A 56,119-nucleotide genomic window follows, 5' to 3' on the forward strand; every position below is an offset into this window, starting at 1 on the left:
GGTGCCGGTGCAGTCGGCGGCCCAGATGGGCGCCTCGCTGATCGGGCAGGGCGGGGTCCGTATGAACCCGCTGAACATGGCGTCGGTGTCGGCGACGGTCAAGGCCGGCACCTTCCACCAGCCGTACCTGGTCTCCCCGGACGTGGACGGGCGCAAGGTGGCGAAGGCCTCGCGCACGATGTCGGCGGGCACCCTGTCCCAGCTGCGTGAACTGATGTCGTACACGGCCGCGTACGGCACGGCCGCGGAGGCGATGGCCGGGGTCGCCGGTGACGTCGGTGCGAAGACCGGGTCCGCCGAGGTCGACGGCCAGAAGAAGCCGAACGGCTGGTTCACGGCCTACCGGGGCGACCTGGCCGCCGCGGGCGTGGTCCAGCAGGGCGGGCACGGCGGCTCGACGGCCGGTCCTATCGTGGCGGCGCTGCTGAAGGCGGGCGGCTGAGCCCGGGGTCTGAGCCCGGGGTTCAGTGCGTCACGGGTTCCGCGGCGGCCATGTAGGTCCGCCGCAGGAACCGCAGCAGTGCCTGCCGCTCGAACTGCACCACCGACACGCCCCGCGCGGAGTGGAACTCCACCACGACCTGCACCCGGCCGCACGGCCACACCCGTACCTCGCCGCTCCCGGCAGGGGCCCGCAGCCCCTCCTCCAGCAGCTCGCGGCCGAAGGTCCACTCGCCTCCTCCGGCCCCGGGCAGCCCCATGCGCACCGACCGGGGATCGCGGTCGGGGTCGTACCGCAGGGTGACCGGAACCGCCTCCAGCTCGTCGACGAACGGGACGGCCGCGTCCGAGACGATGTGGGCTCGCGCGTACTGCTCGACTACGGACATCGGACAGCCCTTTCACCGTGCGCAATCCAAGTGGAACCTGGGCGTCCCACTTCCTCTCCAATGTCCCATATTTTCCGTATTGCGCCCCTGGGGGCCGGATATATCACGCATGAGATAAAACAAGCACCACGCTCTTGCAAATCGTTCGCATCAAGCCACATCATCGAACGGTGCATGTACCTGACGGAATCATCAACGCGCCCACCTCCGCCGCCACCGGTGTGATCGCCGCGGGCGCCGTCGCCGTGAGCCTGCGCGGCGCACGCCGCGAACTCGACGAGCGCACGGCGCCGCTGGCCGGGCTCGTCGCGGCGTTCATCTTCGCGGTGCAGATGCTGAACTTCCCCGTCGCGGCGGGGACCAGCGGCCATCTGCTCGGCGGTGCGCTGGCCGCGATACTCGTCGGCCCCTGCACCGGGATCCTGTGCGTCTCCGTCGTCCTGCTGATGCAGGGCATCCTCTTCGCGGACGGCGGCCTGACGGCGCTCGGCGTCAACATCACCAACATGGCGATCGTCACGACGGTCGTCGCCTACGCACTCTTCCGCGGCCTGGTGAAGGTGCTGCCCCGCACCCGCCGGTCGGTCACCGCGGCCTCCTTCGTCGCCGCCCTGGTCTCCGTCCCGGCCGCCGCGCTGGCCTTCACGCTGATGTACGCGATCGGCGGCACCACCGACGTCTCGATCGGCAAGGTCGCCACCGCCATGATCGGCGTGCACGTCCTGATCGGCATCGGCGAGGCCGCGATCACCGCCCTGACCGTCGGCGCGGTCATCGCCGTCCGCCCGGACCTGGTGTACGGGGCACGCGGGCTGACGCAGAAGCTCAAGCTGCGGGTGAACGGCGAACTGGTCGACGCGCCCGGTGCCGAGCCCGAGCCCGCGCCGGTGGCCGCCCGCACCTCGCACCGCAAGGTGTGGGCCGCCGGCCTGGTCGCCTCCCTCGCGCTGGCCGGGTTCGTCAGCTTCTACGCCTCGGCGAACCCCGACGGTCTCGAGAAGGTCGCCGCCGACCACGGCATCGACAAGAAGGCCGAGGAGCACGCGGTGGCCGACTCCCCGCTCGCCGACTACGGCGTCAAGGACGTCGACGACGCGCGCCTGTCCGGAGGGCTGGCGGGCGTCATCGGCGTGGGCGTCACGGTCGTCGCGGGCACCGGCGTGTTCTGGGCCGTGCGCCGCCGCCGTACGGACGACACCTCCCCGTCGGACACGACGAGCATGACGAGCGTCTGACGTGGGAGCCGGGCACGCGCACAAGCTGTACCGGCACGGGCACTCGCCCGTGCACGGCCTGCCGCCGCACACCAAGCTCGCCGCCGTGTTCGCCTTCGTGGTGGTCGTGGTGTCGACACCGCGCGAGGCGATGTGGGCGTTCGGCCTGTACGCCGTGCTGCTCGGGGCCGTCGCGTACGCCGCGCGCGTGCCCGCCGCCTTCCTGCTCAGGCGGCTGCTGATCGAAGTGCCGTTCGTCGCGTTCGCGGTGCTCATGCCCTTCGTGGCGGAGGGCGAGCGGGTCGACGTCGCCGGCCTCTCCCTGAGCGTGAACGGCCTGTGGGGCGCCTGGAACGTGCTCGCCAAGGGCACCCTGGGCGTCGCGGCCTCGGTGCTGCTGGCCGCCACGACCGAGCTGCGCGAACTGCTCCTCGGCCTGCAGCGCCTCAAACTCCCGCCGCTCCTCGTGCAGATCGCGTCCTTCATGATCCGCTACGGCGATGTCATCACCGACGAGATGCGGCGCATGCGGATCGCCCGGGAGTCGCGCGGCTTCGAGGCCAAGGGCATCAAGCACTGGGGCGTCCTCGCCACGTCGGCGGGCGCGCTGTTCATCCGCTCCTACGAACGCGGCGAGCGCGTGCACCTGGCCATGGTCAGCCGCGGCTACGCCGGCTCCATGCCCGTCATCGACGAGGTGACCGCGTCCCGGGCGCAGTGGTCGTACGCCCTCGCCCTCCCCTGCGCCGCGCTCCTCGTCTGTCTGCTGGGATGGACCCTGTGACTGCTTCTCTCGAGGTCTCGGGCCTCGCCTTCGCCTACCCCGACGGGCATCAGGCCCTCTTCGGCGTCGACTTCTCGGTCGCCCGTGGCGAGCGGGTCGCGCTGCTCGGGCCGAACGGTGCCGGCAAGACGACCCTCGTGCTGCACCTCAACGGCATCCTGACCGGCGGCGCGGGCACCGTGAAGGTCGCCGGGATGCCCGTGGACAGGCGGAACATGGCCGAGGTCCGGCGCCGGGTCGGCATCGTCTTCCAGGACCCGGACGACCAGCTGTTCATGCCGACGGTCCGGGAGGACGTGGCGTTCGGGCCCGCGGCGGCCGGGCTGAAGGGGCCGGAGCTGGAGGAGCGCGTGGAGCGGGCGCTGGAGCGGGTCGGCATGGCGGAGTTCAAGGACCGCCCGCCGCACCACCTCTCCTTCGGGCAGCGCCGCCGGGTGGCCGTCGCGACCGTGCTGGCGATGGAGCCGGAGATCCTCGTGCTGGACGAGCCGTCCTCCAACCTCGACCCGGCCTCGCGCCGCGAACTGGCGGACATCCTGCGCTCCCTGGACGTGACCGTGCTGATGGTCACGCACGACCTCCCCTACGCCCTGGAGCTGTGCCCGCGCTCCCTGATCCTCAGCGACGGGGTGATCGCGGCCGACGGGCCGACCGGCGAGCTGCTCTGCGACGAGGAGCTGATGCGGGCCCACCGTCTGGAGCTGCCGTTCGGTTTCGATCCGCGTTCGGTCCCGGCGGCTCCGGCCCGTCCATGACAATGGGCGCGTGACGAACGAGGAGAGCGACGGATCACTGCTGCTGGACGAGCAGCTGTGCTTCGCGCTGTACGCCGCCCAGCGCGCGGTGACGGCGGCGTACCGCCCGCTCCTCGACGACCTGGGCCTCACCTACCCCCAGTACCTGGTGCTGCTGGTCCTCTGGGAGCGCGGCGAGACCACGGTCAAGGAACTGGCCGCGGCCCTGCGCCTCGACTACGGCACGGTCTCGCCGCTGCTGAAACGCCTGGAGGCGGCCGGTCTGGTCCGGCGTGAGCGGTCGGCGCGGGACGAGCGGTCGGTGCTCGTGGCCGTGACCGGGCGCGGGGAGGAACTCCGGGAGCGGGCGGGTCGGGTGCCCGGCGCGCTGCTCGCGACGACGGGGCTCGACGCGGCGGAGGCCGGGCGGCTGCGTGCGGAGCTGTGGCGGCTGGCCGAGCGGGCGGAGTCGGCGGCGGACCGGGCCCGCTGAGGGTTACCCCCGGTTTCCACCCCCTGGTCACGGCACGGGAGTTACCGGCCAGTACCTTGTGCACGATGTGTTGGTGCACACCTGGTTCCGGGGGAGGACAGCATGACTGACGGCCCCGCCGTCGACACCCGCCCGACGAAGATCATGTTCGTGGCGGAGGCCACCGCCCACGGTGGTCGCGAAGGCTACGTCACCAGCCAGGACGGTCAGCTCGACCTCAAGGTCGCGATGCCCCCGCAGCTCGGCGGTGACGGCCACGGCACCAACCCGGAACAGCTCTTCGCGGCCGGCTACAGCTCCTGCTTCCACAACGCCCTGATCCTCGTCGGCAACCGCGAGGGCTACGACCTGACCGGCTCCACGGTCTCCGCGAAGGTCGGCATCGGCCCCAACCAGCAGCGCGGCTACGGTCTCGCGGTCGCCCTCAGCGTCTCCCTGCCGGTGGTCGACCCCGACCTCGCGACCAGGCTGGTGGACGCCGCCCACGAGGTCTGCCCGTACTCCAACGCGACCCGCGGGAACATCGACGTGACGATCCTGCTTGGCTAGAGGGGAGCACAGCGGCGAGACGAGGAGTACGGGCGTGGACGTGCACGGCACAGTGGCCGAGGGCTTCGAGCCGGTGAGGGACGCGTTCGTACGGAACTTCGAAACACTCGGGGACCGGGGCGCGGCGGTCGCCGTCTACCGGGACGGGCAGAAGGTCGTCGACCTGTGGGGCGGCACCAAGGACGTCGACGGCACGGCTCCCTGGGAGCGCGGCACCGCCCAGGTCGTGCGCTCGGCGACCAAGGGTGTCGCCGCCGCCGTACTCCTGCTGCTGCACCAGCGCGGGCAGCTGGACCTGGACGCGCCGGTGGGGCACTACTGGCCGGAGTTCAAGGCGCGGGGCAAGGAGCGGGTGCTGGTCCGGCACGTGCTGAACCACCGGGCCGGACTGCCGCTCCTCGACCGGCCGCTCACCCCGCAGGAGGCCCTGGACCCGCTGAAGGGCCCGGAGGCGGTCGCCGCGCAGGCCCCCGTCTGGGAGCCCGGCACCGACCACGGCTACCACGCGCTCACCTACGGCTGGCTGCTCGACGAACTGGTGCGGCGCGTGACCGGGCAGGGCACCGGGGAGTGGCTCGCGTCGCAGGTCACCGGCCCGCTGGGCCTGGACCTCTGGCTCGGTCTGCCGGAGTCGGAGGCCGGCCGGGTCGGGCGCGTGGGCCGCGTCGAGGGAGCCGAGCCGACCGGCGGTCTGCGGGCCCGGCCGAAGCGCTCGGTCACCGAGGCCTACGAGGACCCGGCCTCCCTCACCCGCCGGGCCTTCGCCGCGATCTCCCCGTTCCCGGACCAGAACGACCCCGCCTACCGCGCGAGCGCCCTCCCCGCGACGAACGCCATGGCGACGGCGGACTCACTGGCCCGCTTCTACGCGACCCTGATCGGCGACACCGCCGGCACCGCGCGCCTCTTCACGCCGGAGACGGTGGAACTGGCCCGGGCCGAGGAGTCGGCGGGCCCCGACCGGGTCCTGGTGGTCGGCACCCGCTTCGGCCTCGGCTACATGCTGCACGGCAGCGCCTCGCCGTTCCTCACCCCGGGTTCCTTCGGCCACCCGGGCCGCGGCGGCGCCCTCGGCTTCGCCGACCCGGAGACCGGGATCGCCTTCGGCTATGTCACCAACGGCTTCCGCAAGACGGTGACGGCGGACCCGCGGGCGCAGGGGCTGGTGCGTGCGGTGCGGGGAGTGCTGGACCTCTAGGAGCCCCTGGACACCTCCAGGAGCCCCTAGACGTGGATGGGGTGGGAGGTCCGGCCGGACGCCTGGTCGATCTCCTCGTGGGCCTTGGTCAGCAACTTCATGGCGAGTTCGTTGAGTGCCCGGGCCCCGGCGATCTCCTCCCCGACCCTCGGCTGATTGGCGTCGGTCCGGTGCCGGCTCGCGTGCCCGTGCGCCCGTACCTCGGCACCGTCGGGCAGGCGGACCATCGCGGCCGCCCGCGTGTGCTGGTCGTCCTCCGTGAACTCCATCTCGACGTGCCATCCCACTGTGGTGTGCATCATGACGATCACCTCCGGAACGCTTAGTTCCAGGGTGCTCCTCGCACCAGCCGGGCGCACCCGCCTGGAGGTGGCCTATCCGGCGTGCAGCATCAGCCCGATCCCGACCACCAGCAGCCCGGCCGCCGCGATCCTCGGCGCCCCGAACCGCTCCTTGAAGAACACGGCCCCGATCGCCGCGCCCACGATGATCGACGACTCGCGCAAGGCGGCGATGGGGGCGAGTTCGGCCCTGGTCTGGGCCCACAGGACGAGGGCGTAGGCGGCGACGGACAGCGCGGCACCGAGCAGCCCGAGCCCGGCGAACGGCCGCAGCAGGGCGAGGGTCTCCCCGCGCAGGCGCCACACGGCGTACGCCGGGATGACGACCCCCTGGACCGCCATCAGCCAGGCGATGTACCCGAGGGAGGACCCGGAGGCCCGCACGCCCAGCCCGTCGACGACGGTGTACACGGCTATGGTCAGCCCGGTCGCCAGGGCCGCTCCGATCGCCGCCCAGTCGGGCCGCCGCCCGCGCAGGCCCCACAGGGCGACGCCGGTCAGCCCCGCGCACGACAGGGCGATCCCGGCGGCGGCCCACCCGTCGGGCACCTCGTGTGCGAAGAGGGCGGCGAGCAGGGTCACGACGAGGGGCGCGGTGCCCCGGGCGATGGGGTAGGCCTGTCCGAAGTCACCCAGCCGGAAGGACTTCATCAGCAGGGCGTAGTAGGCGATGTGGACGGCGGCGGAGGCGAGCAGATACGGCCATGCCCCGGCCGCGGGGAACGCCACGAAGGGCGCGAGTGCCAGCCCGATGACGACGCCGCCGCCCGAGATCAGCGTGAAGCCGGCCAGCTTGTCGGTGATCTTGTGGGCGATGGCGTTCCAGCTGGCGTGGGTGACGGCGGCGAGCAGAACGGCGGCGGTGACCAGGGGCGTCACGGGGTGCGCTCGCGCACGTCCACCAGGGTGCCGTCGGCGTGGCTGATCAGGTCCTCGGGAGCCATGGGGAACACGGAGTACGGCGTCCCGGCCGCGGCCCAGACGACCTCGTGCTCCAGCAGGGACCGGTCGGCGAGGACGCGGGTCCTGGTCCGGTGCCCGAAGGGCGGCACGCCGCCGATGGCGTACCCGGTGGTCTCCCGCACGAGGTCCACCTTGGCCCGGGTGACCTTGTCCGCGCCGAGTTCCTTGCGGACGAGTTCGAGGTCGACCCGGGAGGCCCCGTCCATCAGCACCAGCACGGGCACGCCGTCCGCCGCGAAGATCAGTGACTTGCAGATCTGGCTCAGCTCGCACCCGACCGCGGCGGCGGCCTCGGCGGCGGTACGGGTGGCATCGGGAAAGCGGCGGACCTGACTCACGAGCTCCCCGAGCCCGAGCTCCCGCAGGGCCTCGGCGAAACGGGGATGAGCTCCGGAACCTTCGGCGTCAGTGGCGGCTGTCGTCGTCATGCCCCGCACGCTAGCGGTGCGTGCAGTGGACGAGCGAGGCCGTTTCAGCCGGTGGCGTCCTCCGGCCGGACGTCCGCGAACTCCCACCAGGCGAGCGGCAGCCAGTCACCGTCGACGAAGCCGTCGACGGATCCGCCGGTGCCCTGGATGGCCACGCGGGTCCCTACCGGGTAGGTGGTGCCGGACAGTCCGGAGACCGCCACGAGAAGCGTGCCGATACGTTGCGACAAAGTCGTCATTCCTTCCTCTTCTGGATGCAAATCGTCTCATCATGCACGAGCCTGGTATATGAGCCACGGCACAGACGGAGGTGCTTGACGATGAGGGCTGTCGTATACAAGGGCCCCTTCGAGGTAGCGATAGAGGAAGTGGAGGATCCACGGATTCAGCACCCGAACGATGTGCTCGTCCGGGTCACGTCAACGGCCATCTGCGGCTCCGACCTGCACATGTACGAGGGCCGTACGGCTGCGGAGCCGGGCATCGTGTTCGGCCACGAGAACCTCGGGGTCGTCGAGGAGACAGGAGAGGGGGTCACCACACTCAACAAGGGCGACCGGGTGGTCATGCCGTTCAATGTGGCCTGCGGCTTCTGCAAGAACTGTTCGGCCGGCTTCACGGGCTTCTGCCTGACGGTGAACCCGGGCTTCGCCGGCGGCGCCTACGGCTACGTCTCCATGGGTCCCTACACGGGCGGCCAGGCGGAGTACGTGCGGGTCCCGTACGCCGACTTCAACTGCCTGAAACTCCCGGAGGGCAAGGAGAAGGAGACGGACTTCGTCCTGCTCGCGGACATCTTCCCGACGGGCTACCACGGCAACGAACTGGCCGACGTGCGTCCCGGTGACACGGTCGCCGTGTACGGCGCCGGTCCGGTCGGGCTGATGGCCGCCTACTCCGCGATGCTGCGCGGTGCGAGCAAGGTGTTCGTGGTCGACCGGGTGGCGGAACGTCTCCAGAAAGCCCGGGAGATCGGCACGATCCCGATCGACTTCACCCAGGGCAACCCGGCGGAGCAGATCAGGGAGCAGACCGACGGCCAGGGCACGGACAAGGGCATCGACGCGGTCGGCTACCAGGCCCAGGCGCAGGGCGAGGACCGTGAGGAACCGGCGATCGTCCTGAACTCCCTGGTCGATACGGTCCGCCCGACGGGCGCGCTCGGCATCCCCGGGCTCTACGTCCCGAGCGACCCGGGCGGTCCGGACGAGCAGGCCAAGAAGGGCATGCTGATGGTCGCCGTCGGGCGCCTCTTCGAGAAGGGGCTCCGCCTGGGCACCGGGCAGTGCAATGTCAAGCGGTACAACCGCCACCTGCGGGACATGATCATCGAGGATCGGGCGAAGCCCAGCTTCGTCGTCTCGCACGAACTGCCGCTCGACCAGGCTTCGTCGGCATACGAGAAGTTCGACAAGCGCGTCGAGGGCTACACGAAGGTGGTTCTCCACCCCCAGGCAGCGTAGGAAGCCCGGGCAGGGCATGAAAGAAGCCGGTGAGGGCGCCCGTCCCCACGGTGCCCTCACCGGCCGGACTCTCAGGCGTCAGGCGCGGACCAGCTCCCTGTTCCCGTCGCCGCGGTCGGCAAGGGTGCGCAGGCCCTCGCCCTCCACGTCGACGTTGGGCAGCGCGCGGTCGAGCCACTTCGGGAGCCACCAGGCCTTGCGGCCGAGGAGGGCCAGGACGGCCGGGACGATGGCCATGCGGACGACGAACGCGTCGAAGAACACCGCGATCGCGAGGCCGAAGCCGATCATCTTGACCATCGACTCGGACGAGCCGATGAAGCCGGCGAAGACGGCCATCATGATGACCGCGGCGGCGGTGACGACCCGGGCGCCGTGCCGGAACCCGGTGACCACGGCCTGGGCGGGCTTCTCACCGTGGACGTAGGCCTCCCGCATCCGGGTCACGAGGAACACCTCGTAGTCCATCGCCAGGCCGAAGACCACGCCGACCATGAAGATCGGCATCATCGACATGACCGGTCCCGTCTGCTCCACGCCCATCAGGTCCGACAGCCAGCCCCACTGGAAGACCGCGACGACCGCGCCGAGGGCCGCCATCACCGACAGGAGGAAGCCGAGGGCCGCCTTCAGCGGGACCAGGATGGAGCGGAAGACCACGATCAGCAGGAGGAAGGCCAGGCCGACGACCAGCACCAGATACGGCACCAGCGCGTCGTTGAGCTTCTCGCTGACGTCGACGTTCATCGCTGTGCTGCCGGTGACCAGGACGTTCGCGTCGGTGTCGGCCTTGATGTCCGTGCCGGCGTCCCGGATGCCGTGCACCAGGTTCTCCGTCGTGACGGAGGACGGCTTGGAGCCGGGGATGACGGTGATGGTGGCGGTGTCGCCGGCCTTGTTGGGCTGTGCCGGCGTGACCGTCACGACGTCCTTCAGGCCCTTGATCTCCTCGCCGGTCTCGGCGAAGACCCCCTTCGGGTCGTCGCTGTTCTTCGCGTCGACGACGACCATCAGCGGACCGTTGAAGCCCGGCCCGAAGCCCTCGGACAGCAGGTCGTAGGCGCGGCGCTGGGTGGTGGAGGTGGGCTGGGAGCCGTCGTCGGGCAGGCCCAGTTCGAGGGAGGTCGCCGGGACGGCCGCCGCGCCGAGGCCGACGACACCGAGCAGCAGGACCGTGACCGGGCGGCGCACGACGAAGCTCGCCCAGCGCGTGCCCAGGTTCGGCTTGGCCGACTTGGCCGGCTCGGCCGCCTCGTCCTGCGGCTTCGACCGGCCGAGGAGCTTGCCCTTCTCCCCCATCGGCCGCACCTTCCGGCCCGCGTATCCGAGCAGTGCCGGGATCATCGTCAGGGCGATCAGCACCGCGATGGCCACCGTGCCCGCCGCCGCGATGCCCATCTTCGTCAGCATCGGGATGTTGACGACGGACAGGCCCACCAGCGCGATCACCACGGTCAGACCGGCGAAGACCACCGCGGAGCCCGCCGTGCCGGCGGCCCGGCCCGCCGCTTCCTCGCGCTCGCGGCCCTCGGCCAGCTCGGCGCGGTAGCGGGAGACGATGAACAGCGCGTAGTCGATGCCCACGGCCAGGCCGATCATCATCGCCAGGGTGGAGGTGGTGGTGCCCAGGTCCAGCGCACTGGCCAGCCCCGTGATCGCGGAGACGCCGATGCCCACGCCGATGAGCGCCGTCAGCAGCGGCAGCCCGGCCGCCACCAGCGAGCCGAAGGTGATGACGAGGACGACCGCGGCGACCGCGATGCCGATGATCTCGCTGGAGCCGGTGTGCGGGACGGCCTGGAGCGCGTCACCGCCGATCTCGACGGTCAGCCCGGCCTTCCGCGCGTCCTGCGCGCTGTCCTCCAGGGCGTCCTTCGCCGCGTCGTCCAGCTCCATGCCGGAGACCTTGTACGACACCTGCGCGTAGGCGATCGTGCCGTCCTTGCTGACGGCCTTCGCCTGGTACGGGTCGGTGACGCGGACGACCTCGGAGCCGTCGGCCAGCTCCTTCACCGTGTCCTGGACCGTCGCCTTGTTGCCGGGGTCGGTCATCTTCTCGCCGCTCGGCGCCTTGAAGACGACGCGTGCGGTGGCGCCGTCGGCGCTGGTGCCGGGGAAGCGCTGCTCCAGCAGGTCGAAGGCCTTCTGGGCCTCGGTGCCGGGGATGGAGAACGAGCTGTTGCCCGCGGCGGGGGCACTGGCCGCGCCGACACCGGCGAGGGTCAGCAGGGCCACCCAGATCAGGGCGACGAAGTGCCGCCGCCGGAACGAGAGCCGGCCGAGTTTGTAGAGGAAAGTGGCCACGAGGGCGTACTCCCGGTCAGTCGTGGGGTCTTCAGGGCAGGGGTGATCAGCCCGACGACGTGAGCGGAGACGTCAGGTAGGGGCTAGCTGAGGGGGACTACTCGGTGGGCACGCCGAGGGCGGGGAGGACCACGGCGTCTATGTAGGAGGTGAGGAAGGCCGCCGTCGGCGGCCGGTCGTCGAGAACCGCGCAGGTGACGAAGGCGCCGAGCATCATGTGCACCACGAACTCCAGCGCGGGGCAGTCCGCACGGACCTCGCCCCGGTCGACCGCGCGCTGGAGCACACGACGCGAGTCGGCGATCTCCGGCTCGATGATCTGGCTCCGGAACTCGCTGTGGAGGTCCGGATTCGCGTGCATCGCCGTGGCCAGGCCGCGCATCAGCGCACCGTCCTGCTCCATCTTGGCGTCGTCCGTGCGCGCCATGATGGCGTGGAAGTCGCCGCGCAGCGAGCCGGTGTCGATCTCGTCGAGGTTCTTCACCGGCTTGTTGTGCCGGAGCGCCTTGACGACCAGCTGGGCCTTGCCGCCCCACTGGCGGTAGAGGGTGGCCTTGCTGGACCGGGTGCGCGCCGCCACGGCGTCCATGGTGAGGGCGTCGTAGCCGACTTCGCGGAGCAGGTCGAGCACGGCCGCGTAGAGCTCGGCCTCACGCTCGGGGGTGATCCGACTGCGACGCGCGGCGGCGACCTCAGCCATCTCTTCCACCTTCCTGCTCCGAACGACACGGTTTCGTACGTCACGAATGTAGCGCACTCCCAATGGAAACGAAACCGTTTCGTACATGTGCCGGGTCACGGTCGCACTTCTGCCCTGAGTTGCCCTGGTCCGTCCCCCGGCAAAGCATGAGGACGTGACCTATCTGCGTCTGCCGCACCTCCATGACGACCTGCTGTGCTTCGTCGCCGAGGACGACCTCTGGCTCGCCCCGCTCGACGCCCCCGGCCGGGCCTGGCGCCTCACCGTCGACCGCACCAAGCTGGGCCACCCCCGCTTCTCGCCCGACGGCCGCCACCTCGCCTGCACGAGCTGGCGCAGCCTGGTGCCCGAGGTCCACGTCGTCCCGGTGGACGGCGGCCCGGGCCGCCAGGTGAGCCACTGGGGCAGCGCCGACACCCGGGTCTGCGGCTGGACCCCGGACGGCGAGATCCTGGCCGTGGCCTCGCACGGCGAGCCCTTCTCGTACTTCACCTGGGCCTACAAGGTCTCCCCCGGCGGCGATCCGGGCCGCAAACTGCCCTGGGGGCCGGTCTCCGACATCCAGGTCGCCGACGTGGACGGGGAGCGCAAGTCCCTGCTCCTCACCGGCACCCCACCGCACGAACCGGCCTCCTGGAAGCGCTACCGCGGCGGCGCCACGGGCCGGCTCTGGCTGCACGGCGAACGGCTGCTGGAAGGCCTCGGCGGCCATCTGCACTCCCCCATGTTCGTCGGCGGCCGCATCGCGTTCCTCTCCGACCACGAGGGCGTCGGCAACCTCTACTCCTGCGCCTACGACGGCTCGGACCTGCGCCGGCACACCGACCACGACGCCTTCTACGCCCGGCACGCCGCGAGCGACGGCACCCGGGTGGTGTACCAGTGCGCGGGCGACCTGTGGCTGGTCGACGACCTGTCCCCGGACTCCCGGCCTCGCCGGCTGGACGTACGGCTGAGCGGGCCGCGCGCGGGACGGCGTCCCTACCAGGTGGCGGCCTCCCGGCACGTCGACGGACTCTCGGTCGACGAGACGGGGCGGGCCGGCGCCGTCGTCGTACGCGGCAGCCTGTACTGGCTGACCCACCGGGACGGCCCGGCCCGCACCCTCACCGACACCCCGGGCGTCCGGGTGCGGCTGCCGGAGATGCTCGGCGGAAGCGGACAGGTGGCGTACGTGACGGACGCCGAGGGCGAGGACGCCGTCGAGATTGCCTCGCTGCCCCGGGCGAGCGGCGACCGGGCGCCCCGGCGGCTGGCCTCGGGTGCGCTGGGCCGGGTGCACGAGATGGTCTCGGACCCGGCGGGCGAGCGGCTTGCGGTCGCCTCGCACGACGGCCGGCTCCTCCTCGTCGACGTCACCGAGGACTCCGACGGCGAGGTCACCGAGCTGATCCGGTCGGTCAACGGACCCGTGCGCGACCTGGCGTTCTCCCCGGACGGGGCGTGGCTCACCTGGTCGCACCCGGGCATCGGGCGCACACTGCGGCAGATCAAGATGGCCCGGCTCGCCGGAGCAGCAGGGGACACGTTCGTCGTCGACGTCACCAACGGCCGCTTCGAGGACGAGAACCCGGTCTTCACGCGCGACGGCCGCTACCTCGCCTTCCTGTCCTGGCGCGGCTTCGACCCCGTCTACGACGTGCACACCGGCGACCTGTCCTTCCCGCTGGGCTGCCGCCCGTACCTCGTGCCGCTGTCCTCCGCGACGCCCTCCCCGTTCGCCGTGAACCCGGAGGGCCGCCCGGCCGCCGGGGGCCTGGACCCGGTGGAGGACGACGACAACGGGGAGAACGGGGCCGTGACCGTCGAGGTCGAAGGGCTGGAGAGCCGGGTCACGCCGTTCCCGGTGGCCGCCTCCAAGTACTCGGCGCTGTACCCGGTGGCGGGCGGCGGGCTGGTGTGGCTGCGCTGGCCGATCTCGGGCGCGCTCGGCGAGACGTTCGCCAATCCGGACGACACCAGCGGCCGGCCGACCCTGGAGCACTTCGGCATCACCAAGGCCAAAAGGTCCGAACTCGCCCAGCACCTCGACTGGTTCGCGGTCAGCGGCGACGGCAGCCGGCTGGTGATCGTCGACGAGGGCGAGCTGCGCGCGGTGCCGGCCAACGAGCCGGGCGACGCCGACTCGACGGTGTGGATCGACGCGCGCCGCATCCTGCACGTGGTCGACCCGGCGGCGGAGTGGCGGCAGTCCTACGAGGAGGCCGGGCGGCTGATCCGGGCCTACTTCTGGGACCCGGGCATGTGCGGCATCGACTGGGACGGCGTGCTGGACCAGTACCGCCCGCTGGTCGAACGGGTCGCCACCCCCGACGAGTTCGCCGACCTGCTCCGCGAGGTCCTGGGCGAGCTCGGCACCTCCCACGCCTACGTCACCGCGGCCCGGCGCAACGAGGGCCCGCCCCACTACCAGCGCCGGCAGGGCCTGCTGGGCGCCAACTTCGTACGCCGGGACGGCGGCTGGACGGTCAGGCGGATCCTGCCCGGCGACTCCTCCGACTCCAAGGCCCGTTCCCCGCTCGCCGGTACGGGCATCCGGGAGGGCGCGCTCCTCACCCATGTCGACGGCCGCCCGGTGGATCCCGACGCGGGCCCGTATCCGCTGCTGGCCGGCGCGGGCGGTACGACGGTGGAGCTGACCTTCGGCCCGGCGCAGGGCGAGGGTCCGCCCCGGCGGGTCGCCGTCGTCCCGCTCGTCGACGAGCGGCCGCTGCGCTACCAGGACTGGGTGGCCAAACGCCGGTCGGTGGTACGCGAGTTGAGCGGCGGGCGGTGCGGCTATCTGCACATCCCGGACATGGGCGGTTCGGGCTGGGCGCAGTTCAACCGCGACCTGCGCATGGAGGTGTCCCGCCCGGCCCTGATCGTGGACGTGCGCGGCAACGCGGGCGGGCACATCAGCGAGTTGGTCGTCGAGACGCTGAGCCGGACCGTCCTGGGCTGGGACCTGACCCGCGACGCCCAGGCGGTGTCGTACACCTCGAACGCGCCGCGGGGCCCGGTGGTGGCCCTGGCGGACGAGGCGACCTCCTCCGACGGCGACATGATCACCGCCGCGTTCAAACTGCTGAAGCTCGGCCCGGTCGTGGGCCAGCGGACCTGGGGCGGTGTGGTCGGCATGACCGGCCGCCACGAGCTGGGCGACGGCACGGTGATCACGGTGCCCATGAACGCGGCCTGGTTCGACGCGTACGGCTGGTCGGTGGAGAACAAGGGCGTCGCCCCCGACATCGACGTCCTGCGCACCCCGCTGGACTGGGCCGAGGGCCGGCACGCCCAGCTGACCGACGCGGTGGAGCTGGCGCTCGGGCTGCTGGAGACCAACCCGCCGGCGACGCCGCCGACCTACAGCGACGTACCGGACCGCTCCCGCCCGAAGCTGCCGCCCAGGGCGTGAGCCGCCGGGGCACAAGGGGAAAGGGGCGCCCCGCTCGGGGGCGCCCCTCTCCTTCAGCGCGCAACGTCAGGCGTCGTAGTCCTGGTCGAAGCGGTCCTCCTGCTCGCGCTCACGCTCGCGCTGCGGCTGCGAGCGCTCGCGGTCACGGTCGCGCTGCGGCTGCGGCTGCGAGGGGTCCATGTCCTCGTCGCGCCGGCGACCACGACCCTGCATCTGCTCGCGAGCCTGGTCCGCCTTCTGGCGAGCCTGGTTCTGCCACTGCTCGGACTTCTCCTGGAACTGGTCCTTCATACCCATGTGGGTTCACTCCCGTTGGGGGTGAGGGGATCTGGCTCGTTCAGATTCACACGGGCCGTGACGCTGCGCATGTCGATCATTTACGGAGCGTAGTCCGCTCCTGCTCATCGGCCGCTCCACCGGCCCCCACGAGGCCCGTGCGCATGCCCGTCAGCCGGTCCGCGAACCGCCGCATCTCGCGCTGGCCCACCGTCCCGATGACCGCGGGCAGATAACCGCGTACGCCCTGCATCCCGCGCAGCCACCACTGCCCGTACACATGGCTCGACCTGCGCTCGATGCCCTCCACGAGCCGGTCCACGGCCGGACCGAGCGGGTACGTCTTGTTGGACGGCCAGGGCAGCCGCTGCCTCAACTCCCGCATGACGTCGTCCTGGTCGGCCCCGCGCACCATGTCGGTGTCGGTCCACGACAGGTAGCCGACGCCCACCTTCACGCCCCGGTGCCCGACCTCGGCCCGCAGGCTGTGCGCGTACGCCTCCACACCCGATTTGGAGGCGCAGTACGCGGTCATCATCGGCGCCGGGGTGATCGCGGCGAGGGAGGCGATCTGAAGCAGGTAGCCCCGGCTCTGCGTCAGCAGGGGCAGGAAGGCGCGGGCGGTCACCGCCGAGCCGATCAGGTTGACCTCGATCACCCGCCGCCAGGACTCCGGGTCGGAATCCGCGAACGGCCCGCCGGTGGCGACACCGGCGTTGGCGACGAGGATGTCGACCCTGCCGAAGCGTTCCTCGACCTCGACCGCGACACGGGCCATCGCCTCGTGGTCGGTGACGTCGGCGTGCCAGTGGTCGCTGTCGCTGTGCAGCCGCCCGGAGACCTGTTTCAACGCGTCCGGCTCGAGGCCGACCAGCGCGACCTTCACACCGCGCGCGGAGAGCTTGCGGGCCAGCAACTCCCCGACACCGCGCGCCGCCCCGGTCACCACGGCGACCTTGCCTTCGAGGCTCACCCTGCTCATGCGTTCTCCTCGGATACGACCTGGATGTGGGTGCGGACGAGGTCCCGGATCGTGCCGGTGACCAGTTCGGGCGCCTCGACGGGCGTCATGTGTCCGATGCCGGGCAGTTCGACGATGCCGGTGCAGTGCGGCAGCGCGGCGGCCAGGGCCCGGGCCTGCACCGGCGGCGTCAGCCGGTCCGCCGTCCCGACGATCACGGCCGCGGGCACGTCCAGCTCCCGCACGCCGTGGTCGAGGTCGAGCAGATCCAGCACCTGCGACCAGGCGTGGCGGACCTTGCGGGGGCAGGCGTGCACGATCCGGGCACACGCCTCGATCATGTGCGGGGCCGAAGCGGGGCCCATGGTCCCGTACTTGAGGATCCGGCGGGCCAGCGGCGTGACCGGCCCGAGCGGGGCGCGGGAGCCGAGGATCTTCCGCGTCAGCCAGGTCCGCACCCGCCCGGCCCGCAAGGGAAAAACGGTGGAGGCCGCGACCAGCTGCGAACTGCCCGTGCTGCACAGCAGGACGGCGGCCGCGTGCGCCCGGAAGGCGGCTCTCCCGGAGGCAGCCATCACGGTCATCCCGCCCATCGAATGCCCGGCGATCACGGCCTGCTCACCGGGCGCGAGGGTGGCTTCGAGGACGGCTTCCAGATCGTCGGCGAGCGCGTCCGCGCTGCACGCGGGGCTCGCGGGGCTGCGCCCGTGCCCGCGCTGGTCGTAGGCGATGACCCGGTGGTCGGCGGCCAGGTCGCGGATCTGTGCCGCCCAGAAGGCGGTGGAGCAGGTCCAGCCGTGGGCGAGGACGACGGCGGGGGCACCCTCGGGCCCGTGGATCTCGACGTGCAGCCGGGCACCGTCGGCGGAGACGGCGGTCAGTTCGCGCGCCGGGGCGGGCGGGGCGTAGGGGCCGGAGTCGACGTACAGGAGGCGGCTCACGCTTCCACCCCGGCCTTCTCCTGCGCGATGGTCTTCTCGGCCGCGGGCGCCCGCAGGACGTCGTACTCCGCGAGGTCCACCCGCCTTGTCGCCCGCCGGAACTCCCCGGTGGTGCCGGGCCAGATGGTGGTGTTGCGGCCGCTCGCGTCGAGGTACCAGCTGGTGCAGCCGCCGGTGTTCCACACGGTGCGCTTCATGCGCTCCTGCACCCGGTGGTTCCAGGCGCGCACGGCGTCCGGGCGGGCGTCCAGGGCGACCCGGCCGCCGAGGACGTCGAGCTGTCGGACGTAGTCGGCGAGGTAGTTCAGCTGGGACTCGATCATGAGGATCATCGAGGAGTTCCCGAGGCCGGTGTTGGGCCCGATGATCGTCATCCAGTTGGGGAAGCCGGCCGCGGAGGCACCGCGCAGGGCCTCCATGCCGCCCTTCCAGGTCTCCGCGAGGGTCCGCCCGTCGGCGCCCACGACCCGCTCGGCGATGGGCATGTCGGTGACGTGGAAGCCGGTGCCGAAGACGATCGCGTCCACCTCGGCCTCGCTGCCGTCGGCGGCGACCAGGGTGGACCCGCGGACCTCGGCGAGCCCGCTCGCGACCACGTCGACGTTGGGCTGCGCGAGCGCGGGGTAGTAGTCGCTGGACAGCAGGATCCGCTTGCAGCCGATGCGGTAGTCCGGGGTGAGTTTCGCCCGCAGGGCCGGGTCCTTGACGGAGCGGGCCATGTTGCGCCGGGCCAGCTCCTCGACGAGGCCGAGCTGCCCCGGATGCTTGGTGAACGCCTGGACCTGCAACTCCCTGATGCCCCACAGCAGTCCGCGCCTGAGCTGCGAGGTGAAGGGCAGCTGCCGGTGCAGCCACCGCTCCGCGCCGCTGATGTTCCGGTCGACGCGGGGCATGACCCAGGGCGGGGTGCGCTGGAACAGGGTCAGGCGCGAGACCTCGGGCTGGATGGCGGGCACGATCTGGGCGGCCGAGGCCCCGGTCCCCACCATGGCGACGCGCTTGCCACGCAGGTCGCAGTCGTGGTCCCAGCGGGCCGAGTGGAAGACCTTGCCCGGAAACGTTTCCAGTCCCGGGATGTCCGGCACCTTCGGATCGGACAACGGCCCGGTGGCCGACACGACCATGTCCGCCGACAGGCTCCCGCTGCTGGTCTCGATGTCCCAGCACAGCCGTTCGCCGTTCCAGCTCATCCGCTTCACCTCCGAGTCGAAGCGGATGTGCGGGCGCAGCCGGAACACGTCGGTCACGTGCTCCAGGTAGGCGCGGATGTGCTCCTGTCCCGAGAAGGCGCGGGGCCAGTCGGGGTTGGGTGCGAAGGAGAACGAGTAGAGATGGGACGGCACGTCACACCGGCACCCCGGGTAGCTGTTGTCCCGCCAGGTCCCGCCGACACTGCTCGCCCGCTCCAGGACGACGAAGTCGGTGACGCCCTCGCGGCGCAGCCGCACGGCGGCCCCCAGCCCGCCGAACCCGGACCCGACCACCGCGACCCGCACATGCTCGTGTTCGCGCTCGCCCATGCCGACACCTCCACACACCACGAGAACCGTGCCAGTGAACACTGGCGCAATGGGAGCGTAGGGCAGCGGCGTACCGATGGGTAGGGGGCGGGACGAGGAAAGTTACCCCTGGTACGCCTTAAGGTGCCCAGGTGGCCGAGAAGCGTGAATACCGCATGGAAGAGCTGGCCCGCCTCGCCGGGATCACGGTGCGCACCCTGCGCTTCTACCGCGAACGCAAACTGATCCCGCCACCCCGCCGCGAGGGCCGCATCGCCTGGTACGACGACCACCACCTGGCCCGGCTGCGCACGATCACGGCCCTGCTGGAGCGCGGCCACACCCTCAGCGGCATCGCGGAACTGGCGGAGGCCTTCGACCACGGCCGGGACGTCGGCGACCTGCTCGGCGTCGGCGGCCCCACCGAGGAGGAACCGGTCCACCTCACCCCCGAGGAACTCGCCGACCACTTCGCCGGCGAGGCCACACCGGAGAACCTCGCCGCCGCGATGGAACTCGGCTACCTCGGCACCGACGGCGAGGAGATCGTCCACATCAGCCGCCGCCTCCTGGACGTCTCCGCGGCCCTGGTCCACGAGGGCATCCCCCTCGCGGAGGTCCTCGGCGCCGCCAAACAGGTCCGCACCCACGCCGACGCCCTGGCCGAACTCTTCACCGACCTGGTTGTGCGCCACGCCTCCCCCCAGGACCTCCCCCGCCTGCGCCCACTGGCCCGGAGCGTGGTGGAGGCGGAGCTTTCACTGGCGCTGGACCGCAGGATGCGCAGGCAGGACTGACGCCCACAGACGCACCGGATATCTCCTCCCCTTCCGCTCTGTGTCATTCACCCGATCGAAGCACTTTGCGGACAACGGCCCGCGAAGAAGGGTTCGGACTCCGAGAGTGAGATCGAAAAGGCCCCGGCGGCTGTCCTACCAGCCCCGGGGTGTGGCCGACCCTGCAAAGGAGCGTCGACGTGGCCCAGCCTAGCCCCCAACCGACTCCGCCGAATCCGTCTCGACCGGCTTCCGCCGAGAGGCCGAGAGCTCTCGCCGCCGTTCGTCTCAGCTGCCTCACCAGCGCTTCCACTTCCCCTGGTCGACAACGCTCGGTCATCCAGCTGTGCGCGGACACGCTTGGATTCACGCTGATCGGTGAGGCAGCGGATCTCGGCGTATCGGCCACGAAGACGTCGCCGTTCGACCGGCCGCGGTTGGCCTCCTGGCTGCGTCAGCCTCACGAGTACGAAGCCGTCGTATGGGCGCATGTGGACCGGGCTGTGCGGTCGGTGGCTCACATGATCGAGCTGATCGCGTGGGGGCAGCAGAACGCGCGGACCCTCATCTTCGGTTTCTCCAAGGGAGATCAGCCGCTTGTGGTGCCCCCGAAAGCGGACGGTTCCACTATCCGGCGTTGCATCGAGCTGGCCCACGACGCCGAGACGGAGTCACGCACCATCTCGTCCCGCCTCAGCGACAGCCACCAAGCGTTGCGCACGGCCGGCCGCTACGGCGGGGGGCTGATCCCCTTCGGCTACCAAAAGGCAGCTCACCCCTCAGGCGGCGGTTGGTGCCTTGCCCCCGATCCGGAAACCGCGGTCCTGGTGCGCACGATCATGGACGACGTGCTCGCGGGACGATCGCTGATCGACATCGCACGGGAGTTGAACAGCACCGGCGTACTCGTGCCACGCGACCGCCACGCCCAGCTCCGAGGCCGCCCGACAGGCGGTCGCCGTCACGGGCGCGACTTCGAACGGTTCCGTTGGACGTCCGGCACGTTGTCCAAGGTGTTGCGCAGCCCCTCCCTGATGGGGCACCGCACACATGCAGGACAGACCGTCCGTGACGCCACCGGGACCCCGGTCCTCATCGGCCAGCCGCTGCTCTCGGACAAGGAGTTCGAAGCGCTGCAAGACGTTCTTGCGGCACGCTCCAACGGCACGCGTCGCCCCCGCAGTCGGACGACCGCCCTGCTCACCGCTGTCGCTCACTGCGCCGGCTGCGCTGGGCGCATGTACTTCGCCACACGCAGGGGCTGTGCGTACGGCGACTACGTATGTCGAGCGACAGCACGGGGCGAGCTGTGCCCGGCACCCGCTGCGATGCGTTCCGACTGGCTGGAGGAGTACACGCTCCGCCAATACCGCCAGGCCACGGGGACGGACGACCCCGTGTGCCGTGCGGATCTTCTCCGCGACGACGTCCGTGTCACTGTCACCAAAGGACGTAGCGGCGGCTCGCCCGCCCGGCTGAGGGGGCCGGACACCCTACGTCTGGCCTTCTCGCTCGGGACACCAGTAGGTACGCGGCACCACACCTGAGCACCGCCGGACGTGCTCGGTGCCGCGGCTGCGGCACCGAGCACGTCACTGCTCGAAGACCACCGTCACAGGAGCGTGGTCCGACCACCGCTCCTCATGGCTGGCCGCACGCTCCACGAACGCCTTGACGGCCCGCTCCGCGAGCCCGCGGGTGGCTGCAGCCAGGTCGATCCTCCATCCAGTGTCGTTGTCGAAGGCCCGCCCCCGATACGACCACCACGAGTACGGCCCCTCGGTGTCCGGGTGCAGGGCGCGCACGACGTCGACGTACCCGCCGTCCGCCGGGTCGAGGACCCGCCCCAGCCACTCGCGCTCCTCGGGCAGGAAGCCGGAGTTCTTCTGGTTCCCGCGCCAGTTCTTCAGGTCGGCCTTCTGGTGGGCGATGTTCCAGTCGCCGCAGACCAGCACCTCGCGCCCCTCGGCGGCGGCACGCTCGCGCAGCTCCTTCAGGTAGGCGAGGAACTCGCCCATGAAGCGTTCCTTCTCGTCCTGGCGCTCGGTGCCGACCTCGCCGGAGGGCAGGTACAGCGAGGCGACGGTGACCCCCGGCAGGTCCGCCTCCACATACCGCCCGCTGCCGTCGAACTCGGCGGACCCGAAGCCGATGCGCACCCGGTCGGGCTCGCGGCGGCTGTACAGGGACACCCCGGCCCGCCCCTTGGCGGCGGCAGGCGCGTGCACCACATGCCACCCCTCCGGCGCCCGGACGTGCCCGGGCAGCTGCTCCGGCTCGGCGCGCACCTCCTGAAGGCACAGCACGTCGGCTTCGGTCTCCGCGAGCCACTCCACGAAGCCCTTCTTCGCGGCGGCACGCAGCCCGTTCACATTCACAGAGGTCACAGTGAGCACCCCCGCACGATACCGGCACTCTGGACGAGGTCCAGTTCCGGATCGAATACGGTAGCGGCCATGCACATACGCCGGGTCTCCTTCGACCACCCCGACGCCATGAAGCTGAACGACCAGGTCCAGGCCGAGTACGCCGTCCGCTACGGCGACGACGGCGACGCCACGCCCATGGCTGCCGCGGACTTCGCCCCGCCGAACGGCGTGTACCTGATCGCGTACGACGAGCACGGCACCCCCGTCGCCTCGGGCGGCTGGCGCGCCCAGGACGCCAACGACGAGGGCAACCTCGACGGCGACGCCGAGCTCAAGCGCATGTACGTGATCGACGGCATGCGCGGCCGAGGCCTGGCCCGACGCATCCTGGCCGCCCTGGAGGAGGACGCCCGCGCGGCCGGCCGCATCCGCATGGTCCTGGAAACCGGCACCAAGCAGCCGGAGGCCATAGCCCTGTACACGTCCAGCGGCTACGAGCCGTGCGCCAAGTTCGGCTACTACCGCTTCCACGAGTCGAGCCGCTGCTTCGCGAAGCGACTCCGATCCCCTGGCTGACGGGGGCTCAGCGGCAGCCTCACCCGGCTCCCTTGCCACGCGAGGCGCGCTGTCCGCGGCCGCGCCACCACTCGGTCACCGAGCCGGTCTCGCCCCGCATGTGCGGTGGCACCAGCACCTTCGGCCAGTTGAACCACGCGATCGTGACGTGCAGCACCAGCAAGGGAAGGGAGCCGAAGGTGAAGATCGCGCCGATGTCGACCACGACGAGCCCCGCGCCGTTCGAAGCGGCGACGGCGGCGACGGTGCCGAATGTCATGCAGACCATCCAGGCGGCGAGCGGGACGATGCCGCGTTCATGCCCCCGTACGACCGACGGGTTCATCGAGTACCCGAACAGCATGTCGGGCGCCCGGCCGGAGCCGATCCAGTGCAGCCACGCGGCCCGGACGAAGAACAAGTTCATCGCGCCCGCGAAGACGGCGGCGAGGACGCCGGGAACGAGGTTTGCCACAGCGCCTCCGCGGCGAGCGCACCGACCGGACGCCCCAGTATCCACGGCGGGATCGTCAAGAAGATCCACGGCCGGACCAAATGTGGGCAAGCAAGTGACGCTGAACACACGTCAGAGCCCGGTCGGTTTCCCGACCGGGCTCTGAGCTGCGTGGACCTGAGGGGATTTGAACCCCTGGCCCCCTCGATGCGAACGAGGTGCGCTACCGGACTGCGCCACAGGCCCTTGCAACGAGTGAAACTTTAGCACCCCGATCGGTCTGCTTGGAAATCCGTTCCCCAGGGGCGGTCACCTGCGGCTTCGTGGCACTACTCGTTGGCGGCCCGGGGCCGCTCCCCGTCCTCGTACTGGTCGAACAAGGGGGTGCGACCGCGCTCCCGGGCCCGTCGGGCGGAGGCCGCCCTCCGGGCGTCGGTGCGGCCGTCGCCGTCGTCCGCGTCCTGGGTGGTGGGGTCCGGCTCGCCCGGGTGGCCGGCAGCGCCGGAGTCGTCCTGCCCGTCCGGGGCGACCGTGCTCGACCGGGCCGAGCTCCAGGTGTCGGGGGCGCCGAGGTCCACGTCGCTGGTGGCTCTCGGGGCGACCGGGGCCGTCACATACGTCGGCAGGGGCACCGGCACCGGCTCCCAGCTGTCGCCGCCCTGCCCGGGCCGCCGCTGCCGCTCGCGCTGCTGGTCGACCCACTCCGCGTGGTCGGTCTGCTCGACGAGGGCGCGCCGGTCCGCCGCGAGGGCCGACAGGCCGGGGTCGGTCAGCGGCTCGGGTCCCTCCTCCGGTTCGTCGCTCTCCTCGTCGCCCAGGGGGCGCCGGCGGGGCTGGCGCTGCCGCTCCCGCAGGCGCTGGGCCGCGGCCTCGGCCATGCGGCGGTCCATCTGGTAGGCGAAGCGGCGGCGCTCCTGGGAGCGGAGGTATGCGATGTAGACGCTGAGCATGACCGCGGGCACGCCGGGGGCCCACAGGAACGCGAGTCCCCCGACCGCGGCGACGATCGCACCGAGGGTGAAGGCGAGGAACAGCATGATGGTGGTGCGCCGGCGGCGCGCGAGCACCTTCGAGCGCCGGGCTCGTGCTGCGGCCGCCTGGTTCGCCTGGGCCGAGGCGCTGCGCCGGGCGGCGGGTACCCGCTCCCGGGGACGCCCGGTCCGTGCCGCGTTCGGTGCGGGCGACTGGCGGGCCGGGGGCTCGGGGGCCGCCGGGCGGGCCGGCTGCTCGGGGGCGGGCGGCGGTACGGGTACCTGGGTCTGCGGACGGGTCTTGGACACGGCGAAGGCCCGGACGTCCACCGAGTCGGTGACGGCGTCCGGGTCGTCCGCGTCCCGCTCCCCCTCGTCGGCGGAGCGCGCCCGCAGGTCCTTGGCGTACCGGCGCTCCATTCCCGCCCGTCCGGACAGCAGCCGGATGGCGGTGCTGAAGCGTTCCGTCGGACGGGCATCGTTCAGCTCGTCCTGCCTACGGAGCCACATCGGCACCAAGTAGGCGGCCCAGGCCCCGACGATGACTGCGTAGATGAGGCCACTGCTGCTCACGCCTCACACCGTAGAGGGGTTTGCATGAGGCCATCTGCCAATTGAGCCGGTGTGTCGCACGATCTGGCTGATATTTCGAACTTTTCTTGTGACCGATGCGATCAGCAGACCACCCAGGCCGGGAATTCATTGCCCCGAGACGGTCACCCGTCGATCAATTTCGAACACGTATTCAATTTCCGGGATGGTGCCGCATTCCCCGGTCACTCTGCGATCGTGCCCGGTGCCAGCGCCTCAGCAACCCGTCCGGCACCTCTTCCGCCGTGAGCGCGAAGACGAGATGGTCGCGCCAGGCTCCGTCGATGTGCAGATATCGCGGCCGCAGACCCTCCTCACGGAATCCGAGTTTCTCCACGACCCGGCGGCTGGGCCCGTTCTCCGGGCGAATGCAGACCTCGATGCGATGCAGGCCGACGGTACGGAAACAGTGGTCCACGACGAGCGCCACCGCCGTCGGCATCACGCCGCGGCCGGCCACCGACTCGTCCACCCAGTAACCGACGTGCCCCGAGCACATCGAGCCCCAGGTGATCCCGGCGACCGTCAACTGCCCGACCAAGCGCCCCTGGTACTCGATGACGAAAGGGAGCATCCGGCCCGCGTTCGCCTCCGACCTCAGGTGGCGGACCATCTGGCGGAAGGTCGGGCGGTGCGCCATCGGCCCGCCCGGCGTGGGCGGCGGGATCGTCGCCTCCCAGGGGCGCAGCCAGTCGCGGTTGCGCCGGTTGACCTCGCGCCAGGCCCGCTGGTCGCGCAGCTTTATGGGTCTGAGGACGATGTCGCCGTCCACCAGCTCCACGGGCCAGGATGGGCTGTTCAGCTCGCACCCCCAGGTCTGGGGTGGTCGCCGCCCCGGAGCTGGTCGACGGCGTGCACGAGCAGCGGCTCCAGGACGGCGAGGCCGTCCTTCACACCGCCGCTGGAGCCGGGCAGGTTGACGATCAGCGTCCCGCCCGCCACACCGGCCAGGCCCCGGGAGAGCGCCGCGGTCGGCACCTTCTGACGGCCGAACGCCCTGATGGCCTCGGCGATGCCCGGCACCTCGTGGTCGATCACGCGGCGGGTCGCCTCGGGGGTGCGGTCGGTGGGCGAGATGCCCGTGCCGCCCGTGGTGACGATGACGTCGTAGCCGGCGTCGACACCGGCGCGCAGGGCGGCCTCGACGGGATCGCCGTCGGGGACGACCTGCGGGCCGTCGACCGCGAAGCCGAAGCGCTTCAGGCCGTCGGAGATCAGCGGGCCGCCCTTGTCCTCGTAGATCCCGGCGGCGGCCCGGTTCGAGGCGGTGATGACGAGAGCGGCGTACGGCGCGACCAGCGCGCCGCCGTTCGGCGCGTCCCGTGTCATGCCCGGCTCCAGTCGCCCGACTTGCCGCCCGTCTTCTCCTCCACCCGTACGTCCGTGATGACCGCTCCCTTGTCGACCGCCTTGACCATGTCGATCACGGTGAGCGCCGCGACGGAGACCGCGGTGAGGGCCTCCATCTCGACACCCGTGCGGTCCGTCGTCTTCACGGTGGCCAGGATCTCCACGGCGTCGTCCGCGACCGACAGGTCCAGTTTCACACCGGACACCGACAACGGGTGGCAGAGCGGGATCAGGTCCGGAGTGCGTTTGGCGCCCATGATCCCGGCGATCCGCGCGGTCGCGAGGGCGTCGCCCTTGGGGACACCCTCGCCGCGCAGCAGATCGATCACGCGGGGCGAGACGAGAACGCGTCCGCTGGCGCGGGCGGTGCGCGCGGTCACGTCCTTCTCCGACACGTCGACCATGCGGGCGGCGCCCGCCGCGTCGATGTGCGTCAGCCGGTCCTGCGTAGGGCCGTCCTGCGGGGGTGGGTCCTGCATGCTCATGCTGTGTGGCGCTCCCGGTCCGGGCCCGTCGCGGTGCGGCGCACGGGCCTGCTGTGCGCGACACGGTACCCCCAACCAGCGGCTCTCAGCCGAGCAGGACCACCTCGACCTCGGCGCCGGGCTCGACGGAGACGGTGTCCTCGGGGACGGCGATCAGGGCGTCCGCGTGGGCGAGCGCCGCGACCAGGTGGGATCCGGCGCCCCCGACCGGGGTGACCTTGCCGTCGGCGTACGTGCCGCGCAGGAACTGGCGGCGGCCCTTCGGGGAGGTCAGCGCCTTGTCGGCCGTCAGGGTGGCCCGGGTCGTCGGGCGGTGGACGTCCTTCAGCCCCATGAGGGTGCGGATCGCGGGGCGGACGAACAGTTCGAAGGAGACGTACGACGACACCGGGTTGCCGGGCAGGGCCAGCAGCGGGGTGTGGTCGGGGCCGATGGAGCCGAAGCCCTGGGGCTTGCCGGGCTGCATGGCGAGCTTGCGGAAGTCGATGCCGCTGCCGGGCTCGTCCTCGTCGCCGACGTGGGACAGCGCCTCCTTGACCACGTCGTACGCCCCGACGCTCACTCCGCCCGTGGTGACCATCAGGTCGGCGCGGACCAGCTGGTCCTCGATGGTGGAGCGCAGGGTCTCGGCGTCGTCGGCGACGGCGCCCACCCGGTAGGCGATGGCCCCGGCGTCCCGGGCGGCGGCGGTGAGGGCGAAGCTGTTGGAGTCGTAGATCTGACCGGTGCCCAGTTCCGTGTCCGGCTGGACGAGTTCACTGCCGGTGGAGACCACCACCACGCGCGGGCGCGGGCGTACGCGGACGGTGCCGCGGCCGATCGCGGCGAGCAGGGCGATCTGGGGCGGTCCGAGGATCGCGCCGGCCTCCAGGGCGCGGTCGCCGGCCTTCACGTCGCTGCCCTTCGCGCGCACGTGCGCGCGGGCCTCGGCGGGGCGGTACACATGCACGTGCCCGGTGGCTCCCTCGGGGCCGAGGCTGCCGGCGCGCATACCGCGCACCGGGCCCTCGCCGAGCCCGCCGTCGGTCCACTCGACGGGCACGACGGTCTCGGCGCCGGGCGGCAGCGGGGCGCCGGTCATGATGCGGGCGGCCTGGCCGGGGCCCACGTGGAGCAGTTCGGCCTGGCCCGCGGCGACGTCCCCGACGACCTCCAGGGCCGCCGGGAACTCCTCGCTCGCGCCCGCCACGTCCGCGACCCGTACCGCGTAGCCGTCCATCGAGCTGTTGTCGAAGGGCGGCAGGGACACCGGCACCGTGATGTCCTCGACGAGGACGCAGCCCTGGGCGTCGAGCAGGTGCAGCTCGATGGGTTCCAGTGGCCGGACGGTGGCGAGGATGTCCTCCAGGTGCTCGTCCACCGACCACAGGTGGTCGGGGCCCGAGTGGTCCTGGCCGGTGACGTGGGGCGCGGCGCTGCTCAACGTGCTACATCTCCTCGGCTACGTAACTGCGAAGCCAGGTCCGGAAGTCCGGGCCCAGGTCTTCACGTTCGCATGCGAGTCGGACAATGGCACGCAGGTAGTCACCGCGGTCGCCGGTGTCATAGCGGCGGCCCTTGAAGACGACGCCGTGCACCGGGCCGCCGATCTTCTCGTCCTCGGCGAGCTGCTGGAGGGCGTCGGTGAGCTGGATCTCGCCGCCGCGGCCGGGCTCGGTCCGGCGCAGTATCTCGAAGATGTGCGGGTCGAGGACGTAGCGGCCGATGATGGCGTAGTTGGACGGGGCGTCGGCCGGGTCGGGCTTCTCGACCAGGCCGCTGACCTGGACGACGTCGCTGTCCTCGGTGGTCTCCACGGCCGCGCAGCCGTAGAGGTGGATCTGCTCGGGGGCGACCTCCATGAGCGCGACGACGCTGCCGCCGCGCTGCTCCTGGACCTCGACCATGCGCTGGAGCAGCGGGTCGCGGGGGTCGATGAGGTCGTCGCCGAGGAGGACCGCGAAGGGCTCGTCCCCCACGTGCGGAGCGGCGCACAGGACGGCGTGGCCGAGGCCCTTGGGGTCGCCCTGGCGGACGTAGTGCATGGTCGCGAGGTCGCTGGACTCCTGCACCTTGGCCAGACGGCTTGCGTCGCCCTTCTTCTGGAGGGCCGATTCCAGCTCGTAGTTGCGGTCGAAGTGGTCCTCGAGGGGGCGCTTGTTGCGGCCCGTCACCATGAGGACGTCGTCGAGACCCGCCGCGACGGCCTCCTCGACCACGTACTGGATCGCGGGCTTGTCCACGACCGGCAGCATCTCCTTGGGAGTGGCTTTGGTGGCCGGCAGGAACCGGGTGCCGAGGCCTGCTGCGGGAATGACAGCCTTGCTGATCCGAGGGTGCTGAGTCATGTCCGCCACCCTATCCGGTGCCTTTGCATGGAATCTGCGGCTCCGGTTCATAGGAGCTCATATGAGCGTATTGCGACGGTAAGGGAGCAACCATTGAGGCCCATCGCACGTCCGGGCGAGCCTGACAAGCGGAGTTTGCGGCGCGAGATCCTCGCGGTGAGGAACAGGTTGACGGCGGATGACCTGCGGGAGACGTCGGCCGCGCTGGCCGGGCGGGCGCTGGAGCTGCCCGAGTTGGCGCGGGCCCGGGCGGTGGCGGCGTACGTCTCGGTGGGGAGCGAACCCGGAACGCTCGCGCTCCTGGACGCGTTGCGCGCCCGGGGCGTGCGCGTACTGCTTCCGGTCCTGCTGCCCGACAACGACCTCGACTGGGGCGAGTACGAGGGCGAGGGCTCGCTGACGCAGGTCCGGCACGGCGGCCGGATGGCCCTGTTCGAGCCCGCGGGCGAGCGCCTCGGGCCGGACGCCGTGACCACCGCCGACGCCGTGCTGCTGCCGGGGCTCGCGGTGGACTCGCGCGGGATGCGGCTCGGGCGTGGCGGCGGCTCGTACGACCGGGTCCTGGCACGGCTGGAGCGGGCGGGCGTTCATCCCGCCCTGGTGGTGCTGTTGTACGACTCCGAGGTCGTCGAGCACGTCCCCGAGGAGCCGCACGACCGGCCGGTGCACGCGGTGGTGACACCGTCGGGGGAGCGGCGGTTCCGCCAGGAGCCCTGACGTGAAGCGGCCCTCCACGCGTGCGTGGAGGGCCGCTTCGACCGCCGGCGTCAGCGGCTCACGGTTTGAGCACCAGCTTGTCGGTCGTGCTCTTCTCGACCGCCTGGTCCGAGAAGGACCAGGGCAGCAGTTCGCCGTCGGCCCACTTGTCGGTCTGGTCGACGTAGTGGGCGCTGTAGGCGTGCCCGGAGGCGCCGGTGAGGTTGATCCAGCGGGACTTGTCGAGATCGCCGAGGTTCACCACCATCCGCATGGACGGCACCCACACCACCCCGTAGCCGCCGGCCGCGTTCCAGCCGGTCGCGTTGACCGTTGCCTCGCCGCCGCCGAGCTCCCAGGGGCCGCGGTTGAGGGCGTACTGGACGAAGCCGGGGCCCGCGGTGCCGAGGGTCTGGTTCTTCAGGAACAGGCGGTGCAGCCGGCCCCAGCTCCAGGAGTCGATGTCCTTGCCGAGCTTGGCGGTCAGCTCCCAGCGGGCGTCGATCATGGCCCGCTTGAACAGGTCGTCGCGGTTGTCGGCGCCGGGACGGCTGTTGCTCACCTTGGGCGTCTTCCACCAGTCGCTGTCCGGCTGGTTCATGAGCTTGCGGACCACCTCGAACCACCGGTCGCCGCCGTCCGGCTGGGCCCGGTCGGGGTCGCGTTGGCCGCACTCGCGGACCTTCTCGGCCTCGTCGGCGGGGCCGGTGGTGTTGACCGGCTCGACCCACAGGCACTGGCCCTTGGGGCGCAGTTCCTTGGGCAGCTTGTTGCCGAAGGCGAGCTTGAGGATGTTGCGCCAGACCGCGTTGAAGTAGGCCGCCGCCGCGGAGTCGGCGTCCTGGGTGTAGTCCCAGCCCTCCAGGAGCTTCTGCGCCTCGCGGACGTCCTTGTTCCCGGGGTCGATCTTCAGCAGCGTGGGCACCAGCAGCCGGGCGATCTCGCTGCTGTTGTCCAGCTGCATCTGGCGCATGTCGTCCGTGGAGATCTTGCCGCCGTCCTTGATCTTCGACTGGATCAGGTCGGTGATCCGCTGGCTGCGCGCGCCGTAGCCCCAGTCCGTGGTGAGCGTGTAGGGGTACTTGTCCGGGTCGATCACGGCCTGGTTGGCGGTGACGATGTAGCCGCGCTCCGGGTCGTACTCGTAGGGCAGTTGGTCCTGCTTGAGGTACCCGGTCCAGCGGTACTTGGAGTCCCAGCCGGGCGCCGGGATGGAGCCGTCGTCGCCCTTCGCGCGCAGGGGGATCTTCCCCGGGAGCGTGTAGCCGATGTGGTTCTCGGTGTCGGCGTAGATCAGGTTCTGCGAGGGCACCTCGAACTGCGCGGCGGCCTTGCGGAAGTCGCTCCAGTCCTTCGCCTTGTCCATGGCGAAGACGGCGTCCATGGTGGTGCCGGGCTGCAGGGCGGTCCAGCGCAGCGCGACGCCGTAGCCGTCGCCTCGGTCGGGTGCGGCGGTGTCGACGCTGGCCTTCTTGCCGACCTTCACGAGCTCCTCGTCGCGGTCGGACAGCAGGGGCATCCCGTCCTCGGTCTGCCGTACGACGATCTTCTTGGGCTCACCCCCCGCGACCTTGATGGTCTCCTCGCGCGTCTTGAAGGGCTTGACCTTGCCGTCGTAGAGGTAGCCGTCGCCGGTGATCTTCTCCAGGTAGAGGTCGGTGACGTCGACGCCGGAGTTGGTCATGCCCCAGGAGATGTCCTGGTTGTGGCCGATTATCACGCCCGGCATGCCGGCGAAGGTGTAGCCGCTGACGTCGTACTGGCAGGTGCTGGAGACGCTGCGGCAGTGCAGGCCCATCTGGTACCAGACGGACGGAAGGGAGGGCGACAGGTGCGGGTCGTTGGCCAGCAGCGGCTTGCCGGTGATGGTGTGCTGCCCGCCCACGACCCAGGAGTTGGAGCCGATGCCGTCGCCGTTCACGCCGACGGCCGGCGGGAGGTCGTCCAGGACCCGGGTCAGGCCGCCGAGCTGGCTGTCCAGGCCCGCGGTGCCCGAGGCTCCGGAGGCGGTGCCGGACGTGCCGGAGGCGGCGCCCGAGGTGCCGGAGCCGCCGGGCGCCGTGCCCGCGGTGCCGGTGGAGGTACCGCCGGTCCCGCTGGTGCCGGACGCGCCGCTCGTGCCGCCCTGCTCGAACGCCCCGGTCAGCTCGCTGTACTGGCCCTCCTGGACGATCGCCTTGTTCCGGCCGTACGGGTACTGCGGGTACAGGTCGGCGATCTGCTTCGGGCCGAGGCGGCTGGTCAGCAGGGCGCGGTCGATCTCGTCCTGCATGTTGCTGCGCAGGTCCCAGGCCATCGCCTTCAGCCAGGAGATCGAGTCGACCGGGGTCCACTTCTGCGGCTTGTAGTCGTTGGTGAAGCCCAGCGCCGCGTACTCCAGGGAGATGTCCTCGCCGCCCTTGCCCTGGAGGTAGGAGTTGACTCCCTCGGCGTACGCCTGGAGGTACTTCTTCGTGGTGGCCGACAGCTTGGTGTCGTACTCCTGCTTGGCGACCCGGTCCCAGCCGAGGGTGCGCAGGAACTCGTCGTTGTCGACCTGGCTCTTGCCGAACATCTCCGACAGCCGCCCGGAGGCCATGTGGCGGCGGACGTCCATCTCGTAGAACCGGTCCTGCGCCTGGACGTAGCCCTGCGCCATGAACAGGTCCGCGTCCGAGGAGGCATAGATCTGCGGGATGCCGTAATTGTCGCGTTTGACCTCGACGGGACCCGAGAGGCCCTTCAGCGTGAGGGTGCCCTTGGTCTGCGGGAAGGAGGCCCGGACGGTACTGATGGACCAGTACGACCCGTAGGCCACGCCCCCGATGAGGGCCAGCACCAGGACGAGCACGATAAGGCGGGCTTTGCGCCCCTTTCTCCTGCCGGACTTGCCGGGCTGCTGACCCGTGGAGGCGGTGGTGTTGGGGGGCATCGCTGTCCTTGCTGTCCTAACGCGAGCGGCAGGTTCGGCTGTGCTTTTAACTGAGCGCTGGAGCAACGATAGGCGCAGGGCCTTGCGCCCCTTGACGCGGAGTCCGGAACCGACGCGGACGGACGTTCGATCTTGCCCCAGGAAGCGTCAAGAAATCGTCAAGAGTTAGGTAAGGTAACGAAGTAGTTGGCGCGGTGCGCCACAGCGTCATGTGCGATGTACGTGAGCCCACGCGCGGGTGCGCGCGGGCCAGGGAAGGATTCGGCCGCTGACTGTTCACCACCTCAACCAGCTCCTGCTCGTCTGCTCGCTGGTCCTGCTCATCGCCGTCGCAGCGGTACGGATCTCCTCGCGCAGCGGGCTCCCCAGCCTGCTCGTCTACCTGGGGATCGGCGTCGCCATGGGCCAGGACGGCGTGGGCGACATCCACTTCGACAACGCCGGACTGACCCAGGTCATCGGATACGCGGCCCTGGTCGTGATCCTGGCCGAGGGCGGTCTGGGCACGAAGTGGAAGGAGATCAAGCCGGCCCTGCCGGCCGCCACGGCACTGGCGCTGGCCGGTGTCGCGGTGAGCGTCGGGGTCACGGCGTCGGCCGCGCACTATCTGATCGGCCTCGAGTGGCGGCAGGCGCTCATCATCGGAGCGGTCGTCTCCTCGACCGACGCGGCGGCCGTGTTCTCCGTGCTGCGCAAGATCCCCCTGCCCGCCCGCGTGACGGGCACGCTGGAGGCGGAGTCCGGCTTCAACGACGCCCCGGTGGTCATCCTCGTGGTGTCCCTGTCCACGGCGGGCCCGGTCGAGCACTGGTACGTGCTGCTGGGCGTGATCCTGCTGGAGCTGGCGATCGGCGCGGCCATCGGTCTCGCGGTGGGCTGGCTGGGTTCCTGGGGCCTCAGGCACGTGGCGCTGCCCGCCTCCGGCCTCTACCCGATCGCCGTCATGGCGATCGCCGTGGTGGCGTACGCGGCGGGCGCGCTGGCCCACGGCAGCGGCTTCCTCGCGGTGTACCTCGCCGCGATGGTGATGGGCAACGCCCGGCTGCCGCACTGGCCGGCCACGCGCGGGTTCGCCGACGGCCTCGGCTGGATGGCCCAGATCGGCATGTTCGTCCTGCTCGGCCTGCTGGTCACCCCGCACGAGCTGGGCGACGACATCGTGCCCGCCCTGGTGATCGGGCTGGTGCTGACCATGGTGGCGCGGCCGCTGAGCGTGATCCTGTGCCTGTCGCCGTTCCGGGTGCCGTGGCAGGAGCAGACCCTGATGTCCTGGGCGGGGCTGCGCGGGGCCGTGCCCATCATCCTGGCGACGATCCCCATGGTGGAGGGCGTCGAGGCGAGCCGCCGGATCTTCAACATCGTCTTCGTGCTGGTCGTCGTCTACACCCTGGTCCAGGGCCCGACGCTGCCCTGGCTGGGCCGCAAGCTGCACCTGGGGGACGGTTCGGAGGCCGCCGACCTCGGCATCGAGTCGGCACCGCTGGAGCGGCTGCGCGGGCATCTGCTGTCCGTGGCGATCCCCGACGGGTCGAAGATGCACGGCGTGGAGGTGGCCGAGCTGCGGCTGCCGCACGGCGCGGCGGTGACGCTCATCGTGCGCGGGGGCGAATCCTTCGTTCCGCTGCCGACGACGATCTTGCAACGGGGCGACGAGCTCCTCGTCGTCGCCACGGACCCCGTCCGGGACGCGACCGAGCGCCGGCTGCGGGCCGTGGGGCGCGGCGGCAAGCTGGCCGGGTGGCTGGGGACGAACGGGGCGGGCCGGTGAGAGGCCCGCTCGGGGGTGCCTCGGTGGCGTTTTGCACCCTTTGGTATTCATAAGGCGGAGGGGCCCGTGGTGCTCACTTTCACAGGCACGCACCCCTTGATCCCTGTACGATGAAGGCGTTACCCAGATCGAACCAACTCTGCCTGACGCAGAGCTGGCGCGGCCGTATGGCGGTCGGGACACCCCTCCTCACCGGGCCCCGGCATCTACCGCAGTTCCGCGCAAGAGGACAGCTCTCGGCGCCGCCCACCATGGGGCCGCGCTACCAGGCGGCAGAAAGGCACGGGCCGTGGCGTCCACGGTCACCTCGAAGGCGTCGGAGAACCCGACGGCTTCCGCCCGCCCGGGATACGGCCGGCTGCTGCGCACCCGCGGCGCCTGGACATTCCTGCTCCCCGGCTTCGCGGCACGCCAGCCGTTCGCGATGCTGACCATCTCCATCGTGCTGCTGGTGCAGCACACCACCGGCTCGTACGGAGCGGCGGGCGCCGCCGCGGCCGTCACCGGTGTCTCCATGGCCCTGTTCGCCCCCTACAGCGGCCGCCTCGCCGACCGCTACGGGCAGCGGACCGTGCTGATCCCCGGAGTGCTGCTGCACACGGTGTCCGGGCTGACGCTCACGGCGCTCGCGCTGCTGGACGCGCCCCTGTGGGCGGTGTTCGTGGCGGCCGTCCCGACCGGTGCCTCGGTGCCGCAGGTCGGCCCGATGGTGCGGGCCCGCTGGGGCGTGAAGCTCAAGGACTCGCCGCTGATGACCACCGCGGCGGCCTTCGAGTCCGTCACGGACGAACTGACCTTCGTGGTCGGACCGCTGCTGGCCACCGCCCTGTGCACGGCCGTCGACCCGGCCGCCGGCCTGGTCACGGAGGCCTCGCTCACCCTGATCGGCGGACTGCTGTTCGCCGCGCAGAAGAGCACCCAGCCCACGGTCGCCGGCAGCGGGCACGCGCGCGTGGAGCACGCCTCGGCGCTGCGCGTCCCCGGGGTGCGCGTGCTGATCGTGACCTTCCTGGGCATCGGCACCGTCTTCGGCGGCATGCAGGTCTCGCTGGCCGCGTTCACCGAGTCGATCGGCGAACCGGGACTGAACGGCGTCCTCTACGGCGTCTTCGCCGCGGGCAACATGCTCTCCGGCGTGGTCTGCGGCGCGATCGCCTGGAAGGCGGCCCCGCAGCGGCGCCTGGTCGTCGGCTACACCGCGCTGGCCCTCACCGCGTCGGGCCTGTGGGCCGCCCACTCGGTACTGGTCCTCGCCGGCCTCGGGCTGCTGGTCGGCATGTGCATCGCGCCCGCCCTGATCACCGGCTACACCCTGGTCGACAGCCTGGTCCCGGCCGGTGCCCGCACCGAGGCCTTCACCTGGCTGACCGGGGCGGTAGCACTCGGCCAGGCCGCGGCCGTCACGGCCGCCGGACAACTGGAGGACCGCTTCTGGACGGGCGCCGGATTCCTGGTGCCGATGGGCGGCACGGTACTGGCCCTGGTGAGCCTCCTGGCCCTGCGTTCCCGCCTGATGCCGCGGGGCAACGGCCGGACGGTCGCACGTGGCGTGGGTCACCGCGTGCCGGTGGCAGTGGACTGAGCGGCCGGAATACGTCACTATGGATCGTCGTTAGCACTCATCGAGTGAGAGTGCCAGGAGGAAGACAGTGCCCACCTACCAGTACCAGTGCACCGAGTGCGGCGAGGGCCTCGAGGCGGTGCAGAAGTTCACCGACGATGCCCTCACCGAGTGCCCCAGCTGCCAGGGCCGCCTGAAGAAGGTGTTCTCGGCGGTCGGCATCGTCTTCAAGGGCTCCGGCTTCTACCGGAACGACAGCCGCGGCTCCTCGTCGAGCAGCTCCCCGGCGGCGAAGTCGTCGAGCACCGGGTCTTCGGGCTCGTCGTCCTCCGACTCCGGCTCGTCGAGCTCGTCGTCGAGCACAAGCTCCTCCTCCAGCAGCACCACCGCCGCGTAAGGCCTGATTCTTACGGACCCTTTCGCCCCCGGGGCGAGAGGGTCCTCGGTGTTTGCGCGTGCGGTTAGGGTGCGGGCATGGCGAACAAGGCGAACGTGACGGACAGGACGGACAAGGGAGGCGCCGGGATCGGCGGCTCGGGGTTCTACTCCTTCCTCGACGACGTGACCGAGATCCAGGTCGACACCCCGTACGGTCCGCCGAGCGACTCCCTCTTCCTCGGTGAGGTCGCCGGCCGACGGGTCGCCTTCCTGCCGCGGCACGGACGGGGCCACCACCTGCCGCCGCACCGGATCAACTACCGGGCCAACCTGTGGGCACTGCGTTCGGTCGGCGTGCGCCAGGTCCTCGCCCCGTGCGCCGTGGGCGGACTGCGCCCCGAGTACGGGCCGGGCACGCTGCTGGTACCGGACCAGCTGGTGGACCGCACGAAGTCCCGTGCCAACACCTACTTCGACGGGCTGCCGCTGCCCGACGGCTCGGTGCCGAACGTGGTGCACGTGTCGCTGGCCGACCCCTACTGCCCCGCCGGGCGGGCCGTCGCGCTGAAGGCGGCGCGCGGACGGAACTGGGAGCCGGTGGACGGCGGCACGCTGGTCGTGGTCGAGGGGTCGCGCTTCTCGACCCGTGCGGAATCGTTGTGGCACCAGGCGCAGGGCTGGTCGGTGGTGGGCATGACCGGCCACCCCGAGGCGGCGCTCGCCCGTGAGCTGGAGCTCTGCTACACGTCCCTGACCCTGGTCACGGACCTCGACGCGGGTGCCGAGACCGGGGAGGGCGTCTCGCACGACGAGGTGCTCCGGGTGTTCGCGGCGAATGTGGATCGGCTGCGGGGGGTGCTGTTCGACGCGGTGGCCGGGCTGCCGGGGGAGGCCGAGCGGGACTGTCTGTGTGTGAGTGCGCTGGGCGGGATGGATCCGGGGTTCGCGTTGCCGTAGCGGTTCGGGGGCTTGAGCGGGGGCGGGGGCTGGGGTGGAGGCGGGGGGCCGGGGCGGGGACCTGGATGGGGGCCGGGGTGGGGGCCGGGGCGGAACGTGCCGTTCGGGTGAGGGAGTTGTCCACAGGCCGGCGGTGGGTCCACAGGCCGGAGCGGGCTGCGGCGGGAGGCCCCATCGTGGGGAGCGCAAGCCGGTCCCTCGTCGCAGGTGGTGGTCTCCGTGTCCCTCGCTCGATCCTCGGTCGTGCCCTCGTCTCCCTCCTGGTCGCTCGCCTCGTGCCCGCCCGGCGCGGAGGTGCCCGCGACCCGTGAGGTGCCCCGGTTCGATCCGGTCCGGGTTCGCGGCGGCCACCGGTCCGGCCGGCTCGTCCGGCACCGGCGGCGGGCCGTGGCCGTCGGGCTGGCCGTCACCGCGACGGCACTCGTGGCGGCGGGCCCGCGCGATGCCGACGGCGCTCGTGGCCATCCCCGGGCGCGGCCTCCCGCGCACACGGCCGCGATGCCCGGGGAGCAGCCCGCGCACCCGAGCCGGGCCACGGGGTCGGTGACGGCTCCGATCCGGATCTCCGACGCGGCCACCGTGCGCCTGCTGCGGCCCGGCGACCGGGTCGACGTCATCGCCGCCCAGGAGACGGTGTCGGGCGGCGGCGCCCGGGTGGTCGCGCGCGGTGCCAGGGTGACGAAGGTGCCGGAGCCGGTGGAGGGCGCGGGCGACAGCGGGGCGCTGGTCGTGCTGTCGGTTCCGCGGGCCACCGCCGCACGGCTGGCCGGTGCGAGTGCCACAGGGCGGTTGGCGGTGACGCTCTGGTGATCGCGTGCATGATCTCGTCAACGCCCTCGTTCGAGGGACCTGGTTGCTCGGCTCGGCCCAAGGGTGACGTAGGTTGCGGAGCGTTTTGTTCCACAAGCTGCTCGTACGAGGAGAGGCCCCCAGGTGAGCGAGAAGAAGGATCCGAGTGTCTGGGAGGGCTTCAAGGCCTTCCTGATGCGCGGGAACGTCGTCGATCTGGCGGTGGCGGTGGTGATCGGTGCCGCCTTCACCAACATCGTCAACGCCGTGGTGAAGGGGATCATCAACCCGGTCGTCGGAGCCATCGGGACCAAGAACCTCGACCACTACAGCTCGTGTCTGAGCTCGACCTGCGAGGGCGAGCAGGGCATCCAGATCCTGTGGGGTTCCGTGCTCGGCGCCGCGCTGAGCTTCGTGATCACCGCGGCGGTCGTCTACTTCCTGATGGTCCTGCCCATGGCGAAGTACCTGGCCCGGGTGGAGGCCCGCCGGAAGGCGAAGGAGGGCACGCAGGAGGTCCTCGAGGTGACCGAGCTGGAGGTGCTGAAAGAGATCCGGGACGCCCTGGTCGCCCAGCGCGGCTCGGGGCACGACCGGCAGTAGCGGCGCTACGGGCGGCAGCCCGGGCGACTCGGAAGGCGCTGCGGGCGGCAGCCCGGGCGACTCGGAAGGCGCTGCGGGCGGCAGCCCGGGCGACTCGGAAGGCGCTACGGGCGGCAGCCCGGCCGGCTCACAGGTGGTGGGGCGGCTTCTCGTCCAGGAAGCGCTTGAGGTCCGCCGCACTGCCGCCGGAGCCGGTGCGCTCGCCCCAGCCGCGGTCGGTGTCGTCGGAGGACTGCTGGTCGAGCGGGTCGTCGAAGACCAGCGCGGGCTTCGGCTCGGGCGGCTCGGAGCCGGGGACGGTACTCATGCAACCAGGGTACGGTCGCGGAGAAATTCCCCGCGCCTTCTGCTGTGCTGGAACGCATGACGTCCAGCCCCACTCCCCCGCCCGCTCCCTCCGGCGCGCCCGGCGGCAGGGGACCGCTGCGCAGGCTCCGGGCCCGTGGCCGCGACGAGGCGCACCGGACGGCCTCACCGCTGGAGCTCTTCTTCGATCTGTGCTTCGTCGTGGCCGTCGCCCAGGCGGGCATCGAGCTGGTGCACTCCGTCGCCGAGGGCCACGCGGGCCAGGGCATCCTCGACTACGCGATGGTGTTCTTCGCCCTGTGGTGGGCGTGGATGAACTTCACCTGGTTCGCCTCGGCGTACGACAACGACGACGCCCTCTACCGGGTCGTCACGCTGGTGCAGATCGCCGGTGTGCTGGTCCTCGCGGCGGGGGTCTCGCGGGCGTTCGAGGAGCACGAGTTCCTCGTCGTCTGGCTGGGCTACGCGATCATGCGGGTGGCCATGGCGGCACAGTGGCTGCGGGCGGCCCGCTCCGGCGCGGGGGCGGAGCGAACCACGGCCCTGCGCTACGCCGGCGGCGTTCTGGCGTGCCAGGTCGGTTGGCTGGGGCTGCTGTTCCTGCCCGAGGGGGCCCGGCCCTGGTGGTTCCTGGTGATGGCGCTGCTGGAGATGTGCGTGCCGCCCTTCGCGGAGCGGCACCACACGACGTCCTGGCATCCCCGCCATATCGCGGAGCGGTACGGGCTGTTCACCATCATCGTGCTCGGCGAGACGATCGCGGCGGCCACGGTCGCGGTGAAGTCCGGCATCAGCGAGAACGACGCGCTGGGCGAGCTCCTCCCCATCGCGGCGGGCGGGCTGCTGGTCGTCTTCGCCGCGTGGTGGATCTACTTCGTGGTGCCCGTCCACGGCCATCTGCGCTCCAACCGGCAGGCGTTCCTGTGGGGCTACGGCCACTATGCGGTGTTCGCCTCGGCGGCGGCGATCGGGGCCGGGCTGGAGGTGGCGGTGGAGCAGACGGTCGGCAAGGCGCACATCTCCACGCTGGCGGCGTCGGCGGCCGTGACCCTGCCGACGGCCCTGTACCTGCTCACGGTGTGGGCCCTGCACTCGCGCCACTTCAAGCGGGGCGTCAGCCAGCAGCTGGTGCTGCCGACGACGGCTCTGCTGGTGATCTGCTGCACGTTCCTGGGTCACTGGGCGGTGTTCGCGGCGGGCGTGGTCTGCGCGCTGTCGGTGGTGGCCGGAGAGACCCTGGCCGCGCGCCTGGCCGTCCGGGAGAGCGGGCCGGCGGCGCGGGCCGGGTGAGGGCACCCGCGGCCCGGCCCCCGCGCACGTCAACGGGCTGACGCGGCACGGCCCGGTACGCCCGCCCGGGCCGACGGCTGGACGACACTGTGCCCCATGACAGTTGACGCACTGACGGATGTCGCCGGCCTGCGGGTGGGGCACGCGACACGCACCGGCGACGGTTGGCTCACCGGCACCACGGTCGTGCTCGCCCCGGAGGGCGGGGCCGTGGCCGCCGTGGACGTGCGGGGCGGCGGGCCCGGCACCAAGGAGACGGACGCGCTGGATCCGCGCAACGTGGTGCGGAAGGTGGAGGCGGTCGTGCTCACCGGCGGCAGCGCGTACGGGCTCGACGCGGCGTCGGGTGTGATGGCCTGGCTGGAAGAACGGGGGCGCGGGATCCGTGTCGGGGCGGACCCGGCGCAGGTCGTGCCGGTGGTGCCCGCCGCCTGCGTCTTCGACCTGGGGCGGGGCGGTGACTTCCGGGCCCGGCCGGACGCGGCGACCGGCCGGGCCGCGGTCGAGGCGGCCGCGGCGAGCGGGCTCGGCGCACCCGTGCCCCAGGGGTGCGTGGGCGCGGGCACGGGAGCGGTGACCGGGGTGGTGAAGGGCGGCGTCGGCAGCGCGAGTGCGGTGCTCGGCTCGGGGATCACGGTGGCCGCGCTGGTGGTGGCCAACGCGGCGGGATCGACAGTGGATCCGGAAACGGGGGTGCTGTACGGGGAGTTGTTCGGGGGGCGGGTGGAGTACCCGGAGGCGGAGGTCCACGCGGCCGCGCGGCGGCGGCTCGCCGAGACCGCAGCGCGGAGCGCGCCGCCCCCGCTCAACACCACGCTCGCGGTGGTCGCCACGGACGCGGATCTCACGAAGGCGCAGGCGCAGAAGCTGGCCGGCACGGCACACGACGGCATCGCCCGGGCGGTGCGCCCGGTGCATCTGCTGAACGACGGGGACACGGTGTTCGCGCTGGCGACAGGGGACCGGGCGCTGGACTCCGGCAACCCGCTCGCCCTGAACGAGATCCTCGCGGCGGGTGCGGACATGGTGACGCGCGCGATCGTCCGGGCCGTCCGGGCCGCGGAGCCGGTCGACGGTCCGGGTGGGGCGTGGCCGTCGTACGGGGAGTTGTACGCGGGCCGCTGAACAGGCCTGCGGCGCACAGTGGATCCACAGCGGTACCGGAATTTGTCGCGGTTCTGTCACGTGACGGCCTTCATGGGGAACGGACGGAACCCGACCGGCAACCCGGCCCCTCTTCCCTCACGTACTGGAGCGGATCACGCAACATCACACGAACTGGGAGCAGCCCGTGACAACGCCGAACATTTCAGCGCGGCGCACTCTGGGGGCCTGTGCCGCCCTGATGGTCGGCGCCCTGACGCTCACCGCCTGCGGTGGCAGCGCCACCGCCAAGGACGACGAGAAGGGCGGCAAGGGCGGCACCAAGACGTCCGTCGCGAAGATCGCCATCTCGGCGGCGGACGGTTCGACCGGCGCGTCCATCAACACCACCGGCGTGAAGGTCAGCGACGGGAAGCTGACCGACGTGAAGATGACGGTCGCGGGCAGCGGTCGGACCGTCGCGGGCTCGGTCTCCGCCGACGGCAAGGTCTGGAAGCCGAAGGAGCAGCTGGAGCGCGGGACGAAGTACCAGATATCGGCGACCGCCAAGGACGCGGACGGCCGGACGGCCGCGGCCAACTCGATCTTCACGACGGTGACGTCGTCGAACAGCTTCATCGGGACGTACACGCCGGACAACGGCACGACGGTCGGCGTGGGCATGCCGGTGTCGTTCACCTTCGACAAGGCCATCACCGACCGCAAGGCCGTGCAGTCGCACATCACGGTCAACTCCAGCAGCGGGCAGAAGGTCGTCGGGCACTGGTTCAACGGGCAGCGGCTGGACTTCCGGCCGGAGGAGTACTGGAAGGCCGGCTCCAAGGTCACGGTGAACATCGACCTGGACGGGGTCGAGGGCGCGAACGGCGTGTACGGCGTGCAGAAGAAGACGGTCACCTTCACGGTGGGCCGTTCGCAGGTCTCCACGGTCGACGCCGACACCCAGACCATGACGGTCGTCCGGGACGGCAAGACCATCAAGACGGTCCCGATCTCGGCGGGCAGCCCGGAGCACACCACCTACAACGGGCAGATGGTGATCTCGGAGAAGTTCGTCCAGACCCGGATGAACAGCCGGACGGTCGGGCTGGGCGGTGAGTACGACATCCCGGACGTGCCGCACGCGATGCGTCTGACGACGTCGGGCACGTTCATCCACGGCAACTACTGGTACAACAAGGGCAACCCGCCCTTCGGCCACCAGGGCACCAGCCACGGCTGCGTCGGTCTCGCCGACGTCCAGGGCGCGGGGGGCAGCACGCCCGCCAAGTGGTTCTACGACAACTCCCTCATCGGGGACGTGGTGATCGTGAAGAACTCCCACGACAAGACGGTGGCGCCGGACAACGGGCTCAACGGCTGGAACATGGCGTGGAGCCAGTGGCTCGCGGGCAGCGCTTCCTGACCGTCCGACAGGGCGCCTGACAGGGCGCTGACAGACCGTCTGGCAGAAGCCTGAAAGATCGCCCCAACTGGGGTTTTTGACGGACCGAACGGGCCGCGCGGGAACTTTTCGCGTGGCCCGCGCGTTTTTCCGGACGTACGTTTTCTCGGTTCCCGGACATGATGTCCGACCGAGGGGCTACGGTATGTACCCACAAGGTGACATGCAGCAACGCCGGGAGAAACCTTGAGCGTTCCGTACGAGACGGCAGCGTACGAACCCCACGACTCGCCCGAGTCTCCGGAGGAGCACCTCGCGCGACTCCTCGGCCGCGCCCTGAACTCCTTCGAGCTACCGGACGAGACGATAAGGCGCCTGGACTGTGCGCTGGCGCACGACGGTTCGCTGCACTCCGCGCACCACAGCGCGGGCCTGCACCGGGAGACGTACCGGCACACGTGGCTGCTGGCCGACGGTTCGGCGCTCACCCTCTGGGAGCTCGTCCACAACACCGCGCCCGGCAGCGAACCGCAGCACGAGGTGTACGTCGACGAGGAGGAGCTGCGCGCCGCCACCACGCGGCTGCCGCTGCCGCCGGACACCCCGGATTTCGAACTGCCGGTGACGGTGCAGCTGCCCCCGGCCCGCGCGCCCCGGCACGCGTACACAGCGGAGGACTCGGCGGACCACGCGCGCAGGTTACTGCGCCGGGCGGAGAACGCGGACCGGCCGGGCGCGGACACGGCGGCCCTGCTGGCCACGGCGTCTGGACACCAGATCACGCAGGCCTTCGGCCGGCCGTGCCGCGCGGGGCGGGCGGGGCTGGGCTTCTCGCTCTACGAGCACGCGTTCCTGCTGCGCGACGGCGAGGAGGTCTCCCTCTGGGAGGTCGAGCACACGGCGACGCCGGACGGGCGGCACATGTGCGAGGTGTACATCAGCGAGGACGCGGCGCGTGAGGCGATGGAGCGGCGGGCGGCGCAGCTCTCCTGAGACGGGCCTCGTGATCGATACAAAGTGATCAATGCACCGTGATCAATGCACCTAGACGCCTCTGTCGCCGAGGTGGCGCACCAGCTCGACGAAGGCGGCTCTCTCCTCCGTGGTCAGTTCCACGGACTCCGACCGGGAGCCCGTCTGCCGCTGTTGCGGGAGGGCGGGGAGCGGGTGGCCGTCGGGCCACCGGGAGACGTGCTCGGGCATGCGCTCCAGTAGACACCACGGCCCGGGACTTCGGTCCCGGGCCGTGATTTTCGTGATCTATCTCGCAGGTGGCATGAACGGTTCACACACCCCGAAAGGGGCGAACCTCCTACCGTGTCATGCCGCGACGGGCTGCTTGGTCTCCGCCGTCCGGACCGCGCCGCCCTCGCCGGAGGCCGGTGCGGCGCCCGGGGCCGGCTTGCGCATGCCCTTGAGGACGACGACGAGGGCGGTCGTGACGCAGACGCCCGCGGCGATGGCGAGCAGGTAGAGGAACGGGTTGCCGATCAGCGGGACCACGAAGATGCCGCCGTGCGGGGCGCGCAGGGTGGCGCCGAAGGCCATCGACAGGGCACCGGTGACCGCGCCGCCCGCCATGGAGGCCGGGATGACGCGCAGCGGGTCGGCCGCGGCGAAGGGGATCGCGCCCTCGGAGATGAAGGAGGCGCCGAGCACCCAGGCGGCCTTGCCGTTCTCACGCTCGGTCTGGGTGAAGAGCTTGCCGCGCACGGTCGTCGCCAGGGCCATCGCCAGCGGCGGGACCATGCCGGCCGCCATCACCGCGGCCATGATCTTCATCGCCGAGTCGCTGGGGCTGGCGACCGCGATACCGGCGGTGGCGAAGGTGTAGGCGACCTTGTTGACGGGGCCGCCGAGGTCGAAGCACATCATCAGGCCGAGGAGGGTGCCGAGCAGGATCGCGTTGCTGCCGGACAGGCCGTTCAGCCAGTCGGTCATGCCCTTCTGGGCCTCGGCGATGGGCTTGCCGATGACGACGAACATCAGGAACCCGACGATCGCCGAGGAGATGAGCGGGATCACCACCACGGGCATGATGCCGCGCAGCGCCGCCGGGACCTTGGCCTTCTGGATCGCCATCACCACGCCGCCGGCGATCAGACCGGCCGCCAGACCGCCGAGGAACCCGGCGTTGATGTTGAACGCGATCATGCCGCCGACGAACCCGGGGACGATGCCGGGCCGGTCGGCCATGCCGTAGGCGATGTAGCCGGCCAGGACCGGGACGAGGAAGCCGAAGGCGACGCCGCCGATCTGGAAGAGCAGCGCGGCCCAGCTGTCGGCCTGGGTCCACAGGAAGTGGTCCATCACCGACGGCGCCTTGTTGATCTTGTAGCCGCCGATCGCGAAGCCGAGGGCGATCAGCAGACCGCCCGCCGCGACGAAGGGCACCATGTAACTGACGCCGGACATCAGCCACTTGCGCAGCTTGGTGCCGTAGCCCTCACCGGAGTCGCCGGAGCGCTCCACCGGGGTGGCCGGTGCGGATCCTGAGGTGACCTCACCGCGGGCGGCCTTGGCACGGACCTCGGCGATGAGTTCGGCGGGGCGGTTGATGCCCGCCTTCACACCGACGTCCACGGTGGGCTTGCCGGCGAACCGCTCCTTCTCCCGTACGGGCACGTCGTGGGCGAAGATCACGGCGTCCGCCGCCGCGATGACCTGCGGGTCGAGCCGGGTGAAACCGGCCGAGCCCTGGGGCTCGACGGCGAGTTCGACGCCCGCCTCCCGGCCGGCGTTCTCCAGCGACTCGGCCGCCATGTAGGTGTGGGCGATGCCGGTGGGGCAGGAGGTGACGGCGACGATACGGAACGGCCGCTGCGCGGACTGCTCTTCAGCGGTGCTGTCGTCGGTGACCGTGGCGTCGGCGGGAGAGGCCGCTCCCGCCGACGCCACGGGGTCTTCGGAACCCGCCGGTGCGGGTGCGTCCGGCTCGTCGCCGCGGATCAGCGCCGCCGCGGCCGGCGCGTCGCTCACCGCGCGCAGGGCGTCGGTGAACTCGCTGTTCATCAGCTGCCGGGCCAGCGACGACAGGATCGTCAGATGGGCGTCGTCGGCACCGGCCGGCGCGGCGATCAGGAAGATCAGGTCGGCGGGGCCGTCCGGGGCGCCGAAGTCGATCCCGGCGGCGCTGCGGCCGAAGGCGAGCGTCGGCTCGGTGACGTGCTCGCTGCGGCAGTGCGGGATGCCGATGCCGCCGTCGAGGCCGGTCGGCATCTGGGCCTCGCGGGCTGCCACGTCGGCGAGGAAGCCGTCCAGGTCGGTCACCCGGCCCAGGGCCACCATGCGCTCGGCGAGGGCACGCGCCGCCGCTTCCTTGGTGTCGGCGGACAGGTCGAGATCGACCAGGTCCGCCGTGATCATGTCGCTCATCGCGGGCTCCTTAGCACGCGTATCGCCCGGTGGGAGGGGTGGGCGGGGAGGGGGACGGGGGTGCGGTGGGGGGTGACGGGGGTGGAGGCGGGGGGTAACGGGGTGGCCCGCCGCTCGCGCGTCGGTCCGCGCTGCTCGTCGTGCGTCATGTGGCCGGCTCCTTCAGCGCACGGTCCGCCGGGACCTCGGCCGTGACCGTCACCGCTGCCGGGTCCAGGTCGCCCGGCGTGGGCATGACGCTGCCGGGGAGCTGGACGGCCGCCGCGCCGTGCGCGACCGCGGAGGCGAGGGCTTCGGGGCCGTTGCCGCCGGCGATCAGGAAGCCGGCGAGGGAGGAGTCGCCGGCGCCCACGTTGCTGCGGACAGCGGCCACGCGGGCGCTGCCGAACCAGGCGCCCTCGTCGGAGACGAGCAGCTGCCCGTCGGCGCCGAGGCTCGCGAGGACGGCCCGGGCTCCCATCTCGCGCAGTTCCTCGGCGGCCTTGACGGCGTCGCCGACGGTGGCGAGGGGCCGTCCGACGGCTCCGGCGAGCTCCTCGGCGTTGGGCTTGACCACATCCGGCCGCTCGCGCAGGGCCGCCAGCAGCGCGGGCCCGGAGGTGTCCAGGGCGATCCGCGCCCCGGCGGCGTGGGCGCGGGCGACCAACTCGGCGTACCAGGAGGGGGCGAGTCCGCGCGGGAGGCTGCCGCAGCAGGCGATCCAGGAGGCCTCGCGGGACTGCTGCCGCACGGTCTCCAGGAGCAGTTCCCGCTCGGCGTCGGAGAGTTCGGGTCCGGGCGCGTTGATCTTCGTCAGGACGCCGTCGGACTCGGCGAGGGCGATGTTGGAGCGGGTGGCCCCGGCGACCGGGACCGGCGCGACCTCGATGCCCTGCTGGTCGAGCAGCTCGGCAACCAGTGCGCCCGGGGCGCCGCCCAGGGGCAGGACCGCCACCGTGCGCTGCCCCGCCGCGGCGACGGCGCGCGAGACGTTCACGCCCTTGCCGCCCGGGTCCATCCGCTCGCCGGTGGCGCGGATGACCTCGCCGCGGTCGAGGGACGGCACCTCATAGGTGCGGTCCAGGGAAGGGTTGGGGGTGACGGTGAGGATCATGCGCGCACTACTTCCGTGCCGCCGCGCTCGATCGCGACGGCGTCTTCGGGGCTCAGCCCGCTGTCGGTGATCAGCAGGTCCACATCGCTCAGGTCGCCGAAGCGGGCGAAGTGCTCCTGGCCGTGCTTGGAGGAGTCGGCGAGCAGCACCACGCGGCGGGCGGCGGCCACGGCCGCGCGCTTGACCGCGGCCTCGGCGAGGTCGGGGGTGGTCAGACCGTGCTCGGCGGAGAAGCCGTTGGCGGCCACGAACAGCACGTCGGCGCGGATCTCGCCGTACGCCCGCAGCGCCCAGGCGTCCACGGCGGCGCGCGTGCGGTGCCGTACGCGCCCCCCGATGAGGTGGAGCTGGATGCCGGGGTGGTCGGCGAGGCGGGCCGCGATGGGGAGGCTGTGCGTGACGACGGTGAGGGAGGCCTCCAGCGGGAGGGCGGCGGCCATCCGGGCCACCGTCGTCCCGGCGTCGAGGATCACGGTGCCCTCGCCGGGCAGTTCCGCGAGGGCCGCCTTGGCGATGCTGTCCTTCTCGTCGGCGGCGGTCGTCTCGCGCTCGGCGAGGTCCGGCTCGAAGTCGAGGCGCCCGGCCGGGATGGCTCCGCCGTGCACCCGGCGGACCAGGCCGGCGCGGTCGAGGGCCTTCAGGTCCCGGCGGATCGTCTCCGCCGTCACCTGGAACTCCTCGGCCAGCGACACGACATCCACTCGGCCGCCGTCACGGGCGAGCCGGAGGATCTCCTGCTGCCGCTCCGGTGCGTACATGTCCGTTCGCCTCCGCCTCATGCCCGAACGTGTGGTTTCAGCGGGAGGCTACGCCGAGATTTCCGCAAAGTAAACAGGTTCGGACCCAATCGGGCATCGGCAGAAATCGGGAGCGGAAACGCGAACGGGCCCGGCACCGAGGTGCCGGGCCCGTTTCCACGGTCAGGCCAGCGCCGGTTCCTTCTCCCCCGCCGGCACCTGTTCGCCCTCCACATGCTGAGCGGGCCGCTTCGGCAGCGCGAACATCAGCAGGAAGATGGCGCCCATCACCGCGGCGACCCAGCCGAGCGCGTTCTGGAAGGCGTCGGCGAAGGCCGGACCGATCTGCTCCGGCCGCAGATGGTCGGAGATCGTGCCGAAGAAGACCACGGACACCAGTCCGAGACCCAGCGCGTTGCCCATCTGCTGCACGGTGTTGATCAGCCCCGACGCCGAACCGGCGTGCTCGCGCGGCACCTCCGAGAGGATCGCGTCGGTCAGCGGCGCGACGATCAGGCCCATGCCCACGCCCATCACGACGAGCGGGAGGGCCATCTGCCAGGGCTCTATGGCGAGGCCGTAGTGCCCGGACTCCCAGATGTAGAGCAGCACGCCGGCCGCCATCACCAGGGCGCCCGCCTGGAGCACCTTGCGCCCGAAGCGCGGCACCAGCTTCTGCACCGACATCCCGGCGGCCACCGACACCGCGATCGAGAACGGCACCCCGGTCAGCCCGGCCTTCAGCGGGCTCCAGCCCAGCCCGTACTGCATGTACAGCGTCCACACCAGGAAGAACACGCCGAGCGCGACCCCGAAGACGGTCTGCACCGCGATCCCGGCCGCGAAGCTCTTGACCTTGAACAGCGACAGCTCGACCAGCGGTGAGCCGTCCCGCGCCGCCTTGCGCTTCTCGTACGCCACCAGCGCCGCGAGGACGACGAGCGACCCGGCCATCGAGACGTACCCCCACAGCGGCCAGTCCAGCTCGCGGCCCCGGATGAGCGGGTAGAGCAGCATCAGCAGGCCCAGTGTCACGAGCGCGACGCCCACCAGGTCCAGCTTCAGGGCGCGCGGCGCCTTGGACTCGGTGATGAAGCGGCTGCCGAGGATCAGCCCGGCGACACCGACGGGCAGGTTGATCAGGAAGATCGACCGCCATCCCCAGCCGAACAGGTTCCACTCGGTCAGCAGCGCGCCGAGCAGCGGACCGGACACGGCCCCGAGGCCGACGACCGCGCCGAACAGCCCGAACACCTTGCCGCGCTCGTGCGCCGGGAAGGTCGCGTGCACGATCGACAGCACCTGCGGCACCATCAGCGCCGCCATGCCGCCCTGGAGGAACCGCGAGGCGACCAGCATCTCCGGGTTCACCGCGAGGCCACAGAGCGCGGAGGCGACCGTGAATCCGCCGATGCCGACGAGGAAGATCCGCTTGCGGCCGTGGATGTCGCCGAGCCGTCCGCCGGTGATCAGGCCCGCGGCGAAGGCGAGGGCGTAACCGGCGGTGATCCACTGGATCTGGCTGAAGGACGCGCCTGCCTCCCGCTGGATCGACGGGATGGCGATGTTGACGATCGTCACGTCGACGAGGTCCATGAAAGCCGCGGTCATCACGATCGCGAGGGCGAACCAACGCCGGCGGTCGGTCCCGCCGCCCGCCGTGCCCAGGGTGGTGTCGGTGGAGTTCATGCCTCGAAGTTAGACCCCCAATAGGCCAGATCGTGTCCTATTGGTGCGGCATCCTCGTCGGTATGACGACGGACACTCCGGCACGGCTGCTGACACTCCTCTCCCTTCTCCAGACGCCCCGCGAATGGCCCGGCGGCGAGCTCTCCGAGCGGCTCGGGGTCTCCCGCCGCACGGTCCGGCGGGACATCGACCGGCTCCGCGAGCTGGGCTACCCCGTGCAGGCGACCAAGGGTTCCGACGGCGGCTACCGGCTGGTCGCCGGCAAGGCCATGCCGCCGCTCGTGCTCGACGACGAGGAGGCCGTGGCCATCGCGGTCGGGCTGCGCGCCGGGGCTGGGCACGCCGTTGAGGGCCTGGACGAGGCGTCGGTGCGGGCGCTGGCCAAGCTGGAGCAGGTCCTGCCGGGCCGGCTGCGCCACCGCGTGACCACCCTCCAGACCGCGACCACGCCACTGACCAGCGGGGACGGGCCGAGCATCGCGCCCGAGACGCTGACCGTCATGGCCTCGACGGTGGCCGGGCACGAGCGGCTGCGGTTCTCCTACCGGGCCGCGGACGGCACCGAGTCGCGGCGCCTGACGGAGCCGTACCGGCTGGTGTCGACGGGCCGCCGCTGGTACCTGGTGGCCTACGACATCGACCGGGACGACTGGCGCACGTTCCGCGTCGACCGGGTGAGCGAGCCGTTCGCCACCGGTGCGCGGTTCGTGCCGCGCGAGCTGCCGACGGGGAACGCGGCGGAGTTCCTGCGGCGGTCGATGCAACGACAGCAGCGGTCCTACGACTTCGAGGTCACCTTCGCCGCCCCGGCCGGCTTCGTCGCGGCCCGGGTGCCCCACTGGCTGGGCACGCCCGAGCCGTTGGACGACGACAGCTGCCGGCTGCGAGGGTCGGTCGGCGACGCCGTGCAGTGGGTGGCGTTCCGGCTGGCGATGCTGGAGTGCGACTTCGTGGTGCACGAGCCGGAAGAACTCGTGACGGCCGTACGGGAGTTGGGTGCACGGTTGAGCAGGGCCGCCGGCGGACGCGACGCGGGCGGGGTGTGAGCCCTCGCGCCCTCCCGCCACGGCCGCTCACGGGACGCCGCACGCCCCATGGCAAGCCACGCCCCATGGCAACCCACGTCCCACTTGAAGCCCACGTCCCAGGGGCAGCGGATCCGGGGGCTTCTCACGCCCCGCGCGATGCCTCACGCCCCACGCGACGCGTCACGCCCTACGCAACGCCTCCCGCCCTACGCAAGCCAGACGTACTCACGCCACGCGCCGGCTCGTGGCCCACGCGAGGCCTCGCGGCCCACCACAAGCCTCACGGCCCCCACGGGAAGTCCCGCAGTGCCGCGAGGTTCCGCAGGGCGAGTTCCGCCGGACCGTCCGGGCCCTCGGCGGGCCCGTCCCCCTCGGCCCAGGACTCCAGGGCGGCCCGCACGGCGGCACTCGCCACGGCCGCGGCGAAGCGCATCTCAGGCGTGGCGGCAAAGGACAGCTCAGGTGTCGTCGTGGAGGGCAGCTCAGGTGTCGCGGTGGAGGGCAGTTCACGGGCCGCGGCAACGTTGTCGCCGTCGCCCGGCGCCTCGGAGCGCGGGGAACCGCCGGAGGCCCCTGCACGTGTCACCCGTTCCGCCAGCACCTCCCCCAGCAGCCGCTCCGACGTCTGGCACACCTCCGCCCACACCCTGCGCAGGGACGGGTTCGCCTCGGCCAGGCGCAGCAGCGTGCGGACCCACTCCCAGGAGGACGCCGAGACGCCGAGGCCCGGTTTGAGGGTGTGGCGGACCCCCTGCTCCAGGGCCCGGAGCACGCCGGCGCCCGCGGGAGCGGCACGCACCGCCTCCACCCAGCGCTGGGCGCCGGCCGCGTAGAGCGGGGCGACGGCCTCCTCCTTGGTCGCGAAGTACCGGTAGAAGGTGCGCGGGGCGATACCGGCGGCCTGGGCGATGTCCTCCGCGCGGGTGGCGCGCAGGCCGTGCCGGACGAAGAGGCCGGCCGCCGCCCGGGCGATCTCCATGCGTGTCTCGGCCTTGCGCCGCTCGGTCAGTGAGGACGCGGGAGGGGTCGGGGTGGTGCTGCTCACGCCCGGCAGGCTATGCCCATGTGACACAATCTGCCATCTGGCGGGCCACCCCGTGGTTCAGGTACGGGGTGCCCCGCCCTCCAGAAGAGAGCCGGGCCCCGACGTCCGGGGGGAAGGACGCCGAGGCCCGGCTTCGGGGAGAGTCCCGGCGCCGGGGGGAGTGCGACGGGACTTGGCTGTCGGGGCCAGGGGTGTGGCCCCGGGCCCGAACTGGTGGACCCAGAAGTCTTGTTCCCTGGGTCCGCGGATTGAAGCGGCGTTACAACGCCATGTTTGCGCTGTCTTTCGCCACCCGGCGTACGCGGTGCCCCCGGGCGCACTCGGTCCGTCACCCACTGGCCGTGGGGACGAGTCGTACGCCCGGTCGCTCACCGCGCTCACCGGTCTCGCGCCACCCCGCGAACGGATGCCGCTCCGCCGCGGACCGGGTGTCACGCCGCCGCGTCGAACCCGGTGCTGCGGGCCAGCTTCTTCAGCTCCAGCAGCGCGTGCTTCTCGATCTGCCGGATGCGCTCGCGGGTCAGGCCGTGCTCCTTGCCGACCTCGGTCAGCGTGCGCTCCCGGCCGTCCTCGATGCCGTAGCGCATCTTGATGATGGAGGCCGTGCGCTGGTCGAGCCGGCCGATGAGGTCGTCGAGCTCCTCGCTGCGCAGCAGGGTCAGCACCGACTGCTCGGGCGACACCGCCGAGGTGTCCTCCAGGAGGTCGCCGAACTGGGTCTCGCCCTCGTCGTCCACCGACATGTTCAGCGAGACCGGGTCACGGGCCCAGTCGAGGACGTCGGTGACGCGCTCCGGCGTCGAGCCGAGCTCGGTTGCGATCTCCGCGGGCTCCGGGTCCCGGCCGTGCTCGCGGTTGAACTCGCGCTGCACACGGCGGATCCGGCCGAGCTCCTCCACGAGGTGCACGGGCAGGCGGATCGTACGGGACTGGTCCGCTATCGACCGGGTGATGGCCTGGCGGATCCACCACGTCGCATACGTGGAGAACTTGAAGCCCTTGCGGTAGTCGAACTTCTCCACCGCGCGCACCAGGCCGGCGTTGCCCTCCTGGATCAGGTCCAGCAGCGGCAGACCACTGCGGGGGTAGCGGCGGGCGACCGCGACGACCAGGCGCAGGTTGGAGCGGATGAAGATGTCCTTGGCCCGCTCGCTCTCGTCGACCAGGGCCTGGAGCTCCTCGGGTGAAGCCCCGGCCTTGTTCTCCTCCAGGCCGTCGAGGATCTGCTGAGCGAACACACCCGCTTCGATGATCTGGGACAGCTCGACCTCCTTGGCGGCGTCGAGCAGTGGTGTGCGCGCGATCTCGTCGAGGTACATGCCGACCAGGTCGCGGTCGGCGATCTCGCCGCCATGGGCGCGAACACTGCTTGCCGCGTCGGCCGTCTCGCCGGTGGCGGACTGACGACGGGCGACGGCACGGGTTGCCATGCGAGCTCCCTTGCGATGGTGAGGTCAGCGGGTGGTCCTTCGGACGCGGGACTCCGTCTTCCGGGACTCTCCGGACTCTCCTCGGGTGCCCTGCATCCGATGGAAACAACGACTGGAATCCGGACAGAATTCCCAACCCACCCCCCGATTTTTCTGATCATGCAGTACCCTGTCCGACCACACGGGGAGGCGCGATGCCGTCGGAACGTACAGAGGTGCAGGTCAGGCCGGGAGTCGAGGGTGACCTCGAGGCCCTCACGGCCCTCTACAACCACTATGTGCGTGAGACGGCGATCACATTCGATACCGCGATCTTCACTCCGGAGGAGCGCCGCCCCTGGCTGCTCTCCCACCCTGAAGACGGGCCCTACCGTCTGATGGTTGCCAGGGAGCCGGACACACAGGAGATCCTGGGCTACTCCACATCCAGCCCTTTCCGAATGAAGCCCGCTTATGCCACCTCCGTGGAAACGACGGTGTACGTAGCCCCGGACGCAGGCCGTCGCGGCGTCGGCACGCTCCTCTACACGGCCCTCTTCGAGGTTCTGTCGGGCGAGGATCTGCACCGCGCCTACGCGGGCATCGCGCTGCCGAACGAGGCGTCGGCCCGGCTGCACGAGCGCTTCGGGTTCACCCACGTCGGCACGTACCGGGAGGTCGGCCGCAAGTTCGGCCGCTACTGGGACGTGGCCTGGTACGAGAAACCGCTGTAGGAGCGCCCCCGCGGGCACGCCCGCCCGGGGCCCGTTTCAGCCGAACTGCACCGACCGCTTCGCCAGCCCCATCCAGAACCCGTCGATCACCGACTTCTGCGCGTCCAGCTCACCGGTGGCGTCGGCGGCGCCCATGGTCACGAACAGCGGGGCGAAGTGCTCGGTGCGCGGGTGGGCCAACTGCCCGGCGGGCGACGTGCGGGTGAAGTCGAGCAGGGCGTCCAGGTCACGCGCCTCCAGCGCCCGCCGGCCCCAGTCGTCGAACTCGGCCGACCAGGCGGGGATGCCGCCCTGCCGCAGCGCAGCCAGGTTGTGGGTGAAGAAGCCGGAGCCGACGATGAGCACGCCCTCGTCCCGCAAGGGGGCGAGCTTGCGGCCGATCTCCAGGAGCCGGACCGGGTCGAGCGTCGGCATCGACACCTGGAGCACCGGGATGTCGGCCTCCGGGTACATCTCGACCAGCGGGACGTACGCGCCGTGGTCGAGGCCGCGGTCGGGGACGTCCTGGACGGGCATGCCGGGGGCGCGCAGCAGCTTGCGTACGGACTCGGCGAGCTCCGGTGCGCCGGGGGCGTCGTACTTCACTCGGTAGTAGTGCTCCGGGAAGCCCCAGAAGTCGTAGACGAGCGGGACGGTCTCGGTGGCACCGAGGGCGAGCGGGGCCTCCTCCCAGTGGGCGGAGACGATCAGGACGGCCTTGGGGTGCGGCAGGTCGGCGGACCAGGCGGCCAGTTCACCGGGCCAGACGGGGTCGTCCGCCAGGGGCGGTGCGCCGTGGCTGAGGTACAGAGCGGGCATGCGCTCCTGAGTGGCGGCGGACATGCTGCGGCTCCTTCCAGACATGGTTCCCTACAAAACTGTACGGACCATTTGTTTAAAGTTCAAGGAGGGTCCACGTAGAGTGGAACACATGAAGGCACCCGCATCCGTACCGACACCCGGCTCCGCCGCCAAGCCCCCGGAACCGCGCTGGCTCACCGACGAGGAGCAGCGCGTCTGGCGTTCGTTCATGGAGGGCGTCACCCTCCTCGACGACCATCTCGACCGTCAGCTCCAGCGCGACGCGGGCATGCCGCACGTCTATTACGGCCTTCTGGTCAAGCTCGCCGAGGCGCCGCGGCGGCGGCTGCGGATGACCGAGCTCGCGATGCTGGCGAAGATCACCCGGTCCCGTCTCTCGCACGCCATCGCGCGTCTGGAGAAGAACGGCTGGGTACGCCGCGAGGACTGCCCCGACGACAAGCGGGGCCAGTTCGCCGTGCTGACGGACGAGGGCCTCGAGGTGCTGCGGCAGACCGCGCCGGGCCATGTGGAGGCCGTGCGCCAGGCGGTCTTCGACCGGCTCACCCCGGAACAGCAGAAGTCCCTCGGCGAGATCATGCGGATCGTCGCCGAGGGACTTCAGCCGGCCGAAGCGGGTGCGGACCTGCCCTGGCTCCGCTGACGCGGGAGCCGGGCAGGTCCTGGAATCCGTAGGTACGGGGCGTCCCCTTCCTCGTGCCTACGGATGGCCCGAAGGGGTGCGGTGCGCGGCCGTCAGTGGGCGACGACCGGGATCTGCACCTCGTCCGCCGCGTCCTCCCCCGAGGACGCCACCGTCGTACCGCCCGGGCGGCCGGCGTTGACGAAGGTCAGGGCGATCGCGGCGGCCACCACGAGGATGCCGACGGCGAACCAGATGGCGCTGGTGTAGCCCTGCACCATGGCCTCCAGCTGGACCAGCTGCTGCTGGGACCGGCTGGTCGCCCCGGCGATGTGGTCGGCGACGTACGCCGTGGTCGCCGAGGCGGCGATGGTGTTCAGCAGGGCCGTGCCGATCGCGCCGCCCACCTGCTGCGAGGTGTTGACCATCGCGGAGGCGACACCGGAGTCCCGCGGCTCGACGCCCTGGGTGGCCAGCGACATGGCCGGCATGAACGCCGTACCCATGCCGAGGCCGAGCAGCAGCATCGCCGGGAGCAGCAGAGCGGCGTACGAGGAGCCGATCTCCAGCTGGGTCAGCAGCAGCATGCCGAGCGCGGCGACCAGGAAGCCGGGGCCCATCAGCAGGCGCGGCGCGACCCGGGTCATCAGGCGGGTGCCGATCTGCGTGGAGCCCGTGATCATGCCCGCGATCATCGGCAGGAAGGCGAATCCGGTCTTGACCGGCGAGTAGCCCTTCACGATCTGCAGGTAGTAGGTCAGGAAGAGGAACAGGCCGAACATCGCGATGATCGCGAGACCGAGGGAGAGGTAGATCCCACCGCGGTTGCGCTCGGTGATCACGCGCAGCGGCAGCAGCGGAGCCTTGACCTTGGACTCGACGAGCA

At 71.4% G+C, this 56,119-nt stretch carries 56 protein-coding genes and 1 tRNA gene (2 of these 57 cut by a window edge); 26 read left to right on the forward strand and 31 right to left on the reverse strand.

Going from position 1 to position 56,119, the window contains the following annotated elements; genetic code table 11:
• Positions 1-442, forward strand: the 3' portion of a protein-coding gene (locus ACIRDU_RS20765) for a penicillin-binding transpeptidase domain-containing protein (RefSeq protein ID WP_403581488.1). It extends 1,226 nt beyond the left edge of the window; only the last 442 of its 1,668 coding nucleotides appear in the window; the start codon falls outside the window, past its left edge; the stop codon is at positions 440-442.
• Between the two features lie 22 nt (positions 443-464).
• On the opposite strand, the gene ACIRDU_RS20770 is transcribed toward ACIRDU_RS20765, so the two are convergent.
• Positions 465-830, reverse strand: coding sequence for an SsgA family sporulation/cell division regulator (locus tag ACIRDU_RS20770; RefSeq protein WP_403581490.1), 366 nt, complete (start codon positions 828-830; stop codon positions 465-467).
• A 170-nt stretch (positions 831-1,000) separates the two neighbouring features.
• On the opposite strand from ACIRDU_RS20770, the gene ACIRDU_RS20775 reads away from it, so the two are divergent.
• From ACIRDU_RS20775 to ACIRDU_RS20800, 6 genes are all read left to right on the forward strand, one after another.
• Positions 1,001-2,065 carry an energy-coupling factor ABC transporter permease gene (locus ACIRDU_RS20775; protein WP_403581492.1) on the forward strand — a complete coding sequence of 355 codons (1,065 nt, stop codon included), beginning with the start codon at positions 1,001-1,003 and terminating at the stop codon, positions 2,063-2,065.
• Between the two features lies 1 nt (position 2,066).
• Positions 2,067-2,828: a cobalt ECF transporter T component CbiQ gene (gene cbiQ / locus ACIRDU_RS20780; protein ID WP_403581494.1), complete on the forward strand. Its 762-nt coding sequence runs from the start codon at positions 2,067-2,069 to the stop codon at positions 2,826-2,828.
• Complete coding sequence (locus ACIRDU_RS20785; RefSeq protein ID WP_403581496.1) at positions 2,816-3,583, forward strand: energy-coupling factor ABC transporter ATP-binding protein; 768 nt, start codon at positions 2,816-2,818, stop codon at positions 3,581-3,583. Before cbiQ ends, ACIRDU_RS20785 begins: the two co-directional genes overlap by 13 nt.
• A gap of 10 nt (positions 3,584-3,593) precedes the next feature.
• Positions 3,594-4,055 carry a MarR family winged helix-turn-helix transcriptional regulator gene (locus ACIRDU_RS20790; protein WP_403581498.1) on the forward strand — a complete coding sequence of 154 codons (462 nt, stop codon included), beginning with the start codon at positions 3,594-3,596 and terminating at the stop codon, positions 4,053-4,055.
• A gap of 102 nt (positions 4,056-4,157) precedes the next feature.
• Positions 4,158-4,604, forward strand: a complete 447-nt coding sequence (locus tag ACIRDU_RS20795) for an organic hydroperoxide resistance protein (protein WP_403581499.1) — start codon at positions 4,158-4,160, stop codon at positions 4,602-4,604.
• A 34-nt stretch (positions 4,605-4,638) separates the two neighbouring features.
• A complete protein-coding gene (locus ACIRDU_RS20800; protein WP_403581501.1) occupies positions 4,639-5,802 on the forward strand; it encodes a serine hydrolase domain-containing protein in 1,164 nt (387 codons plus the stop codon).
• 26 nt (positions 5,803-5,828) lie between these two features.
• On the opposite strand, the gene ACIRDU_RS20805 is transcribed toward ACIRDU_RS20800, so the two are convergent.
• The 4 genes from ACIRDU_RS20805 to ACIRDU_RS20820 all read right to left on the reverse strand — a co-directional run bounded on the left by ACIRDU_RS20805 (position 5,829) and on the right by ACIRDU_RS20820 (position 7,764).
• Positions 5,829-6,104, reverse strand: a complete 276-nt coding sequence (locus ACIRDU_RS20805; protein WP_403581503.1) for a DUF1876 domain-containing protein — start codon at positions 6,102-6,104, stop codon at positions 5,829-5,831.
• Between the two features lie 72 nt (positions 6,105-6,176).
• Positions 6,177-7,022 (reverse strand): EamA family transporter, encoded by an 846-nt coding sequence (locus ACIRDU_RS20810; RefSeq protein ID WP_403581505.1) that lies wholly within the window; start codon positions 7,020-7,022, stop codon positions 6,177-6,179.
• Positions 7,019-7,534, reverse strand: a complete 516-nt coding sequence (locus tag ACIRDU_RS20815) for a YbaK/EbsC family protein (RefSeq protein ID WP_403581507.1) — start codon at positions 7,532-7,534, stop codon at positions 7,019-7,021. The genes ACIRDU_RS20810 and ACIRDU_RS20815 overlap by 4 nt, the downstream gene beginning before the upstream one ends.
• Before the next feature lie 44 nt (positions 7,535-7,578).
• The gene (locus ACIRDU_RS20820) at positions 7,579-7,764 is read right to left on the reverse strand and encodes a hypothetical protein (RefSeq protein WP_403581509.1); all 186 of its coding nucleotides are present in this window, start codon (positions 7,762-7,764) and stop codon (positions 7,579-7,581) included.
• A 90-nt stretch (positions 7,765-7,854) separates the two neighbouring features.
• Here ACIRDU_RS20820 and ACIRDU_RS20825 point away from each other — a divergent pair, with 90 nt between their 5' ends.
• Positions 7,855-8,997 (forward strand): glutathione-independent formaldehyde dehydrogenase, encoded by a 1,143-nt coding sequence (locus tag ACIRDU_RS20825; RefSeq protein ID WP_403581511.1) that lies wholly within the window; start codon positions 7,855-7,857, stop codon positions 8,995-8,997.
• A gap of 78 nt (positions 8,998-9,075) precedes the next feature.
• Here the strand turns inward: ACIRDU_RS20825 and ACIRDU_RS20830 are convergent, their stop codons facing one another.
• Positions 9,076-11,301, reverse strand: coding sequence for an MMPL family transporter (locus tag ACIRDU_RS20830; protein ID WP_403581513.1), 2,226 nt, complete (start codon positions 11,299-11,301; stop codon positions 9,076-9,078).
• A gap of 97 nt (positions 11,302-11,398) precedes the next feature.
• Complete coding sequence (locus ACIRDU_RS20835; RefSeq protein WP_403581515.1) at positions 11,399-12,001, reverse strand: TetR/AcrR family transcriptional regulator; 603 nt, start codon at positions 11,999-12,001, stop codon at positions 11,399-11,401.
• A 154-nt stretch (positions 12,002-12,155) separates the two neighbouring features.
• Here ACIRDU_RS20835 and ACIRDU_RS20840 point away from each other — a divergent pair, with 154 nt between their 5' ends.
• Positions 12,156-15,398 carry a S41 family peptidase gene (locus tag ACIRDU_RS20840; protein WP_403581517.1) on the forward strand — a complete coding sequence of 1,081 codons (3,243 nt, stop codon included), beginning with the start codon at positions 12,156-12,158 and terminating at the stop codon, positions 15,396-15,398.
• A gap of 66 nt (positions 15,399-15,464) precedes the next feature.
• Here ACIRDU_RS20840 and ACIRDU_RS20845 read toward each other — a convergent pair whose 3' ends face one another.
• The 4 genes from ACIRDU_RS20845 to ACIRDU_RS20860 form a co-directional block, all read right to left on the reverse strand.
• Positions 15,465-15,695, reverse strand: a complete 231-nt coding sequence (locus ACIRDU_RS20845; RefSeq protein WP_403581518.1) for a hypothetical protein — start codon at positions 15,693-15,695, stop codon at positions 15,465-15,467.
• 76 nt (positions 15,696-15,771) lie between these two features.
• A complete protein-coding gene (locus ACIRDU_RS20850) occupies positions 15,772-16,656 on the reverse strand; it encodes an SDR family oxidoreductase (protein WP_403581520.1) in 885 nt (294 codons plus the stop codon).
• Positions 16,653-17,576 (reverse strand): alpha/beta fold hydrolase, encoded by a 924-nt coding sequence (locus ACIRDU_RS20855; RefSeq protein WP_403581522.1) that lies wholly within the window; start codon positions 17,574-17,576, stop codon positions 16,653-16,655. Before ACIRDU_RS20855 ends, ACIRDU_RS20850 begins: the two co-directional genes overlap by 4 nt.
• The gene (locus ACIRDU_RS20860; protein WP_403581524.1) at positions 17,573-19,096 is read right to left on the reverse strand and encodes a flavin-containing monooxygenase; all 1,524 of its coding nucleotides are present in this window, start codon (positions 19,094-19,096) and stop codon (positions 17,573-17,575) included. Before ACIRDU_RS20860 ends, ACIRDU_RS20855 begins: the two co-directional genes overlap by 4 nt.
• Before the next feature lie 131 nt (positions 19,097-19,227).
• Here ACIRDU_RS20860 and ACIRDU_RS20865 point away from each other — a divergent pair, with 131 nt between their 5' ends.
• Positions 19,228-19,872 carry a MerR family transcriptional regulator gene (locus ACIRDU_RS20865; RefSeq protein WP_403581526.1) on the forward strand — a complete coding sequence of 215 codons (645 nt, stop codon included), beginning with the start codon at positions 19,228-19,230 and terminating at the stop codon, positions 19,870-19,872.
• A gap of 179 nt (positions 19,873-20,051) precedes the next feature.
• The gene (locus tag ACIRDU_RS20870; RefSeq protein ID WP_403581528.1) at positions 20,052-21,398 is read left to right on the forward strand and encodes a recombinase family protein; all 1,347 of its coding nucleotides are present in this window, start codon (positions 20,052-20,054) and stop codon (positions 21,396-21,398) included.
• Between the two features lie 45 nt (positions 21,399-21,443).
• On the opposite strand, the gene ACIRDU_RS20875 is transcribed toward ACIRDU_RS20870, so the two are convergent.
• Complete coding sequence (locus tag ACIRDU_RS20875) at positions 21,444-22,247, reverse strand: exodeoxyribonuclease III (RefSeq protein WP_403581530.1); 804 nt, start codon at positions 22,245-22,247, stop codon at positions 21,444-21,446.
• 60 nt (positions 22,248-22,307) lie between these two features.
• Here ACIRDU_RS20875 and ACIRDU_RS20880 point away from each other — a divergent pair, with 60 nt between their 5' ends.
• Positions 22,308-22,796, forward strand: coding sequence for a GNAT family N-acetyltransferase (locus ACIRDU_RS20880; RefSeq protein WP_403581532.1), 489 nt, complete (start codon positions 22,308-22,310; stop codon positions 22,794-22,796).
• Between the two features lie 19 nt (positions 22,797-22,815).
• Here the strand turns inward: ACIRDU_RS20880 and ACIRDU_RS20885 are convergent, their stop codons facing one another.
• From ACIRDU_RS20885 to galU, 8 genes are all read right to left on the reverse strand, one after another.
• Positions 22,816-23,250, reverse strand: coding sequence for a hypothetical protein (locus ACIRDU_RS20885; protein WP_403581534.1), 435 nt, complete (start codon positions 23,248-23,250; stop codon positions 22,816-22,818).
• Positions 23,251-23,401: 151 nt separating this feature from the next.
• Positions 23,402-23,475 (reverse strand) — tRNA-Ala (locus ACIRDU_RS20890).
• 83 nt (positions 23,476-23,558) lie between these two features.
• Entirely contained in the window at positions 23,559-24,773 is a 1,215-nt protein-coding gene (gene glpR / locus ACIRDU_RS20895; RefSeq protein ID WP_403581536.1) for a gephyrin-like molybdotransferase receptor GlpR, read from the reverse strand.
• A 172-nt stretch (positions 24,774-24,945) separates the two neighbouring features.
• On the reverse strand, positions 24,946-25,572 hold the full coding sequence (locus ACIRDU_RS20900) for a GNAT family N-acetyltransferase (protein ID WP_403581538.1): 627 nt from the start codon (positions 25,570-25,572) through the stop codon (positions 24,946-24,948).
• A gap of 17 nt (positions 25,573-25,589) precedes the next feature.
• Positions 25,590-26,120: a molybdenum cofactor biosynthesis protein B gene (locus tag ACIRDU_RS20905; RefSeq protein WP_403581540.1), complete on the reverse strand. Its 531-nt coding sequence runs from the start codon at positions 26,118-26,120 to the stop codon at positions 25,590-25,592.
• Positions 26,117-26,626 (reverse strand): cyclic pyranopterin monophosphate synthase MoaC, encoded by a 510-nt coding sequence (moaC, locus tag ACIRDU_RS20910; RefSeq protein ID WP_403581542.1) that lies wholly within the window; start codon positions 26,624-26,626, stop codon positions 26,117-26,119. The genes ACIRDU_RS20905 and moaC overlap by 4 nt, the downstream gene beginning before the upstream one ends.
• Before the next feature lie 85 nt (positions 26,627-26,711).
• Complete coding sequence (gene glp, locus ACIRDU_RS20915) at positions 26,712-28,049, reverse strand: gephyrin-like molybdotransferase Glp (protein WP_403581544.1); 1,338 nt, start codon at positions 28,047-28,049, stop codon at positions 26,712-26,714.
• A 4-nt stretch (positions 28,050-28,053) separates the two neighbouring features.
• Complete coding sequence (gene galU / locus ACIRDU_RS20920) at positions 28,054-28,953, reverse strand: UTP--glucose-1-phosphate uridylyltransferase GalU (RefSeq protein WP_403581546.1); 900 nt, start codon at positions 28,951-28,953, stop codon at positions 28,054-28,056.
• A 168-nt stretch (positions 28,954-29,121) separates the two neighbouring features.
• On the opposite strand from galU, the gene ACIRDU_RS20925 reads away from it, so the two are divergent.
• Positions 29,122-29,670 (forward strand): 5-formyltetrahydrofolate cyclo-ligase, encoded by a 549-nt coding sequence (locus tag ACIRDU_RS20925; protein ID WP_403581548.1) that lies wholly within the window; start codon positions 29,122-29,124, stop codon positions 29,668-29,670.
• Between the two features lie 58 nt (positions 29,671-29,728).
• On the opposite strand, the gene ACIRDU_RS20930 is transcribed toward ACIRDU_RS20925, so the two are convergent.
• Positions 29,729-32,560, reverse strand: coding sequence for a penicillin acylase family protein (locus tag ACIRDU_RS20930; protein ID WP_403581549.1), 2,832 nt, complete (start codon positions 32,558-32,560; stop codon positions 29,729-29,731).
• A gap of 238 nt (positions 32,561-32,798) precedes the next feature.
• Here ACIRDU_RS20930 and ACIRDU_RS20935 point away from each other — a divergent pair, with 238 nt between their 5' ends.
• The 6 genes from ACIRDU_RS20935 (at position 32,799) to mscL (ending at position 38,616) form a co-directional block, all read left to right on the forward strand.
• On the forward strand, positions 32,799-34,328 hold the full coding sequence (locus ACIRDU_RS20935) for a potassium/proton antiporter (RefSeq protein ID WP_403581551.1): 1,530 nt from the start codon (positions 32,799-32,801) through the stop codon (positions 34,326-34,328).
• A gap of 289 nt (positions 34,329-34,617) precedes the next feature.
• Positions 34,618-35,910, forward strand: coding sequence for an MFS transporter (locus ACIRDU_RS20940; RefSeq protein ID WP_403581552.1), 1,293 nt, complete (start codon positions 34,618-34,620; stop codon positions 35,908-35,910).
• A gap of 67 nt (positions 35,911-35,977) precedes the next feature.
• Positions 35,978-36,286, forward strand: a complete 309-nt coding sequence (locus ACIRDU_RS20945; RefSeq protein ID WP_403581554.1) for an FmdB family zinc ribbon protein — start codon at positions 35,978-35,980, stop codon at positions 36,284-36,286.
• A 77-nt stretch (positions 36,287-36,363) separates the two neighbouring features.
• Positions 36,364-37,224, forward strand: coding sequence for an S-methyl-5'-thioadenosine phosphorylase (locus ACIRDU_RS20950; RefSeq protein WP_403581556.1), 861 nt, complete (start codon positions 36,364-36,366; stop codon positions 37,222-37,224).
• A 219-nt stretch (positions 37,225-37,443) separates the two neighbouring features.
• A complete protein-coding gene (locus ACIRDU_RS20955) occupies positions 37,444-38,034 on the forward strand; it encodes a hypothetical protein (protein ID WP_403581557.1) in 591 nt (196 codons plus the stop codon).
• Between the two features lie 123 nt (positions 38,035-38,157).
• Positions 38,158-38,616, forward strand: a complete 459-nt coding sequence (gene mscL / locus ACIRDU_RS20960) for a large conductance mechanosensitive channel protein MscL (protein WP_403581559.1) — start codon at positions 38,158-38,160, stop codon at positions 38,614-38,616.
• 127 nt (positions 38,617-38,743) lie between these two features.
• Here mscL and ACIRDU_RS20965 read toward each other — a convergent pair whose 3' ends face one another.
• Complete coding sequence (locus tag ACIRDU_RS20965) at positions 38,744-38,923, reverse strand: hypothetical protein (RefSeq protein ID WP_403581561.1); 180 nt, start codon at positions 38,921-38,923, stop codon at positions 38,744-38,746.
• 56 nt (positions 38,924-38,979) lie between these two features.
• On the opposite strand from ACIRDU_RS20965, the gene ACIRDU_RS20970 reads away from it, so the two are divergent.
• The 4 genes from ACIRDU_RS20970 (at position 38,980) to ACIRDU_RS20985 (ending at position 43,693) form a co-directional block, all read left to right on the forward strand.
• Entirely contained in the window at positions 38,980-40,212 is a 1,233-nt protein-coding gene (locus tag ACIRDU_RS20970; RefSeq protein WP_403581563.1) for a low temperature requirement protein A, read from the forward strand.
• A gap of 96 nt (positions 40,213-40,308) precedes the next feature.
• Entirely contained in the window at positions 40,309-41,337 is a 1,029-nt protein-coding gene (locus tag ACIRDU_RS20975) for a P1 family peptidase (protein ID WP_403581564.1), read from the forward strand.
• Between the two features lie 166 nt (positions 41,338-41,503).
• Positions 41,504-42,721, forward strand: coding sequence for an Ig-like domain-containing protein (locus ACIRDU_RS20980; protein WP_403581566.1), 1,218 nt, complete (start codon positions 41,504-41,506; stop codon positions 42,719-42,721).
• A gap of 225 nt (positions 42,722-42,946) precedes the next feature.
• Complete coding sequence (locus ACIRDU_RS20985) at positions 42,947-43,693, forward strand: DUF6227 family protein (RefSeq protein WP_403581567.1); 747 nt, start codon at positions 42,947-42,949, stop codon at positions 43,691-43,693.
• Positions 43,694-43,744: 51 nt separating this feature from the next.
• On the opposite strand, the gene ACIRDU_RS20990 is transcribed toward ACIRDU_RS20985, so the two are convergent.
• From ACIRDU_RS20990 to ACIRDU_RS21010, 5 genes are all read right to left on the reverse strand, one after another.
• Positions 43,745-43,903: a hypothetical protein gene (locus ACIRDU_RS20990; protein WP_403581568.1), complete on the reverse strand. Its 159-nt coding sequence runs from the start codon at positions 43,901-43,903 to the stop codon at positions 43,745-43,747.
• Positions 43,904-44,020: 117 nt separating this feature from the next.
• Positions 44,021-46,075: a fructose-specific PTS transporter subunit EIIC gene (locus tag ACIRDU_RS20995; RefSeq protein WP_403581570.1), complete on the reverse strand. Its 2,055-nt coding sequence runs from the start codon at positions 46,073-46,075 to the stop codon at positions 44,021-44,023.
• Between the two features lie 145 nt (positions 46,076-46,220).
• Complete coding sequence (gene pfkB / locus ACIRDU_RS21000; protein WP_403581572.1) at positions 46,221-47,168, reverse strand: 1-phosphofructokinase; 948 nt, start codon at positions 47,166-47,168, stop codon at positions 46,221-46,223.
• Complete coding sequence (locus ACIRDU_RS21005) at positions 47,165-47,926, reverse strand: DeoR/GlpR family DNA-binding transcription regulator (protein WP_403581574.1); 762 nt, start codon at positions 47,924-47,926, stop codon at positions 47,165-47,167. Before ACIRDU_RS21005 ends, pfkB begins: the two co-directional genes overlap by 4 nt.
• 162 nt (positions 47,927-48,088) lie before the next feature.
• Complete coding sequence (locus ACIRDU_RS21010) at positions 48,089-49,594, reverse strand: MFS transporter (protein WP_403581576.1); 1,506 nt, start codon at positions 49,592-49,594, stop codon at positions 48,089-48,091.
• A 62-nt stretch (positions 49,595-49,656) separates the two neighbouring features.
• On the opposite strand from ACIRDU_RS21010, the gene ACIRDU_RS21015 reads away from it, so the two are divergent.
• Entirely contained in the window at positions 49,657-50,640 is a 984-nt protein-coding gene (locus tag ACIRDU_RS21015; RefSeq protein WP_403581577.1) for a helix-turn-helix transcriptional regulator, read from the forward strand.
• A 262-nt stretch (positions 50,641-50,902) separates the two neighbouring features.
• Here the strand turns inward: ACIRDU_RS21015 and ACIRDU_RS21020 are convergent, their stop codons facing one another.
• Complete coding sequence (locus ACIRDU_RS21020; RefSeq protein WP_403581579.1) at positions 50,903-51,667, reverse strand: TetR/AcrR family transcriptional regulator; 765 nt, start codon at positions 51,665-51,667, stop codon at positions 50,903-50,905.
• Between the two features lie 431 nt (positions 51,668-52,098).
• A complete protein-coding gene (locus ACIRDU_RS21025; RefSeq protein WP_403581581.1) occupies positions 52,099-53,097 on the reverse strand; it encodes an RNA polymerase sigma factor RpoD/SigA in 999 nt (332 codons plus the stop codon).
• A gap of 194 nt (positions 53,098-53,291) precedes the next feature.
• Here ACIRDU_RS21025 and ACIRDU_RS21030 point away from each other — a divergent pair, with 194 nt between their 5' ends.
• Complete coding sequence (locus tag ACIRDU_RS21030; RefSeq protein WP_403581582.1) at positions 53,292-53,810, forward strand: GNAT family N-acetyltransferase; 519 nt, start codon at positions 53,292-53,294, stop codon at positions 53,808-53,810.
• 36 nt (positions 53,811-53,846) lie between these two features.
• Here the strand turns inward: ACIRDU_RS21030 and ACIRDU_RS21035 are convergent, their stop codons facing one another.
• A complete protein-coding gene (locus ACIRDU_RS21035) occupies positions 53,847-54,632 on the reverse strand; it encodes a dioxygenase (protein ID WP_403581584.1) in 786 nt (261 codons plus the stop codon).
• 88 nt (positions 54,633-54,720) lie between these two features.
• On the opposite strand from ACIRDU_RS21035, the gene ACIRDU_RS21040 reads away from it, so the two are divergent.
• The gene (locus ACIRDU_RS21040) at positions 54,721-55,254 is read left to right on the forward strand and encodes a MarR family winged helix-turn-helix transcriptional regulator (protein ID WP_403581586.1); all 534 of its coding nucleotides are present in this window, start codon (positions 54,721-54,723) and stop codon (positions 55,252-55,254) included.
• Between the two features lie 92 nt (positions 55,255-55,346).
• Here the strand turns inward: ACIRDU_RS21040 and ACIRDU_RS21045 are convergent, their stop codons facing one another.
• Positions 55,347-56,119: the 3' portion of an MFS transporter gene (locus ACIRDU_RS21045; RefSeq protein ID WP_403581588.1), read on the reverse strand. The gene runs 769 nt beyond the window's last position; only the last 773 of its 1,542 coding nucleotides appear in the window; its start codon lies off the right edge, out of view — the gene reads right to left on this strand; it ends in the stop codon at positions 55,347-55,349.

Source organism: Streptomyces sp. NPDC093598 (assembly GCF_044764825.1).
Classification (GTDB): Bacteria; Actinomycetota; Actinomycetes; order Streptomycetales; family Streptomycetaceae; genus Streptomyces.

Excerpts from the sequence above, each read along its gene's own strand:
- ACIRDU_RS20770 (WP_403581490.1), bottom strand. The coding sequence starts at position 830 with ATGTCCGTAGTCGAGCAGTACGCGCGAGCCCACATCGTCTCGGACGCG.
- ACIRDU_RS20785 (WP_403581496.1), top strand. The coding sequence starts at position 2,816 with ATGGACCCTGTGACTGCTTCTCTCGAGGTCTCGGGCCTCGCCTTCGCC.
- ACIRDU_RS20795 (WP_403581499.1), top strand. The coding sequence starts at position 4,158 with ATGACTGACGGCCCCGCCGTCGACACCCGCCCGACGAAGATCATGTTC.
- ACIRDU_RS20805 (WP_403581503.1), bottom strand. The coding sequence starts at position 6,104 with ATGATGCACACCACAGTGGGATGGCACGTCGAGATGGAGTTCACGGAG.
- ACIRDU_RS20815 (WP_403581507.1), bottom strand. The coding sequence starts at position 7,534 with ATGACGACGACAGCCGCCACTGACGCCGAAGGTTCCGGAGCTCATCCC.
- ACIRDU_RS20825 (WP_403581511.1), top strand. The coding sequence starts at position 7,855 with ATGAGGGCTGTCGTATACAAGGGCCCCTTCGAGGTAGCGATAGAGGAA.
- ACIRDU_RS20835 (WP_403581515.1), bottom strand. The coding sequence starts at position 12,001 with ATGGCTGAGGTCGCCGCCGCGCGTCGCAGTCGGATCACCCCCGAGCGT.
- ACIRDU_RS20845 (WP_403581518.1), bottom strand. The coding sequence starts at position 15,695 with ATGGGTATGAAGGACCAGTTCCAGGAGAAGTCCGAGCAGTGGCAGAAC.
- ACIRDU_RS20850 (WP_403581520.1), bottom strand. The coding sequence starts at position 16,656 with ATGAGCAGGGTGAGCCTCGAAGGCAAGGTCGCCGTGGTGACCGGGGCG.
- ACIRDU_RS20860 (WP_403581524.1), bottom strand. The coding sequence starts at position 19,096 with ATGGGCGAGCGCGAACACGAGCATGTGCGGGTCGCGGTGGTCGGGTCC.
- ACIRDU_RS20880 (WP_403581532.1), top strand. The coding sequence starts at position 22,308 with ATGCACATACGCCGGGTCTCCTTCGACCACCCCGACGCCATGAAGCTG.
- ACIRDU_RS20905 (WP_403581540.1), bottom strand. The coding sequence starts at position 26,120 with ATGACACGGGACGCGCCGAACGGCGGCGCGCTGGTCGCGCCGTACGCC.
- moaC (WP_403581542.1), bottom strand. The coding sequence starts at position 26,626 with ATGAGCATGCAGGACCCACCCCCGCAGGACGGCCCTACGCAGGACCGG.
- galU (WP_403581546.1), bottom strand. The coding sequence starts at position 28,953 with ATGACTCAGCACCCTCGGATCAGCAAGGCTGTCATTCCCGCAGCAGGC.
- ACIRDU_RS20930 (WP_403581549.1), bottom strand. The coding sequence starts at position 32,560 with ATGCCCCCCAACACCACCGCCTCCACGGGTCAGCAGCCCGGCAAGTCC.
- ACIRDU_RS20950 (WP_403581556.1), top strand. The coding sequence starts at position 36,364 with ATGGCGAACAAGGCGAACGTGACGGACAGGACGGACAAGGGAGGCGCC.
- ACIRDU_RS20965 (WP_403581561.1), bottom strand. The coding sequence starts at position 38,923 with ATGAGTACCGTCCCCGGCTCCGAGCCGCCCGAGCCGAAGCCCGCGCTG.
- ACIRDU_RS20970 (WP_403581563.1), top strand. The coding sequence starts at position 38,980 with ATGACGTCCAGCCCCACTCCCCCGCCCGCTCCCTCCGGCGCGCCCGGC.
- ACIRDU_RS20975 (WP_403581564.1), top strand. The coding sequence starts at position 40,309 with ATGACAGTTGACGCACTGACGGATGTCGCCGGCCTGCGGGTGGGGCAC.
- ACIRDU_RS20990 (WP_403581568.1), bottom strand. The coding sequence starts at position 43,903 with ATGCCCGAGCACGTCTCCCGGTGGCCCGACGGCCACCCGCTCCCCGCC.
- ACIRDU_RS20995 (WP_403581570.1), bottom strand. The coding sequence starts at position 46,075 with ATGAGCGACATGATCACGGCGGACCTGGTCGATCTCGACCTGTCCGCC.
- pfkB (WP_403581572.1), bottom strand. The coding sequence starts at position 47,168 with ATGATCCTCACCGTCACCCCCAACCCTTCCCTGGACCGCACCTATGAG.
- ACIRDU_RS21005 (WP_403581574.1), bottom strand. The coding sequence starts at position 47,926 with ATGTACGCACCGGAGCGGCAGCAGGAGATCCTCCGGCTCGCCCGTGAC.
- ACIRDU_RS21010 (WP_403581576.1), bottom strand. The coding sequence starts at position 49,594 with ATGAACTCCACCGACACCACCCTGGGCACGGCGGGCGGCGGGACCGAC.
- ACIRDU_RS21015 (WP_403581577.1), top strand. The coding sequence starts at position 49,657 with ATGACGACGGACACTCCGGCACGGCTGCTGACACTCCTCTCCCTTCTC.
- ACIRDU_RS21025 (WP_403581581.1), bottom strand. The coding sequence starts at position 53,097 with ATGGCAACCCGTGCCGTCGCCCGTCGTCAGTCCGCCACCGGCGAGACG.
- ACIRDU_RS21030 (WP_403581582.1), top strand. The coding sequence starts at position 53,292 with ATGCCGTCGGAACGTACAGAGGTGCAGGTCAGGCCGGGAGTCGAGGGT.
- ACIRDU_RS21035 (WP_403581584.1), bottom strand. The coding sequence starts at position 54,632 with ATGTCCGCCGCCACTCAGGAGCGCATGCCCGCTCTGTACCTCAGCCAC.
- ACIRDU_RS21040 (WP_403581586.1), top strand. The coding sequence starts at position 54,721 with ATGAAGGCACCCGCATCCGTACCGACACCCGGCTCCGCCGCCAAGCCC.